The sequence below is a fragment of the Anaerosalibacter massiliensis genome, assembly GCF_024623155.1.
In the GTDB taxonomy this organism is placed as follows: Bacteria; Bacillota; Clostridia; order Tissierellales; family Sporanaerobacteraceae; genus Anaerosalibacter; species Anaerosalibacter massiliensis.
In genome coordinates, this window is the sequence record NZ_JANJZL010000003.1 from 230,685 (window position 1) to 288,355 (window position 57,671).

63 protein-coding genes and 2 riboswitches (2 of these 65 cut by a window edge) are annotated in these 57,671 nt (G+C 32.8%); of the genes, 54 read left to right on the forward strand and 9 right to left on the reverse strand.

Annotation, left to right across the window (positions count from 1 at the left end; all coding sequences use genetic code 11):
- The 28 genes from NSA23_RS06420 to NSA23_RS06560 all read left to right on the forward strand — a co-directional run.
- Positions 1–185, forward strand: partial view of a distal tail protein Dit gene (locus tag NSA23_RS06420; protein WP_024400887.1) — the final stretch only. 589 nt of this gene lie to the left of the window's left edge; the window shows 185 of its 774 coding nt (coding positions 590–774); its start codon lies off the left edge, out of view; the stop codon is at positions 183–185.
- A 4-nt stretch (positions 186–189) separates the two neighbouring features.
- Complete coding sequence (locus NSA23_RS06425) at positions 190–2,712, forward strand: phage tail spike protein (RefSeq protein WP_042679835.1); 2,523 nt, start codon at positions 190–192, stop codon at positions 2,710–2,712.
- A 15-nt stretch (positions 2,713–2,727) separates the two neighbouring features.
- Positions 2,728–2,922, forward strand: coding sequence for a hypothetical protein (locus NSA23_RS06430; RefSeq protein ID WP_024400885.1), 195 nt, complete (start codon positions 2,728–2,730; stop codon positions 2,920–2,922).
- A gap of 9 nt (positions 2,923–2,931) precedes the next feature.
- Positions 2,932–3,513: a hypothetical protein gene (locus NSA23_RS06435; protein WP_021400988.1), complete on the forward strand. Its 582-nt coding sequence runs from the start codon at positions 2,932–2,934 to the stop codon at positions 3,511–3,513.
- Positions 3,514–3,554: 41 nt separating this feature from the next.
- On the forward strand, positions 3,555–5,981 hold the full coding sequence (locus tag NSA23_RS06440) for a glycosyl hydrolase family 18 protein (RefSeq protein ID WP_222704734.1): 2,427 nt from the start codon (positions 3,555–3,557) through the stop codon (positions 5,979–5,981).
- 78 nt (positions 5,982–6,059) lie between these two features.
- Positions 6,060–6,470 carry a phage holin family protein gene (locus NSA23_RS06445; RefSeq protein WP_021401105.1) on the forward strand — a complete coding sequence of 137 codons (411 nt, stop codon included), beginning with the start codon at positions 6,060–6,062 and terminating at the stop codon, positions 6,468–6,470.
- Positions 6,467–7,168 (forward strand): N-acetylmuramoyl-L-alanine amidase, encoded by a 702-nt coding sequence (locus tag NSA23_RS06450; RefSeq protein ID WP_042679829.1) that lies wholly within the window; start codon positions 6,467–6,469, stop codon positions 7,166–7,168. The genes NSA23_RS06445 and NSA23_RS06450 overlap by 4 nt, the downstream gene beginning before the upstream one ends.
- Before the next feature lie 131 nt (positions 7,169–7,299).
- Positions 7,300–7,530 (forward strand): SHOCT domain-containing protein, encoded by a 231-nt coding sequence (locus NSA23_RS06455; RefSeq protein ID WP_021401091.1) that lies wholly within the window; start codon positions 7,300–7,302, stop codon positions 7,528–7,530.
- Positions 7,531–7,582: 52 nt separating this feature from the next.
- A complete protein-coding gene (locus tag NSA23_RS06460; RefSeq protein WP_021400986.1) occupies positions 7,583–9,148 on the forward strand; it encodes a recombinase family protein in 1,566 nt (521 codons plus the stop codon).
- A complete protein-coding gene (locus tag NSA23_RS06465; protein ID WP_021401071.1) occupies positions 9,149–9,580 on the forward strand; it encodes a recombinase family protein in 432 nt (143 codons plus the stop codon).
- The gene (locus tag NSA23_RS06470) at positions 9,567–11,144 is read left to right on the forward strand and encodes a recombinase family protein (protein WP_257490345.1); all 1,578 of its coding nucleotides are present in this window, start codon (positions 9,567–9,569) and stop codon (positions 11,142–11,144) included. The genes NSA23_RS06465 and NSA23_RS06470 overlap by 14 nt, the downstream gene beginning before the upstream one ends.
- A gap of 131 nt (positions 11,145–11,275) precedes the next feature.
- Positions 11,276–11,893, forward strand: a complete 618-nt coding sequence (locus NSA23_RS06475) for a TetR/AcrR family transcriptional regulator (protein ID WP_014256628.1) — start codon at positions 11,276–11,278, stop codon at positions 11,891–11,893.
- A gap of 17 nt (positions 11,894–11,910) precedes the next feature.
- A complete protein-coding gene (locus tag NSA23_RS06480) occupies positions 11,911–12,459 on the forward strand; it encodes a GNAT family N-acetyltransferase (protein WP_042679813.1) in 549 nt (182 codons plus the stop codon).
- 232 nt (positions 12,460–12,691) lie between these two features.
- A complete protein-coding gene (locus tag NSA23_RS06485; RefSeq protein ID WP_042679811.1) occupies positions 12,692–13,732 on the forward strand; it encodes a DUF3626 domain-containing protein in 1,041 nt (346 codons plus the stop codon).
- 173 nt (positions 13,733–13,905) lie between these two features.
- Positions 13,906–14,400 carry an HD domain-containing protein gene (locus NSA23_RS06495; protein WP_008981870.1) on the forward strand — a complete coding sequence of 165 codons (495 nt, stop codon included), beginning with the start codon at positions 13,906–13,908 and terminating at the stop codon, positions 14,398–14,400.
- A gap of 152 nt (positions 14,401–14,552) precedes the next feature.
- Entirely contained in the window at positions 14,553–14,894 is a 342-nt protein-coding gene (locus NSA23_RS06500) for a GrpB family protein (RefSeq protein WP_024832224.1), read from the forward strand.
- Positions 14,895–14,938: 44 nt separating this feature from the next.
- A complete protein-coding gene (locus tag NSA23_RS06505) occupies positions 14,939–15,433 on the forward strand; it encodes a P-loop nucleotide/nucleoside kinase family protein (RefSeq protein ID WP_002337568.1) in 495 nt (164 codons plus the stop codon).
- Positions 15,434–15,846: 413 nt separating this feature from the next.
- Positions 15,847–16,083, forward strand: coding sequence for a DUF7695 domain-containing protein (locus tag NSA23_RS06510; protein ID WP_081915177.1), 237 nt, complete (start codon positions 15,847–15,849; stop codon positions 16,081–16,083).
- Between the two features lie 92 nt (positions 16,084–16,175).
- The gene (locus NSA23_RS06515) at positions 16,176–16,433 is read left to right on the forward strand and encodes a recombinase family protein (protein WP_222704733.1); all 258 of its coding nucleotides are present in this window, start codon (positions 16,176–16,178) and stop codon (positions 16,431–16,433) included.
- A 68-nt stretch (positions 16,434–16,501) separates the two neighbouring features.
- Positions 16,502–17,245, forward strand: a complete 744-nt coding sequence (locus NSA23_RS06520; RefSeq protein WP_222704732.1) for a recombinase family protein — start codon at positions 16,502–16,504, stop codon at positions 17,243–17,245.
- Positions 17,246–17,759: 514 nt separating this feature from the next.
- Positions 17,760–20,996, forward strand: coding sequence for a hypothetical protein (locus tag NSA23_RS06525; protein WP_042679798.1), 3,237 nt, complete (start codon positions 17,760–17,762; stop codon positions 20,994–20,996).
- Positions 20,997–21,256: 260 nt separating this feature from the next.
- Complete coding sequence (locus tag NSA23_RS06530) at positions 21,257–22,555, forward strand: hypothetical protein (protein WP_042679796.1); 1,299 nt, start codon at positions 21,257–21,259, stop codon at positions 22,553–22,555.
- Between the two features lie 240 nt (positions 22,556–22,795).
- Positions 22,796–23,011: a hypothetical protein gene (locus tag NSA23_RS06535; RefSeq protein ID WP_042679794.1), complete on the forward strand. Its 216-nt coding sequence runs from the start codon at positions 22,796–22,798 to the stop codon at positions 23,009–23,011.
- Between the two features lie 244 nt (positions 23,012–23,255).
- Positions 23,256–23,483, forward strand: a complete 228-nt coding sequence (locus NSA23_RS06540; protein WP_050069731.1) for a virulence RhuM family protein — start codon at positions 23,256–23,258, stop codon at positions 23,481–23,483.
- 195 nt (positions 23,484–23,678) lie between these two features.
- On the forward strand, positions 23,679–23,981 hold the full coding sequence (locus NSA23_RS06545; RefSeq protein WP_042679793.1) for a hypothetical protein: 303 nt from the start codon (positions 23,679–23,681) through the stop codon (positions 23,979–23,981).
- Entirely contained in the window at positions 23,965–25,419 is a 1,455-nt protein-coding gene (locus NSA23_RS06550; RefSeq protein ID WP_042679791.1) for a hypothetical protein, read from the forward strand. Before NSA23_RS06545 ends, NSA23_RS06550 begins: the two co-directional genes overlap by 17 nt.
- A gap of 429 nt (positions 25,420–25,848) precedes the next feature.
- On the forward strand, positions 25,849–26,223 hold the full coding sequence (locus NSA23_RS06555; protein ID WP_246119175.1) for a hypothetical protein: 375 nt from the start codon (positions 25,849–25,851) through the stop codon (positions 26,221–26,223).
- Between the two features lie 378 nt (positions 26,224–26,601).
- Entirely contained in the window at positions 26,602–26,883 is a 282-nt protein-coding gene (locus NSA23_RS06560; RefSeq protein WP_147524970.1) for a recombinase family protein, read from the forward strand.
- A 242-nt stretch (positions 26,884–27,125) separates the two neighbouring features.
- Here the strand turns inward: NSA23_RS06560 and NSA23_RS06565 are convergent, their stop codons facing one another.
- Entirely contained in the window at positions 27,126–27,329 is a 204-nt protein-coding gene (locus tag NSA23_RS06565) for a helix-turn-helix transcriptional regulator (protein WP_042679789.1), read from the reverse strand.
- Positions 27,330–27,334: 5 nt separating this feature from the next.
- Positions 27,335–27,700 carry a DUF3796 domain-containing protein gene (locus NSA23_RS06570; protein WP_042679786.1) on the reverse strand — a complete coding sequence of 122 codons (366 nt, stop codon included), beginning with the start codon at positions 27,698–27,700 and terminating at the stop codon, positions 27,335–27,337.
- Between the two features lie 173 nt (positions 27,701–27,873).
- On the opposite strand from NSA23_RS06570, the gene NSA23_RS06575 reads away from it, so the two are divergent.
- Positions 27,874–28,182 carry a recombinase family protein gene (locus NSA23_RS06575; RefSeq protein WP_222704731.1) on the forward strand — a complete coding sequence of 103 codons (309 nt, stop codon included), beginning with the start codon at positions 27,874–27,876 and terminating at the stop codon, positions 28,180–28,182.
- On the forward strand, positions 28,176–28,823 hold the full coding sequence (locus NSA23_RS06580; RefSeq protein ID WP_222704730.1) for a recombinase zinc ribbon domain-containing protein: 648 nt from the start codon (positions 28,176–28,178) through the stop codon (positions 28,821–28,823). Before NSA23_RS06575 ends, NSA23_RS06580 begins: the two co-directional genes overlap by 7 nt.
- A 445-nt stretch (positions 28,824–29,268) precedes the next feature.
- Here NSA23_RS06580 and NSA23_RS06585 read toward each other — a convergent pair whose 3' ends face one another.
- Together NSA23_RS06585 and NSA23_RS06590 are read right to left on the reverse strand one after the other, a co-directional pair.
- The gene (locus NSA23_RS06585; RefSeq protein ID WP_075052109.1) at positions 29,269–29,829 is read right to left on the reverse strand and encodes a chromate transporter; all 561 of its coding nucleotides are present in this window, start codon (positions 29,827–29,829) and stop codon (positions 29,269–29,271) included.
- Positions 29,822–30,400 (reverse strand): chromate transporter, encoded by a 579-nt coding sequence (locus NSA23_RS06590; protein WP_042679783.1) that lies wholly within the window; start codon positions 30,398–30,400, stop codon positions 29,822–29,824. Before NSA23_RS06590 ends, NSA23_RS06585 begins: the two co-directional genes overlap by 8 nt.
- Positions 30,401–30,523: 123 nt before the next feature.
- Between NSA23_RS06590 and NSA23_RS06595 the strand changes: the two genes are divergently transcribed.
- Positions 30,524–31,408, forward strand: coding sequence for a LysR family transcriptional regulator (locus tag NSA23_RS06595; RefSeq protein ID WP_042679781.1), 885 nt, complete (start codon positions 30,524–30,526; stop codon positions 31,406–31,408).
- A gap of 1,636 nt (positions 31,409–33,044) precedes the next feature.
- On the opposite strand, the gene NSA23_RS06600 is transcribed toward NSA23_RS06595, so the two are convergent.
- Positions 33,045–34,499 (reverse strand): PQQ-dependent sugar dehydrogenase, encoded by a 1,455-nt coding sequence (locus NSA23_RS06600; RefSeq protein WP_042679780.1) that lies wholly within the window; start codon positions 34,497–34,499, stop codon positions 33,045–33,047.
- 866 nt (positions 34,500–35,365) lie between these two features.
- Here NSA23_RS06600 and NSA23_RS06605 point away from each other — a divergent pair.
- The 7 genes from NSA23_RS06605 to NSA23_RS06635 all read left to right on the forward strand — a co-directional run bounded on the left by NSA23_RS06605 (position 35,366) and on the right by NSA23_RS06635 (position 41,388).
- On the forward strand, positions 35,366–36,145 hold the full coding sequence (locus tag NSA23_RS06605; protein WP_042679778.1) for an ABC transporter ATP-binding protein: 780 nt from the start codon (positions 35,366–35,368) through the stop codon (positions 36,143–36,145).
- On the forward strand, positions 36,135–38,300 hold the full coding sequence (locus NSA23_RS06610) for an ABC transporter permease (protein WP_042679776.1): 2,166 nt from the start codon (positions 36,135–36,137) through the stop codon (positions 38,298–38,300). Before NSA23_RS06605 ends, NSA23_RS06610 begins: the two co-directional genes overlap by 11 nt.
- Before the next feature lie 36 nt (positions 38,301–38,336).
- Complete coding sequence (locus NSA23_RS16610; RefSeq protein WP_075052108.1) at positions 38,337–39,002, forward strand: response regulator transcription factor; 666 nt, start codon at positions 38,337–38,339, stop codon at positions 39,000–39,002.
- A gap of 8 nt (positions 39,003–39,010) precedes the next feature.
- Positions 39,011–40,048 carry a sensor histidine kinase gene (locus NSA23_RS06620; RefSeq protein WP_042679774.1) on the forward strand — a complete coding sequence of 346 codons (1,038 nt, stop codon included), beginning with the start codon at positions 39,011–39,013 and terminating at the stop codon, positions 40,046–40,048.
- Positions 40,049–40,133: 85 nt separating this feature from the next.
- Positions 40,134–40,613, forward strand: a complete 480-nt coding sequence (locus NSA23_RS06625; protein ID WP_050069729.1) for a hypothetical protein — start codon at positions 40,134–40,136, stop codon at positions 40,611–40,613.
- Positions 40,614–40,795: 182 nt separating this feature from the next.
- Positions 40,796–41,092: a hypothetical protein gene (locus tag NSA23_RS06630; protein WP_257490346.1), complete on the forward strand. Its 297-nt coding sequence runs from the start codon at positions 40,796–40,798 to the stop codon at positions 41,090–41,092.
- An 11-nt stretch (positions 41,093–41,103) separates the two neighbouring features.
- On the forward strand, positions 41,104–41,388 hold the full coding sequence (locus NSA23_RS06635; protein ID WP_075052106.1) for a hypothetical protein: 285 nt from the start codon (positions 41,104–41,106) through the stop codon (positions 41,386–41,388).
- Positions 41,389–41,945: 557 nt separating this feature from the next.
- Here the strand turns inward: NSA23_RS06635 and NSA23_RS06640 are convergent.
- Positions 41,946–42,641, reverse strand: a complete 696-nt coding sequence (locus NSA23_RS06640) for a hypothetical protein (protein WP_257490347.1) — start codon at positions 42,639–42,641, stop codon at positions 41,946–41,948.
- 760 nt (positions 42,642–43,401) lie between these two features.
- On the opposite strand from NSA23_RS06640, the gene NSA23_RS06645 reads away from it, so the two are divergent.
- The 5 genes from NSA23_RS06645 to NSA23_RS06665 are packed head-to-tail and all read left to right on the forward strand — an operon-like array spanning position 43,402 to position 45,796.
- Positions 43,402–43,893: a DUF2975 domain-containing protein gene (locus NSA23_RS06645; protein ID WP_042679768.1), complete on the forward strand. Its 492-nt coding sequence runs from the start codon at positions 43,402–43,404 to the stop codon at positions 43,891–43,893.
- Positions 43,894–43,909: 16 nt separating this feature from the next.
- Positions 43,910–44,116 carry a helix-turn-helix domain-containing protein gene (locus tag NSA23_RS06650; protein WP_042679766.1) on the forward strand — a complete coding sequence of 69 codons (207 nt, stop codon included), beginning with the start codon at positions 43,910–43,912 and terminating at the stop codon, positions 44,114–44,116.
- Positions 44,117–44,118: 2 nt separating this feature from the next.
- Entirely contained in the window at positions 44,119–44,730 is a 612-nt protein-coding gene (locus NSA23_RS06655) for a TlpA family protein disulfide reductase (protein ID WP_042679764.1), read from the forward strand.
- A 20-nt stretch (positions 44,731–44,750) separates the two neighbouring features.
- On the forward strand, positions 44,751–44,903 hold the full coding sequence (locus tag NSA23_RS06660; RefSeq protein WP_257490348.1) for a CD1871A family CXXC motif-containing protein: 153 nt from the start codon (positions 44,751–44,753) through the stop codon (positions 44,901–44,903).
- Complete coding sequence (locus NSA23_RS06665) at positions 44,903–45,796, forward strand: 4Fe-4S binding protein (RefSeq protein WP_187116640.1); 894 nt, start codon at positions 44,903–44,905, stop codon at positions 45,794–45,796. The genes NSA23_RS06660 and NSA23_RS06665 overlap by 1 nt, the downstream gene beginning before the upstream one ends.
- Before the next feature lie 314 nt (positions 45,797–46,110).
- Here NSA23_RS06665 and NSA23_RS06670 read toward each other — a convergent pair whose 3' ends face one another.
- Complete coding sequence (locus NSA23_RS06670) at positions 46,111–46,557, reverse strand: helix-turn-helix domain-containing protein (RefSeq protein WP_222704728.1); 447 nt, start codon at positions 46,555–46,557, stop codon at positions 46,111–46,113.
- Positions 46,558–46,804: 247 nt separating this feature from the next.
- Between NSA23_RS06670 and NSA23_RS06675 the strand changes: the two genes are divergently transcribed.
- Entirely contained in the window at positions 46,805–47,224 is a 420-nt protein-coding gene (locus tag NSA23_RS06675; RefSeq protein ID WP_042679758.1) for a PPC domain-containing DNA-binding protein, read from the forward strand.
- A 484-nt stretch (positions 47,225–47,708) separates the two neighbouring features.
- A complete protein-coding gene (locus NSA23_RS06680; RefSeq protein WP_042679756.1) occupies positions 47,709–48,245 on the forward strand; it encodes a GNAT family N-acetyltransferase in 537 nt (178 codons plus the stop codon).
- Between the two features lie 208 nt (positions 48,246–48,453).
- On the opposite strand, the gene NSA23_RS06685 is transcribed toward NSA23_RS06680, so the two are convergent.
- On the reverse strand, positions 48,454–49,251 hold the full coding sequence (locus NSA23_RS06685; protein ID WP_042679754.1) for a putative ABC transporter permease: 798 nt from the start codon (positions 49,249–49,251) through the stop codon (positions 48,454–48,456).
- Between the two features lie 211 nt (positions 49,252–49,462).
- Between NSA23_RS06685 and NSA23_RS06690 the strand changes: the two genes are divergently transcribed.
- Positions 49,463–50,266, forward strand: coding sequence for an ATP-grasp domain-containing protein (locus NSA23_RS06690; protein ID WP_042679752.1), 804 nt, complete (start codon positions 49,463–49,465; stop codon positions 50,264–50,266).
- A gap of 71 nt (positions 50,267–50,337) precedes the next feature.
- Here NSA23_RS06690 and NSA23_RS06695 read toward each other — a convergent pair whose 3' ends face one another.
- The gene (locus NSA23_RS06695) at positions 50,338–51,156 is read right to left on the reverse strand and encodes a MerR family transcriptional regulator (protein ID WP_042679750.1); all 819 of its coding nucleotides are present in this window, start codon (positions 51,154–51,156) and stop codon (positions 50,338–50,340) included.
- A gap of 237 nt (positions 51,157–51,393) precedes the next feature.
- On the opposite strand from NSA23_RS06695, the gene NSA23_RS06700 reads away from it, so the two are divergent.
- The 8 genes from NSA23_RS06700 to NSA23_RS06735 all read left to right on the forward strand — a co-directional run.
- Positions 51,394–51,930 carry a flavin reductase family protein gene (locus tag NSA23_RS06700; RefSeq protein ID WP_050069728.1) on the forward strand — a complete coding sequence of 179 codons (537 nt, stop codon included), beginning with the start codon at positions 51,394–51,396 and terminating at the stop codon, positions 51,928–51,930.
- 147 nt (positions 51,931–52,077) lie between these two features.
- Entirely contained in the window at positions 52,078–52,557 is a 480-nt protein-coding gene (locus tag NSA23_RS06705) for a GNAT family N-acetyltransferase (RefSeq protein WP_042679747.1), read from the forward strand.
- A gap of 78 nt (positions 52,558–52,635) precedes the next feature.
- Positions 52,636–52,737: riboswitch (purine riboswitch) on the forward strand.
- 134 nt (positions 52,738–52,871) lie between these two features.
- On the forward strand, positions 52,872–53,939 hold the full coding sequence (locus NSA23_RS06710) for a SulP family inorganic anion transporter (RefSeq protein WP_042679745.1): 1,068 nt from the start codon (positions 52,872–52,874) through the stop codon (positions 53,937–53,939).
- 19 nt (positions 53,940–53,958) lie between these two features.
- On the forward strand, positions 53,959–54,504 hold the full coding sequence (locus NSA23_RS06715; RefSeq protein ID WP_042679743.1) for a phosphoribosyltransferase family protein: 546 nt from the start codon (positions 53,959–53,961) through the stop codon (positions 54,502–54,504).
- A gap of 259 nt (positions 54,505–54,763) precedes the next feature.
- A complete protein-coding gene (locus NSA23_RS06720) occupies positions 54,764–55,267 on the forward strand; it encodes a gamma carbonic anhydrase family protein (RefSeq protein ID WP_042679741.1) in 504 nt (167 codons plus the stop codon).
- Between the two features lie 130 nt (positions 55,268–55,397).
- Positions 55,398–56,282: a shikimate dehydrogenase gene (locus tag NSA23_RS06725; protein ID WP_042679739.1), complete on the forward strand. Its 885-nt coding sequence runs from the start codon at positions 55,398–55,400 to the stop codon at positions 56,280–56,282.
- 11 nt (positions 56,283–56,293) lie between these two features.
- Entirely contained in the window at positions 56,294–57,052 is a 759-nt protein-coding gene (gene aroD, locus NSA23_RS06730; protein ID WP_257490349.1) for a type I 3-dehydroquinate dehydratase, read from the forward strand.
- Positions 57,053–57,311: 259 nt separating this feature from the next.
- A riboswitch (cobalamin riboswitch) is annotated at positions 57,312–57,507 on the forward strand.
- Positions 57,508–57,651: 144 nt separating this feature from the next.
- Positions 57,652–57,671, forward strand: partial view of an NAD(P)H-dependent oxidoreductase gene (locus NSA23_RS06735; protein WP_042680541.1) — the start only. Its footprint extends 652 nt past the window's final position; only the first 20 of its 672 coding nucleotides appear in the window; the start codon lies at positions 57,652–57,654; its stop codon lies off the right edge, out of view.

Below are 57,671 nucleotides of genomic sequence, written 5' to 3' on the forward strand. Positions count from 1 at the left end.
TTGATAGCGGATTAGTGACAGCAAAAATAACCGATGCCAACGGAAATACACTTCGAAATGGGCTTCCAGTCCTGGATGAGCTAAACTTCCCTATACTTCACAAAGGTGAAAATGAAATAACAGTATCAGCGGTGGGAGCAACATTTTCGGAGCTGAAGATTCTGGCCAAAAGCAGATGGAGGTGATCTGGTGGCAATTAAATCAATCTTAACATCACAGACAGATTTTACGGGTGAGTTTCCTGTAAGCGAGAAGACAGTTGCTCTATGGCGATTTAATGAAGCTTCACCAGATAGCAACAACATGCTTACAGATGATTCCGGCCATAACAGAAACTTCTTTGTATCCGGATGGTCAGGTACATCCGCCAACTTGTTATCCGGTAGATTAGGAAGATTTTTCAGGCAGAATATCATTAATCCAACAAGTGAAAAGACTCATTTAGTGACTACCAATGACGGTAGCTTTTTTAGTGATTTAGGTGAAAAGATTGTTGTTGGCGGATGGATAAATCCAACTACTTATTCTGTAGGGCAGACGTATATCCCGATTTTTAATACTAGACAAGGACCTGGTCAGCCAATTTTTTATGTTTCTTTATTTCAGGGAAGGTTGCGATTAATGCTGTATAATGCCTCAGGCTCCTTGATATATGATCAGACCGAAACGCCTACTATTACCCTAAAGAATAACGGGTGGTACTTTATCGCTTCTATTATCGAGGTAAACAACAAAAGGGTGCAGAACTTACTTTGTGACCGAAGTGATGGCGCTGTTTGGCAATCTCCAGTTCGAACATTCACTGGAGACTTAAATCAATCTTGTATTGCGGATATTGTGATGGGGATGCATGCAAATACCTATTATTACGCTGGAGGATTTGATGACTGGTTTTATGAAAAAGATTCTTTACTTACCATGGAGGATCTTATTTCCTATTTCAAATCTTCAATTTTGGCAAACGGTGGTGACAGTGCTGCTGATGTAGATGCCCTTGCGGACCCTGGCTCTGTCATGTTGAAAGCAACAAGCGGAGTCTATGCACAAAGTGGTCAGCTTTTTACGATAGCAGCTGCCTGTAGTCTTGCAGGAACGGGCAGGGTATCAGTTACAAGTGAATACACCGCAGGTATAACAGCCATAAGCCTAGTGGAAACTTCTACATCAGACGATCTGTCTAGCTGGACTGAATGGCAGGCCGTTGGAGCAAGCGGGGAACTGCAGTCGCCTAACAGAGAATATATCCGTTATCGAATTACACTATCCACTCAAGATACTAGCAAAACTCCTAAGCTTCTCGAAATACAGCTTCATGATATACCAAAACCACCTTATGAGAGACTTGGATTTGCCAGACCAGTTGTGTTGGATACTAACGGTGCTTGGGAAGCAGTGCTAGAGAATGCCTTTGATATCATAGTGACAAGTGAGGTGAATGGCGCCGATATTTTGGAGTTTAAACTGCCATTTCATGATTCCAAGCGAGAGGCTTTAGACAATGAAAAGCAGGTACAGATTGTCAATGATGTTTATCGTATTCGAACCATAACAGATGAGAAAAGTTCAGATGGTAGAGTTGTAACTCAGGTGTATGCGGAAGCTGCCTTTTATGATCTTTCCTTTAGCGCTGAGAAAGAGCCCATGGAGTTTGTCGCAGAGACACCGGAAGTTCCAATGCGCTATGCCTTACTTGGTACTGGCTGGTCATTAGGAAATGTCACTGTCAGTACAAAACGAACATGGCAATCAACAGAGAAGAATGCTTTATCTATCCTTCGAGCCATACAGAATATTCATGGCGGTGACTTGATTTTCGATAGTGCCAATCGGCTGGTACACCTTTTGACATTTAGCGGTACGGATAGTGGGGCCTTATTCTGCTATAGAAAAAACATGAAAAGCATACAGCGCGTGGTGGATACAAGAAGTCTAATTACCAGGCTTTATGCTTATGGTAAAGGTGGCATGACGTTTGCCTCCATCAATGGTAATAAGGAGTATGTCGAGGATTATAGCTATTCATCAGAAGTTAGAGTAGGAACGCTGGATGCTTCCTCGTTTAGTAATCCCTATCAGTTGCTTGAGTTTGCCAATATGCGCCTGGCTCAGTATGCGAAGCCACGAGTCTCGTATGTTCTTTCAGCTATGGATTTATCGGTGTTGACAGGCTATGAGCATGAAGCATGGAAGCTTGGTGATATAGTAACCGTAGATGATAAAGATTTGAATTTATCTGTCAAAACTCGTGTGGTTCGCAGACAATACAATCTACAAGAGCCGTGGAAAACAGTACTGGAGCTATCAACAACTTTAAGAGAACTAGGAGATTCCTCTGCTGGATGGGATAAAGCAGCCGATATTTTATCTTCCACTGATGTTCTTGACCGTCAGGAATTAAAAGACTTGGTGCCTTTTAATCATCTACGAAATTCACGAGCTGATGATGGTCTAACCTATTGGTTAAGTTCAGGTTTTACAGTTGACCCTAATAATGGTGTATCAGGAACAGCTTCTTTTAAAGCTGAGGGCGTTTTAGGAATGACGAAAAGTCTATCCCAGACCGTTTATCCTGCCAGTAGGAAGAGTTACACTTTCTCAGCGCAGATTGCATCGGAAAATCTTCAGAAAGGGCCAAACGGGCAAGTTGGGATTGAAGTTGTCATTGAATATGAGGATGGGTCGACAGAAACCAGGTTTATTGATCTCTTTTAGGAAGGAGGCAGTGCTATGGCTTATTTTTCACAGACAGCACATGCTATTACACCGAGAGGTATTGGAAAGATAAAGTCGCTTACCATCCGTCTTTTCATTACTGATTGTTCTGGTGAGGTGTTCTTTACAGATATGCTTTTGCAAGGTGGCTCCATTGCTACGGGCTGGATTGGTCATGTGTCAGAAATTAAGTGGACGTTGGATGGGTAGGTGGTGCAGATGTCAGTTACATTTACCAGGTTTGCTGAGACGATTCATTGTAAAGAGGATAAACGAGTAGTAAGCGTAACAGTGAAACTACTTCTTGAAGATTGCACAGGTACTGTTTATTTCACTGATATTCAGGCTCAGGAAGGTGATCGTCTAACTGGTTATACAATTAATACAGAAACGATGCTTCAAAAATACCGAGAGGGCGGTGTTATTGTTCCTGCTCGTTTTTATAACGGAGTGGTTCGTAGCGGAGAGACGGTTATCCTCTTCAATCTGGGTTCAACTTCCGCTGGTCTTGACTGTCATATCTATCCTATACAGAATATGGAAGCAGGCAGTATCCAATTGTCTCAAGGGGCAGGGGCGCATAGGGTAAAATTTAAAGAGGCTGCTAGCCCAGACGATACCTTTTCACTACTAGCATCAACCAGACAGTGTTTAAAGAATGGAAACCCAACTGATAAGGAAGGATTTTTTCAATATACAGCATCGGGTGATAGCAAACATGTGGTGAAGCTAGAGGACAGAAAATCAGCTCGGCTATTGTTCGAATTTCAAGAAATGCAGGAAGGAAGTGAGCGCCCTTGATTGATTACCTAAAAGGTAAGCGGTGCATGGTTTGGAGCTTCATGGGAAATGCCCGCATGTATCAGGCACTACGAGACTATGGTGATCGAATTGATACGGTGGGTATTTTCACTTTTGAAGTGGATATCACCGGGACCATAACAGAAACAGGAACAAGCATATCCAGTATGCTTACTTACATTAACCGCTGGCCTCATATCAAATGGCTGCTTACAATCATGAATCATGGTACGGCTTCTATTTTTACAGCCCTTAGAAATAATACCAATGGTGCAAAGGATAAATTTCTTACTGAGATTATTCGCATCATGAATAAGTATCCTTGGTGTGCTGGAGTGGATATAGACTTGGAACGTGGAGGTGGCTATGAAAACAAGGATGCTGCTAATGCTCTATTTCGAGACATATATAACACTGTCAAAGCCTATGATTATTCGAAACTCGTAAATATTTGTCTACCAGGCATGACTGGAGTACAAGGATCGGTTGGTGGCGAAAACTGGTGTGTTTATGAAGACTTGAATCCCTATTGTGATACAGTAGCGATTATGAGTTATGGCATGGCATGGGCAGGCTCTGCACCGGGCCCGGTATCTCCCAGGGATTGGTTGGAAGGCATTTATGATTATGCAGTCCGGGTTATGACTCCTGAAAAAATATTTTTAGGACTGCCTGCATATGGTTGGAACTGGAGAATCCACGATACACCAGAAAATCTGGGCATCACTTATCGTGGGATTTCAAACACATATTATGCCGCACAGCTTTGGATGACAGGGGGATATAACTTTACAGATGATGGACCACCACAGCCCATGATTCCTATCATAGCGTATTGGGATGATTATGATAAGGTGCCTTGGGCCTTGCCACATGTGTATGACTACATGGAAGGCTGGGATGCAGTTTCAAGAACCTATCCTTTACTGGTTGAAACTTATAACCGACGCAGGTATTTGACTGCCTATAGCAAGCAGCAAAAAACTGAATTTGGCACGATATATGTAGATCGTAGTGGCGGAACTCCTGATAGCTATACTGGTAATGTATCGGTTTCTTCTCAAATGATAACACTTGGTGAAGAAGGTGAAGCCGAATACGAATTTGAAATTGCATCTGCTGGTATTTATGATGTAGCCATTCGCATCTCATTTCCCTTCTGGGATAAGAATAGTATTCATGTTTCACTTGACGGGACAAGTAAGGTATTTAGCGAGAATAGGCTGTGGTGGCCATACTGGCGAACAACTTGTTGGCTTTCTTTGGTTTCTGGTGTATTTCTTTCAGCTGGTACCCATACTGTCAGCGTTAGTGCCTCAGTACCAGGTGTGCAGTTCTATGGATTTCGAGTATGTTCGAGTTTTTCTGAAGAACTTTCTGCTGGAGAGGCAGAGTTTATGCTATCTCCTCGCAAATTTAAAGATGTGAACGGTTTAATGGCTGAACCCGATAAAGGTTTTAAATTGACCACTGAGGTGCTACGCAGAAAGCCTGATTCAGCACTAATTTGGTATGAAGACTTCAGAGATGACAATCCACTTCCCTCCAGCTACTGGATAGCACTAAGCGGCGAGTGGCAGATATGGCAAAATCAAAATGATCTCGCCAATCGTCCCTATTCGCAGCTTGACGGGTATGGCCAATTGGCGTGGAAGTATAGCGGGTTTTCAGATGTTCATTTGCGGGCAAGGTTGGCTTTTACTCCAGAGGGAAGTGGTCGTGCAGGCATTTTTTGTGGTAATGTCTTTTGCTGTTTAAACTTTAATACACAGCGTATTGAACTATATAATGGTTCTTCTCTAATCGGCAGTTATGCCACTGAAATCGTTAAAACGGCATCAGCAGATCTTCGCTCAAATCCAAGAATGTACACCATTGAAATGAGGATACGAGGAAACTCTGTGAGGGTTTATTCCGGAGCAAGCAATGTTTTGCGCTTTACAGCGACGCTTAGTGGTTTTTCAGGAGGGTATGCCGGGGTTCGGTCTGATGGACGTATTCTATGCGAATTACTTAGACTGGGAGATGCCTGGACTTATGAACCTTATGAAAGGTTTGATGTAACCTTCCCGGATGGAACCACAACTGAGTATGGGCGGCTTGCAAGAACCGGTGTAACATGGGATAGTGAGTTTCAGGTTTTCACAGTTAACAATGATGTGGAGGAAGCTTCTACACGAAACCAGGACATCTCTATGGATTATGATTTCTTCCATTCAGGCCTTTTGCCATTGGTCTGTGGAAATGATTATTCAGTAAAAATCGTGTCCAAGGACATCAATATCTGGATTTCACGTTTGTTTCTTGGAGATGCTGACGGTTTTTCTATTCTTTATTATCAGGATGTAGACAGCCTTGTCTATTGGGCAAACGAAGCGGCATATCGGTGGAAACTTAGAGGAATTGCCATATGGTCTTTAGGACAGGAGGATATGAGGCTATGGGAGGCACTGCCTAAACAAATATAATTAACGATTCAGGAGTGTTTGCGAAAAATTGCAGGCACTCTTTTTGTATCTTCACCAATCACGAAGGAGGTAAAAATCATGAAGGAAATATGGAATTGGGTACAAGCTGCCCTTACAGCACTTGGTGGATTCTTGGGCTGGTTTTTAGGTGGTTTTGATGGTTTTTTATATGCATTAGTAGCATTGATGATAGCTGATTATATCACTGGTGTTATGTGTGCCATTGTTGATAAGAAGCTATCTAGTGAGATCGGATTTAGGGGCATCTTTAAGAAGGTGCTTATTTTTGTTTTGGTCGGAATTGGACATATGATTGACATAAACCTTATTGGAGATGGAAGCGTGCTCCGGACAGCCATTATCTTTTTCTACTGCTCCAATGAGGGAGTATCCATGCTAGAAAATGTTGGTCGACTAGGACTGCCAATACCAGAAAAGCTAAAAGATATTCTTGCACAGTTGCATAACAAAGGAGGTAAGGAACAATGAATTTGAGAAAACTTATTCTAACTGAAAATGCGTGTTATAAGGCAGGCAGAAAGATTACACCGAAGGGCATAATGGTTCATAGTACTGGTGCAAATAATCCGTATCTTCGTAGATACGTTGGACCGGACGATGGCCAGTTGGGTGTAAACGAGTACAACAATCACTGGAATCAGGATAGACCAGATGGAAGGCAAGTTTGTGTCCATGCATTCATTGGAAAGCTTAAGGATGGTTCAATTGCCACTTATCAAACCCTGCCATGGAACCATCGTGGATGGCATGCAGGTGGAAAGGCAAATGATACTCATATTGGTTTTGAAATCTGCGAGGACGGTTTGACCGATGCCTCGTATTTTAATGCAGTTTATAAGGAAGCGGTAGAACTGTGTGTGTATCTTTGCAAGCTCTATAACTTGACCGAAAAAGATGTTATTGGCCACTATGAAGGATATCAAAAAGGAATCGCAAGTAATCATGGAGATCCGAGAAACTGGTTTCCAAAGCATGGAAAAAGCATGGATACCTTCAGAGCGGATGTGAAAAAGCTATTAAGTGAAGGAGAGAAGCCTGCAGAACAGGAGAGAAAGAAATATTATCGTGTTCAAATCGGTGCCTATTCTGTAAAAGCCAATGCGGAAGCGCAACTTGCCAAAGCTAAGAAAGCTGGCTTTACCGATGCCTTTATTAAGTATGATTAACGAACAGCTAATTTTAATGACCCGAGGAGTGTAACAGCTCTTCGGGTCTTTTGCTTTTTTAGGGGTTCGAATCACCGAATTTTTTTGCATATAGTTGCAGGGTTCTCCCTGTAGAAATGGAGGTTGCCTATATGCAGATAACTAAAATTACAGATAAACAAGATCCACTAGCTATTCCTAAAAAGACACCTTTAAGTACTAAGAAGCTTCAAAGAGAGTTTGATTATTATAGAGCGGAAAAACTGCTGCGTCAAATGCTTGAAAAGGGTCTTGTTACAGAGGTAGAGTTTAACAAAATTATGCGTTTGAATCGCGAAACTTTCTCACCGTTATTAGCACAGATAATGCCCGATATTCCTTGATATACTGGGCACTCAGAGGTAATATGTCACATACCTTGAGGAGGTGAATGTGGTGAAAAAGGTAACAAAAATAAAAGAAACGAACAATCGGCTTCAAAAAAAGCTAAAACTGCGGGTGGCTGCTTATGCTAGGGTATCAACAGATAATACGGAACAGCTAATCAGCCTGGAAGCACAGAAGGTCCATTATGAAGCTTATATTAAAGCGAACCCAGACTGGGAATTTGTTGGCATTTATTTTGATGAGGGTATTTCAGGCACGAAGAAAGAGAATAGAACAGAACTACTTAGGCTTATTTCTGACTGTGAGAACAAGAAGATAGATTTTGTAATTACAAAATCTATCAGTCGATTTGCCAGAAATACAATAGACTGTTTAGAGATTGTAAGGAAGCTAACTGATCTTGGAGTGTTCATTTATTTTGAAAAAGAGAACATCAACACACAGTCTATGGAAAGTGAGCTTATGCTGACCATTCTAAGTAGCCTAGCAGAGAATGAATCTATCTCAATTTCTGAGAATAATAAATGGTCCATTCAAAAACGGTTTAGAAATGGAACCTACAAGCTTTCTTATCCTCCCTACGGTTATGATTATATAGATGGGCAGATTGTAGTGAATAAAAAACAGGCCGAGGTTGTTAAACGGATTTTTACAGATGCCTTAGCAGGTAAAGGAACGCAGAAAATTGCACAAGAATTAAACGATGAGGGTGTACGTACTAAAAAAGGCGGTCAATGGAGAGGAAGTACTATCCGAGGTATTTTACGGAATGAAAAATATACTGGAGATGTAATCCTTCAAAAAACATACACTGACGATAATTTCACTAGACGAACCAATAAGGGAGAGAAGGATCAGTTTCTTATCGAAAATAATCATGAGGCAATTATTAGTCATGAAGAGTTTAAGGCAGTGAATCTTGCAATCGAACAGCGAGGAAAAGAAAAAGGCATCAAGAGTGGCAATAGCAAGTATTTAAATCGCTATCCCCTTTCTGGAAAGATTCAATGTTCTGAATGCGGGAGTACTTTCAAGCGAAGAATCCATGGAACTAAGAACAATAAATATATTGCCTGGTGTTGCTCCAAACATATCACTAATATAGAGGAATGCTCCATGATTTACATTCGGGAGGATAGCATCCATCAAGGCTTTGTGACGATGATAAATAAGCTCATCTTTAGTCACAAAGTTGTTTTGAGGCCTTTGCTTCAGAAACTGAAACTCATGAATTATTCAGATAATCTGATTCGGGTTCAGGAAATTGAATCGAAGATGGAGAAAAATGCAGAGCAACTTCAGGTATTGATTAACCTCATGACAAAGGGATACTTGGAGCCTGCTCTTTTTAATAAGCAAAACAATGAGCTTCGCTCTGAAGCAGAGAAGCTGAAAGATCAAAAAGAAGCACTCTACCGTTTCATCAATGGTGGAATGGCTAAAATAACAGAATTAGAAAGACTTATCAAATATGTTTCAAAGTCAAAGAATATTGAAAGTTTTAACAAGGAAGTATTCGAGCAGTTTGTTGAAAAGATAGTTGCTTTTTCGCCAACAGAAATAGGCTTTAGCCTAAAGTGCGGCTTATTACTTAAGGAAAGGATGGAGAGATAGATGCCTCATGTACCATATGGATATACGATTCAAGATGGAAAAGCGGTGATTGACCAGCTACAAGCAGAGCAGCTAAAGAAGCTATTCAAAGCATATCTTTCAGGTCTTTCCTTGAAGGATGCGGCTAAGAAAGCTGGGATTGTTAGATATCATGCCACTATTGCGAATATGCTCACAAATAAGCGATACCTTGGGGATGACTATTATCCCAAGATTATTGATGAGGATACTTTTGAAAAGGTAGAGGCTGAAAAGTTAAGACGGGCACAAATGCTCGGCAGAATTTGGGAGCATAAACCAAAGGAAAATAGTATTAAGAAATACCAGTTCGCCATGCCAACACCGGATGAGCTTTATGATGACCCATTTAAACAAGCAGAATATGTTTATAGCCTTATAGAAAGCGAGGCGATTGATAATGACGATGAGTAGGAATGTAACAGTTATACCAGCACGAGCTCGTGTGGGTAATAACCAAGAAACTGAAAGTAAAACCAAACTTCGAGTGGCGGCTTACTGTAGAGTTTCAACTGATAGTGAAGAACAAGCCTCCAGTTATGAGGTTCAGATTGAACATTACACTTCCTACATTAAAGGGAACCCTGAATGGGAGCTGGCAGGAATTTATGCGGACGACGGGATTTCAGGAACCAATACTAAAAAGCGCGAAGAGTTTAACCGGATGATTGAAGCATGCATGGAAGGTAAAATTGACATGATCATTACCAAGTCCATTAGCCGTTTTGCCAGAAACACGCTGGATTGTTTGAAATACATCCGGCAGCTAAAGGATAAAAATATCCCTGTTTTCTTTGAGAAAGAGAACATCAATACTATGGATTCCAAGGGTGAAATCATGCTGACAATCATGGCTTCACTGGCCCAACAAGAAAGCCAGTCCTTAAGCCAAAACGTAAAGCTAGGCATTCAGTACCGCTTCCAACAAGGTGAAATTCAAGTCAACCACAACCGGTTTTTAGGATACACCAAAGACGAAAATAAAAGGCTTGTTATTGTTCCTGAAGAAGCCGAAGTGGTAAAGCGAATCTATCGAGAATACCTTGAAGGAGCAAGTCTCCTACAAATAGCAAGAGGCCTAGAAGCGGATGGTATTCTCACTGCAGCTAAAAAGCCTAAGTGGAGACCCGAGACGCTTAAGAAAATACTGCAGAATGAAAAGTATATAGGAGATGCCTTGCTTCAAAAGACTTACACCGTTGATTTTCTTTCCAAAAAGCGAGTAGTCAATAATAGAATCGTACCTCAGTACTATGTTGAGAACAGTCATGAACCTATCATCCCGCGTGGAATTTTCATGCAGGTGCAGGAAGAACTGGTAAGGCGGGCTAACCTTTATACTGGAAAGAATGGTAAGAAGCGAGTTTATAGCAGCAAGTACGCTCTGTCCAGTATTGTCTACTGCTCAGAATGTGGTGAAATATATAGAAGAGTCCACTGGAACAATCGAGGCTGCAGGTCTATTGTCTGGCGATGCGTCAGCCGCCTAGAGGAAAAAGGGTCTGATTGCACATCCCCTACAGTTAATGAGGAAGTGCTACAGGCAGCAGTTGTAAAAGCCATCAATGAGTTGCTGGCCAGTAAGGATACCTTTCTCTCCACTTTACAGGCCAATATCGAGACAGTTTTAAATGAAGAACACGACAAAATTACCAATGATATTGACGTCAAGCTGGAAGAACTGCAAAACGAACTTTTGCGGCTTGCCAATTCCAAAACAGATTATGAGGAAGTGGCGGAAGAGATATACCGTTTGCGGGAGCAGAAGCAAAATGCACTAGTTGAAAATGCAGAGCGAGAAGGAAAAAGGCAACGAATCGCTGAAATGACTGATTTCTTGAATGAGCAATCCTGCGAGCTGGAGGAATATGATGAGCAGTTAGTAAGACGGCTTATTGAGAAAGTAACGATATATGAAGATAAGCTCACCGTTGAATTCAAATCAGGTGTTGAAACTTATATAAAAGTTAAAGAATAATTTGCAAGTGAATTGTTTTACTAGTCTCTGAACAACAAAAATATTATATTGACATAGGCGTAAATGTTGTTTATAATCAAAACGACATTAATGTCGTTTTTGGTTATAAAGAAATTTTGGAGGAAACTATCATGTCTCCTAGGGTAAACGATAATTATAAGATAAATAAAAAACAAAAAATACTTGAAGCTGCCAAGAGGGTATTTATAAAAAAAGGTTATATTCAAGCGACCATGCAGGACATTATTGTTGAGGCGGGTATTTCAAGAGGCGCTTTGTATTCGTACTTCAATAATATTGAGCATGTATTTGAGGAACTTCTTAAGTTAGACGATGAAAAAGATATTACTTTTATTAATATTGATGATGACTACACTTCTTCTTGGAAGCAACTCATAGATTGGATCAGATTTCAACAACATATTATATCGTCTAACAATGAATTTTTACTCTGTAAAAGTGAGTTCTTTTTAATAAAACACCGAGAATCTAACAAGTCAAGTAGCTCTTATATTACAGAGAGATATAAGAAGTTGATAACCGCAATCAGGGATTTTATAGATAAAGGAATTAAGAAAAAGCAATTCCATCCTTGCAAGTCATCAGAATTGATAGCTCTATATATGGTTTCATTTTTTGATGGATTAATGATAGATACATTTAATTTAAGTTTGGAGTTGACAAGGGTAAATGATCAAATTGATATTTTAATTTTTACATTAGAAAATATGCTTAGGCCAATTAAATAATATGAAGGAGTGTTTTTATGTTATTTCAAACTAAGAGAATCATTTTACGAAAAATGACTGCCCAAGATACAGAGATTTATCATAAATGGAGAAATGATATAGATGTTATGCAAACTACTTCTCCGTTGTTAGATGTTTACCGTATTGAAGAAACAGAAGAATTTGTTAATCAAATAATCTTAGGATCCTGCTCTTCAAAATGCTACATTATACTTGAGAAACAATCTAAAAAGCCAATTGGAATTACTTCGTTAATAAATATTGATCATAAAAATCGTAATGCAGAATGCATTATTGATATTGGAGAAAAAGAAGTCTGGGGGAAAGGGTATGGATTAGAGGCAATGAAATTACTTCTTGATTTCGGATTTCTGGAGATGAATTTACACAGAATATCGCTGAGAGTTTTTTCTTTTAATGGAGGGGCAATAAAATTATATGAGAAACTAAGCTTTCAGCAAGAAGGAAGAGCACGCGAAGCTATTTTCCGCGATGGAGTATGGCATGATATCATTCATATGGCAATTTTACAAAGTGCATATATAGAACAAATGAGAGAAAAGTAAAAAAATCATACAGAGGAACAGATTTCTTGAGTGAACAGTCATGTGAGTTGTAGGAATATGATGGGTAGTTGGTAAGGCAAATTATTGTGAAAGTAATAGTCTTAATTGCAGGAATAACAGGAAACGGAAAATTCCACTAGAATGAGTTACAGGAATATCGCAGAGGGGTTTATAGCAAGGGCATATACTCAAAATAGGCACGTCCCCACTGTCATGCGGAGGAGGGTCGTTAATGCTGAAAGATTATCAAAAACTTGCTATTGAAAAGGTAAGGGAAAATGCTAAAGGTAAAATTAAAGAAGATAGGGTTTATTTGGAGCAAATTTGTAATCAGTTTAGTGTTGATGTTGAAAAACTGATTAATCAAGTAATGCAAAGTCCTATTACCATAAACTTTCATCCGGATAGATTATCAAACAATAATAAAACAGTCATAGAGAATTTGTTGGAGCAAGGGCGGTATCATGGACAATTTCGTACCGGTACTACTAATGGTGGTAAAACAGCTTTTGTTGGCGGCGACCGCTTTATGTGGGAACAGTGCCTATTTCACAGCGCATATCCGAATAATTCGTTTGATCGCCCTAAATATGGCGCCTTGAATATTTTTAAATATATTGATGGAGCTTCTGTTCGTTTTGGTTCATGTTACCTTGTTTTGAAAAAAGAAATAATTGATAGATGTACTTTTTCATATGGAGACAGTTCGACTAATCCAACAACTTTATGCACAAATGACACTTTTGTTTGTGTTTTGGCAGATTTACTTAGAAATGTACAAAACAATGGAAAACTCCTAAATCAAGTAGTTTCATCAGAACAAGAAGCATTAGCGATTTTATTAAATAAAAGAGATGTTAAAGTCATAGGAAGAAATCTTGATTATTGCATTGAAACGCACATTCATGGAGATGTTCATCTTTTAGATGATGTAGATAGCTTTTATATGGATGAATCTTATCAGGAAACAACATTTGAAGAAAAAGCTAATGAGTTGTGTCATAGGTATGGGATAAAACTTAAATGGATTCCAAAGAGACAGATTAAGCTTGAAGAAATAGGCGATCTATTTCGCGGTCCAATGATTCCGCTATTAGCCAAGAAGATTGATACTATTTGGGGTAATAATCAAGGCGTTATGAACGCTGCCCTTCTGGGGAAAGCATCTCAAGATAGTGAACTTAACCCGGAAAAATGGAATGATATTGGAAGTCAATCAGAGGTTTTCCAATACATAAAGCAACTTTGGCATACAATTGGATATTTTGGTTGATATAAATGGTTTTATAATAAATCAGATTGTGGTTCTACAACCGCAGGAAAACATGATGAATATTCCAGCGATGCAGGATGAAATGCGCCGTCCCATGATGCTGATTGTATCGGCGAACAAAAAAGTGGATAGATAGAACTAAAACACCTATAAGGTATAAATGGAGGTAATTTATGTTTAAAGAAAAAATTATTATAGAGATGAAAGAAGTATTCAAAGAAATTCCTTTTGGCATAGAGCATACTCTCAAAGTTTTGAAAAATGCAGAAGATATAATGAAAGGAGAAAATATCGGAGAGGAAGAAAAAGAATTCATCAGTATTATTGCTATACTACATGATATTGGTGCGGTTGAAGCACAAAAAAAATACGGTTCTATTGATGGTGTCTATCAAGAAAAGGAAGGACCAGAAGTAGCGAAAGAAATATTAAAAAAGGTAGGCTATAACAAAAATATTGATAGAATATGCTTTATAATAGGCAACCATCATACTCCATCTAAAATTGATGGACTTGATTTTCAAATACAATGGGAAGCTGATTTGCTTGAAAATTTAACGGTTATGGATAAAGAAAAAGAACAGGAAAAGATAAAAAAGTGTATAGATGAAAACTTTAAAACAAACACAGGAAAAAGGATAGCTTATAATCGCTTTATTTTAGATTAGTAGTAGATTATTACAGTTATGTATTTTATATCGCAAAGAAAAAATAGTAGTTAAGTTTAACCCTAGATAATAAGCAGCAAAGGAGTGCGATAAGATGATATCTAATAATACCTCCATGCCTACAACGGATGATGAGTTGCAAAAGAATACGGTTGGTTGTTAAGGATTCTGCTGATGAGTCATCCTACGTTCCAGTGTTGGAAGCGGCCGGATATGTGCTACAGATTCGAGAACCTGACTGGTTTGAGCATCGTTTGTTTAAAGGACCGGATACCGATATTAATCTGCATGTGTTCAGTTTGGGCACATCAGAGATTGATAGAATGTTACGCTTCCGTGATTGGTTGCGGACTAATGATACTGATCGGGACAAATATGCACAAGTCAAACGAAGCTTGGCAAAGAATAAATGGAGGCATGTCCAGCACTATGCGAATGCTAAAACATCAATAGTACAGGAAATCATGAAAAGAGCGAATAGTAATAATGCTTAAGGAGAGTGTCATGTTTTCTTGGTTTGTTATAGGAGGTTATATCAATGAAAAATACAGTAGATAATTTGTCGAAAAGTAAAGTTATTTTAATGTGCGGCCCTGCGGGAGCAGGTAAATCAACACTAGCAAAAAAATTTGAAAGTACCGGGATGACAATACTATCTTATGATGAAGAATCATTCAAACGAGGTTTGAATGAACATCCTTTACCTCAGGAGGTTTTAGAAGATATTAAAACCTATCTTGATGAAAAACTAATTTCACTTATCATGCAAAACATTGATATTGTTCTCGATTATTCATTTTGGTCTAGAGAAATGAGAAATGAATATATTTCATTATTAAAGAAATACGACATAGAACCCAAAATCTATTATATAAAGACACCTAAGGAAGTTGTTATGGAACGTATTCGAAAAAGAAACGGAAATCATCAAAATGATATCATATTGACGGAGCAAACAGCTTCCACTTATTATGATCATTTTCAACCCCCAACTGATGAAGAAGGTGAAGTTATAGTAGTCGAGGGATATTAATATTGTGGTTTTAGGCATGGAAATTGTACTAGATGATAAGTTTTGTCAAATTTTTTGAAAGATATACTTCCAACAAGGGGATACCAGCTTCAGGTGATATCATTATTGTCATCTCAGAGCAGGGGGTAGTATTGATTCAGCCGGAAGAATAAGTGGCGATGCAATGAAGACGATGAATGCATTATTGAAATTACAGGAAAAAAACTTACTGAAATACGTTATGTTTATTCTTTTGACAACTCTACTCAATCATGATTATGCAATTAGACACGTTATTTTTTATCATGAATGGATATGTTCCCGTCTACCGATAGTGCTAAAAACGCAGTGGATATGTTTCCGAGAACGAACATACTCAAATGACATTCATTCTGTCCTCTCAAGCCATACAGAGGTTGTAGTCCTGTTGCAACATGAAGGATAACACAAAGGAGATGGATATGAGCGACTTCAAGAAGTTAAAATGGGAAAAAATATTGAAAAATAGTATCCAATGCAAATACTGTGGTGATATTATTGAATCTAAAACTGTACATGATTTTGTAACGTGTTCTTGTGGCAGATGTAGTGTAGATGGAGGCAAGCAATATTTGCGTCGGTTAGCAGAAGAAGATAGTTATATAGAACTATCAATAACTGAAAATGAGTAAAGGGTAAAATTTAGAGGCGTAAGAGCTATATAGCTTTTACGTCTTTTTTTATTTGAGCAATTTAAAGATTAGAATATAAGGAGGAGTTATTTATGAAAAAGATTACGATTATCCCTGTAAAAAAATCTTTGGAGAGTAATGGTAAATTAAAAGTAGCGGCATATTGTAGAGTGAGCACAGAGCGTGAAAGCCAGCGAAGCAGTATCGACCTTCAAATCAGGCATTATGCCGAATTAATTCAAAATAATCCAGAATGGGATTTTGCTGGTGTATTTTATGATTATGAAAGCGGACTTAGAAGAGAACAACGTAGTGGTTTGGAGGCAATGCTGAAGAAAGCCGGAATTTAAGTGAAAATATTCAGTGGGGATATCAACGTAAATTTGAAAGAGGAGATAACCTTGCTGGTAAAAGTCCTATGGGATACAGATGTGAAAATGATAAATGGATAATCGTACAGGAAGAAGCTGATATCGTAAAGAAAATTTATCAGCTATATTTGGATGGAAGCACTTTGCAGCAAATTAAAGAGTATTTGGAAGGAAAGCAGATTAAAACAGCTACTGGGAAAGAAATATGGGCTACAGCAGTTATTCAAAAGATATTCAAAAATGAGAAGTATAAGGGTGATTCTATGCTGGAAAAGACCTATACGGAAGATTTCATAATAGGCAGAAAAAGCAAGAACGTTGGGCAAAGGGGTCGCTACTATGTAACGAATAGTCATCCAGCCATTATTTCTACTGAAGTATTTGATAGAGTTCAGGAAGAAATGAATAGACGGGTAAGGTTAGTTTATAAAGAAGATGGTACGGTGGTACCAAGTACCAGAAAATATAATGGTAAATATCTCTTAGGCAACTTACTTGTGTGTGGTAATTGTGGAGCATCTTATCGGAGACGAACGGAAAGAGGTAAGGTAGTATGGAGATGTGCAACAAGGATAGAGAAAGGGAAAGATAGGTGTGCTGATTCTTCTACATTGAATGAAGAATGGATTAAGACGGTTTTAGGAGAAACTGTTTGTGAGAATGGGAATTATGATGAAGAAATTGTTAGGAATAGAGTTGAAAAGATTTTGATTTTTAATGAGTATTTAGAGATATGTTGTAAAAACGATGATAAAATCAGTATTAAATTGACAAAAAATAAATTAGGTTGAGATAAAAGGATTTCAGGGTAAGTAAAGAGGTTAAACCCGAAATATAGTTCAAATCAGAAATAGTTGTGGAACAGATGGTGGATTATTATGAGTAAAGATAGTGGAGCAGTAACTAGAATAAAAGTAAGTTACTGCTCTTTATGCAATGAGATATGTTGAAGGTTTTATTGTTGGCAGATATACTAAACATAAATAAACGAAATATTTGAAAACATTTGTCAAATGATATAAATCCATGTTGAGAAATACTGGAATATGCTATAAAATGATAATAACAATGTTGTTTATATAATTGTTCTCAATTATCTGAATAGAATGAAGATGTAAATAAATAGCGAAAGAAGAAATGAAGAATTAATTTTATAGTCCATAATTTATTCAAAGGTTACGAATGAATAGAATCTCTATAAGTAACAGATTGTTGTTTTGTGTCTGATTGATTTCCAAATTATATTAAATCTGCTGATATAGGAGTTGTTCTTTAGTACATTACAAAGGGGGTACACATTGTAACATGAGTGAAAAAGCATTTTATAAAAAAATTCATCCCAATTTATTCTCAGATTCAAAAGTTATTAAAACAGGGAAACTTTCAAAAGAATTCTTTTCTTTCTTTTTAGAGTCATTAACAAGTCAAGGTAAGGAAAAAGAATTTGAAGATTTTTGTCGCAGGATTGTTGAATCAACTATTTGTCCTAATTTACTTCCTCAAACAGGACCAACTGGAGGTGGTGATAGTAAAGTGGATTCAGAAACTTATCCGGTTTCTGAGACCATTGCAGAAAGTTGGCTATATGGATATAACGATGCTGCTCATAATGAAAGATGGGCTTTTGCTATTAGTGCAAAGAAAGATTGGAAACCAAAGTTAAAGTCTGATGTTAAAAAGATTATTGTAACTAATGAAGAACATAACAGAGGATACACAAGAATATTTTTTATTACAAATCAATTTGTATCCGATAAAAAAAGGGCAGAAGCAGAAGATAAATTAAGAAAAGAATATAAATTAGATATACGTATTTTAGATAGGACTTGGTTACTGGATAATACATTTAAAAATGATAATCAGAAACTTGCAATTAGCGCTTTTAACATGTCAGATGAATTAAATGATGTAATTGATGAAGGTTCAAAAGATATAGAGCGTAAAAAACTGTTAGATGAAATTGAGAGGGAATTACAGAATTTAGAACAATTAAAACCTGCAAGAATTGTGAAACTATCAAAAGAGTCTATAGAATTATTAAGAGAATTAGAAGTTGACAAATCAACAATTATTAATGCTTTGGAAAGAAACATTAGATTTGCTAAAAAATATGGTAGTTTAAAAAAATATGCAGATGCCTTATATGACTACTGCTGGACAATGATATGGTGGTATGAAGATCATGACATATACTATGAGATGTATGTGGAACTTGAAAATCTTTATAAAGAAAATACCGATAATTATCCAATTTTAAAAGATTTAAGTACTCTGTGGATTACTCTATATTCAAATCACAATCAAGGAAAAAAGGTGATTGCAAATATGGAGAGTCATACACAATTGTTAATAGATTCATTCGACAAATTTATTCAAGATTATGAAAACCCAAAGAGAGCAAAATTAGCTAAATATGATTATCAAATGATGAGATTACAAAATCCTGAGATGTGGGATGATGTAGTTGAAATATATCTTGAAATACTTCAGGATCTGCATTTTAATAATGATATTGATTTATTTCAATTAAAAAAGATAATGGAACTTCCCATTTTAAAAAAATGTTCCAAATATGATGAGCTGTTTGAACTTCTAATTAATTTATTAGGTGAACAATCCAGAAATATTGAATCATCACAATTACTATTAAATAGAGGTGATGACTATCTAGAGAGTGATGTATATAAATCTATTAAATTTTATAGTAGAGCATTAACTAAATTGTATAATGAAAATTCAAAAATTGATTTAATAAAAACTTTAATGAAGCTAGGTGGAACTTTTGAACAAATTGGATTGTTTTGGGGCGCTAGAAGTTACTATATAAGAGCATTTATGGATTCAATCAATTTGTACTTTGATGAAGGGAATGCCATTCCAGGTTTATTTTTATCAATGAGATCACTTAAGTATTTAGAATTACGTTTGGGACGAATTGACCATTCACTGCGGTTTAATGAATTAGAATTATTAGGATTAAATTTATATCCATATGGTACTGATGATGAAAAGGAATGGGAAAAATATTTACATTATGATGCTTTACTAGCAATTGCATTATTAAATTTAACAAGGAATAATATTGAACAATTTGAAAGATTCCCGGATTATTTAAAGGAAAAAGGATTAGAGACATCATCTGCTACATTAAAGTATAGTTTGGGTTATTATGATGAAGATTATATTCAGGCAATGGGCTCAAAAGAAGCATTAGATGTATTTATGAAAGACCTATTTAAACAACCCGCTTCAAATGATTTTCAGGAAATATTAAATATAGATTTTTTGACTGAAAAGATAAAACTAAAAACAAAAATTGTTGGTTGTAATGTAATTGTCAATACAAGAAGAAATAGTTTTCAGAGAGAACTAGGGGCAACTATATTAGCAATGCTTGAGAACATATTTGCTACATCAATTTCAAATCAAATAGTTCCCATGTTTTCAGATCTTACTGTTAATATAGAAGAAATTGAAGAAAGTCAATTTGATATTGAAGTTATACAAAAAGATAATACAATTGATATCCATGTATCAAAAATTGAAGAATTAACTGAGTATATAAATAGAGGTTTAGTTTCAGAAAAACTAAATATTGTTATGGCAATGTTTATTTCTCAAATGGTGCCCTTATCAAGCGAATTAGTAAAAATAAAGAAATCAATTGAAGAAGAAGAGGCCATGTTTAGAACACTTAATTGCTCTAGCACGTTAGATACTTTTGTTGTCTTTGAGCAAGGCATTTCTTTTAAGGACACAATAACAAAGGAAACGAAGGTGTATAAGAATATTAGGGATAAAAGTATTTTTCAGCATAATGAATCAAAAACTCAAAAAAGCCATACAAGCATGGAGGGTATTAGAAAAATACATTACGGAGAATTACCAAAAGAAATTGATTTTTCAAAAGTGCATCATAATAAAATTCAAATAAGTGATATTATTTATCTGCCATTATGGGATAAAGCGGGATGGAAAGGACTTTCTATTTTGACAGACCAAGATTTTGAATATCCACCTTTTGTAGGGTTAATATTTGATAACAAAGAAGGATTGGATATTTTTAAGAAATGGAAAATTGAATCTAAAGCTGATAAAATTACTATTGGCATTATCACAGGAATTGATAAGTATAATCCTTATTGGTATAGAATTGTTATAGGTGAGAATATGTTTAATACCAACTTTAATAATAGTGATAATGATTTAGCAATTATAAATCAGATGACAAGGTTACATACTATGCAAGCGAAAAATGATTTTAATATAAATTTATTAAAGCAAGCTCTTACAAAACATAAAACATTTAACTTTTTACCTATTTTAACGAAGGATTTAGTGTCTAAAAAGTTAAGGACTGAATTGGCATTCATTAAAAAGAGTGAGAGTATTATTGTTAAAGATGTCAGTGAAATTTTAGAAAAAGATACATTTCTCATTAATGGGTTAATGCCTTTTGATAAACCAGTAAACAATACTGACAAAGAACTGTTTGCGGAAAAATTGATTAAAGAGAAACAAAAGATTAGTAGAAAGAAATAGAAATAAGTTCGATATGACTTCGAGTAAAAGTAATTTGTTAAGGATTTTCCAGGTATCTATTCTCTATAGATGATATTTTAGATGACTAGGGGTATTATTTTAAATAAGGAAAAAGTGAGGGTAATATAATGTATTATTCAATTTACAGTGATTATAGTAACATCAATATGAATAGTGCAATAGCCATTGTTCCGGTGAAAGGCTTTAATATATCTAATAAGTATAGCATTAATAAGATTAACATTTATCCCTAGGGCACATTGAACGAAGATGAGATTAGAGGTTGCCATTATAATTTCTCTTTTGAAGAAATAAAGGATGAATTTTATGATTCTACTTTAATAGCATTTCCGATAGAACATGAGCGAAGAAATATTATGGGAGCGTTATTTCCCAGCGAAAAAGACAAACTTTTAAAAATGGTTTTAGAAACGGCAGAAGATGTTATGAATGTTCTTAGATATATTAATTCAAATTTTGATAAAACATCAAATTTGCCCCAAAGAGCTGGATATATTAGCGGGTTAAATAGCGGTTTTCTACTTTGCTATCCACATTTAAAAACATTTAATTATGTCGTAGAAAAGTACCATGTTTTGAATACTTCAATTGGAAATGGATTAAATATTGATATTGATGAAATGATAAGCCAATTGGATATGTATTTTTTATCTTTGAGAAATGATGGATATGAGGTAGGAAGCATAATAAAACATGCATTTAGACTATACTCTGATATATTGTATATGCCAACGGCTACAAACAAATTTATGCAAGCAATGAGTTTAATAGAATATTTAGCAAATCCATTTGAGTATGAGCAGATGAAGAAAGCAAAGACAAAAATTGTTCCTTTTTCATCAGATTGTAAAAAGGAATATTTTGATATATGTGAAAGATTTAAATACTTAACTAGTTTGGAAGATGAAAGCGGAAAACAAATTGGATTAAGAACTTTAATTATTCATAATGGAAAAAACTTGGAAGAATTAATGGATAAGGGGTATAAAATAGATTTATTATTAAGAGAATTACAGATGTATATCTGCAATTTTATAAATAACATTATTATATACAGTGATAAAGATTGGAATTTAGTAAAAGAAAAAATTGATGAAAAATATGAAAAAATACAAAATACTAAGTTAGGTTATGAAGGTAAACTTGAGGCAGATACTAGTATATTTATTGATTTTGAATTTTTAAATAAGGCATTAAAAGAAGTATACCAATTATATCCTCAATATACGGAACGGAAATTTAATATAGCGCGCTTTCTATATTTATTATTAAAACAAGTAGATGTAGAAAGGAACGGCTATCAGATTCCAGTGCAGATATTTTATAAAACTGATGAAAAGGTATTTAATAGCGATGATGAAAGAACAGTAAGTCAGTTAGAAGGCTTGGGATTTGATTCGTTATTGGGAGAAATAAGCCTGTATACTTTTAGTGCAAGTCAGGATTATAATTTATTGATGGAACGATTCCTAAAAGGATATTTGTCAGAAAAGAACTATTATATTGATTGCTCAACAAAATTTAATAATATTGTATGAATTTCTGATAGAAATAATATATCTCATGAAGTTTTTCAGCAGGCTGAGAAATCATGTAAAAAAATTATATTAGGTCGTTTAGATAATAAACGAACAACTTGTTATGATGCATGCACATGGTTTGACATTCAACTAGTTATTATGGCATGTTTAGGAATTGAAGTATATGAAGAGTGTGAAGACAATTTTCTTTTTACAGTTGAAGATGGTAAGTATAAAGGTGCATAAAATGTAAAGCTGATGGTTTATAATCTGAACAAATTTCTGGTGAGCTTTTCCGCCAAGGAATCACTGGGTCTTCACGACATCATTATTGTACTCTCAAGGCATGTGGAGACGGTAGTATCGCTCTCCCATAAAAATGCAGATACACATATCAACATAAATGTGGAGTTTGGTGATGAAGAAGGACAGATTCCCGTCCATAAGATAGCTCAGAAAGCTGAATTAGTATAACTATTTAGATTAATTCATATAAATTAGGAGTTTTTAATAAAATATCCCAATGTTAGTGGCTAAGTTTAGTGCAATAAAACAATACTTAAACTTAGCCTCTTTTTAGTATAATAGATGGAAGTATCTTGGTGAAATATATATAATAAAAGAAAAACGCATAAAGCGTGTGAATATGTATTCTGAAATTATAATGTATCAAACAGAAGATGGTCTGACTGAAATATAAACAACTTTTTAGAATGATATGATTTGGCTTTCAATTGATCAAATGGCAGAATTATTTCAGCGTGATAAATACATCATCTCTATGCACATAAAAAATATACTTAATGAAGGTAAATTGACAAGAACTGCAATTGTTGCAAATTATACAACAACTGCAGTTGATAGTAAAACATATCAAGCAGATTACTATAATTTAGATGTCATTATTTCTGTGGGCTATTGTGTAAAATCTTTGAGAGGTACATAATTTAGAACAAGATAAGTAATGCTTTAAAAGAATATATTAGAAAAGATGCTTCGTTTATTTTGGATAAAGCTAAATGGTGGTTTTGTTAGTCATTATTAATTTAATAATAGGGAAAAGGTTGAATAAAGAGACTCTGTGATGCTTGTTTTATAAATAGTTAACAAATTGATACTATTTATTAACGGGAGGTATAATATGAAAAATACAGAATTAGATTACTCAGAACTAATTGATTATCTGCAAGTTGAGAAAATAATACGCTATGGCACTTTATCAACTCAGACAAGTGATTTAGATTTGGTAATAATTTCAGATGATTTTGAGAGCATGTTTGTTCACAAAAGGTTAAGCGTTACTAAAAAGTATCTAAAAGGCAATAGGAAACTGGATTTAATTTGTTTAACTAATGATGAGTATAGAAAACTTAAAAGAAATCCAAATTCATTTAGTGTAAATATACTTATAAAGGGGGAGTTATTATATGAGAGAAGAATATAAGAGTTTATTTCAATACCTTGGGAACTCTGTTCATGAATATGTTACTAAGTATGATGATAATGAAAATCATAGTATGTACATTAGAAGTCGATTAGCGGAAGCGTATTTAGCTATTGAGTCATTACTTGAAAACCAATTTATTGAAGCTCATGAGCGTGTAATTTTAGAAAGAGATTTAGCAAAGATATATAATCAAGTTTACAGTGAGGAATCACTTTTTTACTATTCAAGTTTTCATTATGCTTATCAAAATGTGAAAAGTAATAATGTTGAAAAAATACAAAATCAATTTCAAAAAATAAATTTAGATGTTATGACAATGTTACTAAATGTTAGGTCGATAATGAAAGGTGAGAGTGATCTAGGTTCTTCTACTGATGATTACTTCTTTTCTAGAATGGAAAATTGTACATGGGCCTTTTCATATATAATTAAAAATGATTTAGAGGATTATTTCGTGCCTTCTTTGTATTGTATTTGTAATATGATGCAAACACTTTCACTATACTATAAAGCAGGAAAAAGCAAATATAGAGATCGAATTAAACCATTAATGAACTTATTAGATAAGGAGTTAAATAAATACTTATCTAAAGAGAAAGTGCAAAAAATCATAGACTCAAATTATCAGTTGAAATATTTTCTTATAAATCAGTTATTAAATCATTCTGATATTGATGACGGTGATTATAAGCCGTGCGTTAATATTGACGAAATTCTAAATGAGAGGGTAAGGGGAACATTTAGGATACTTACAAGTATATATAATATTAACATTGATAAGTTTAAGCAATATTTTGATTTAAAAATTGATAATTTAATTGAAAAAGCTGAGGAAATGGATATTCTTGATAAAATACTATTTTTAAGGGTGTTATCAAATTATTTTAAAAGTAAGGGTGACGAGTATTCAAAGTTTGAGCTAGGCTTATATGAAGAAGTTATCAAAATTAATACTGAAGATTTTATTAACCAAGTTTTTGATTTGAATCAAATTGATATTACAAGTGTCGAAAAGTATCACTTAGAAAAACTAATGAAAATGAAAGATGATGAGTTGCGTGTTAAGTTTTCAAAAACAATTAGGGGTGTTAGTAAAAGGGTGCTGGAGAGAGAATCAAGAAAACCACATGGAGCATTTGAGATATCAGATATGGAAGTTCCAATTATGTATAAAGGTAAAAAATACTATTTGTGTATGCCTTTTAAATCAGGTGTTGAAATCACAGGCAAAACAGTTCCCGTTGATGTATCGTATCAGATTGTAAGGCCGTTTATTGAATTCAGAAATTGCATGGTAGTATTTGTAACTGCAAAAAAATGTTCAGAAAACCTTATGAATTATATAAAAAAAATTAAAGATTCTTTAGGTTGGCCAATTGAAGTAATTGAGGAAAATGTATTGGCAGGCTTACTTATGATGAATGGTGAACTATAATAAATAGAATTTAATATATTTTAGTTAAATTAAATAAAGCCACAGTTAAAGTGAACTGGTGAACTGGATGATGAGTGCGGTGATTTTTAAGGAGTGAGTAGTGTATTTGATCTATTACATGTGTGTTGTGGATTGAAATTATCGATCTACCTTAATAAGATTTCATGATAATATTTTGTGTGGATATATCTCAAAATTGTACAACGGTTGAGACTATTGTGTTGATACAAAAACGAGATATGTAGAAATCCTTAATTTTAGGCACTTTCACAGGCATATCGTATTCACTGGTGATGGTGAGAAATGCAGAAATAAAGAGATAAAAGATTACATCAAAGTTTCTGTGGTAGTTGATATAGAGTGTGGGAACACAATAGAATAAAGTTTACAGTTGAGGAGTACTGGGTAAATGATTTGGAGGAATACTTTATGAGACCAGAAGTGAAAGAATATTTAGTAGATAGATATAATCAGCTAGAATATAAGAAAAAGGAAACGTGTTTAAAGTACCATTATCTTTATAATGAAGTTAATGTGAATGTGTTTTTTGATGCTTATGAAATAGATAGTTTGTCATTATGTTTGATTCTGTCTTATGACAAAAAGTATTACTACACATCACTAAATATTAAAGATACTTCTATACGTATAAAGTATTTGGATAAAATTCCATCTGAAATTTTAGAGAGAATTCTGGTCGAATCTCATTTAAATGCTTTTTATGAAAATATGGAAAAGCATATTCTGAAGATGAGCCTTATGTTAATTTTTACTCAAAAGACAAGATATTTACAAATACTATGAAGTATTCAAGAAGTGAAATAGATTTGCCATTTTGGTATCATATTCGAAAAGTAAGAATGTCTCTAGATGCATTGAATAAACTTAGTGCTAGTTCTGATATTTCACGCGAAACGCTATTGAAGATTCAGAATAAAAATTTAACACTTGTCAGAACAGATAAACTAGAAAAGAGAAAGAAACTAACTGTTATTTTAGATTCGGTTGGTATTACGCTTTAATATGAATTATTTGTGATTAGAAAAGCAGTAAGCGTAAAGTCGTTTGCTGCTTTTTCTTTACCAAAAATTAGAAAGGAAGTGATTTATGATACATGGAAGAAATGAGGATTTTCATTGCCAATCTCGGTAAATACAACGAGGGTGATATGTCAACACTTTTTTGGACATATTTTTACCGAACAATTTATTTGTTTCAGTATCTAGTGGAGAATTTATGTTAACCATTTTTGGAGCTATGGCACAACTTGAAAGATCTTATATTCTAGATAGACAAAAAGAAGGTATAGATGCTATGCCTTTAAATAAGTTCGAAAAAAAAGTATCTTTAAAAACTGGAAGACAATCAGGTCGTCCTAAAATAGAATATCCTATAGATTGGGAAATCGAATATAAAAGATGGATTAATAAAGAACAAACTGCAAAATTACTATGGAAAGACTAGGATTAAAAAGAACTACTTTTTATAAATTGGCAAAAGAGTTTGAAAAAGAAAATCTGAATCAATAATATTAAAAGAAAAAAATCTAATTAATGATACTCTTGTATTTATTACATAATTTACCGAATAGATAAAGGGCAGACTTAATTAAATTAAGTTGTCCTTTTTCTATTTTTGAAAGGATTGGAAATACTTTATTTCTTTCAACTATTCCATCCCTAAATCCTAAACTAAATTTAGTGTAGTTAAAGTTTAAAGATAAACAATTCTTCAATCGGAGTATCTAATGCTTTTGATATTCTAACAGCTAATTCAAGTGAAGGATTATATTTAGCATTCTCTAAACGAGCGATAGTTTCTCTTCTAACATTAACTTTATCAGCTAATTCTTCTTGAGTTAGTTCATTAAATTGACGATATTTTTTTAAATTACTAATAAACTTTGTCATAATATTTAATTCCCTAAATCAAATTTATAGGTTAAAAATGCCCATAAGTTTGTTGAAATTGCAAAAGTAAGAGATACAATTATTAATTGTATCTTATAAATTAATTGTAAATCTAATGAAGATAGATTAGCTAAATAGATTAATACAAATGCTATTACAAAACATATTCTAAAAGATATTGAAGCAGCTTTATATTTATTGGCTTTTAAACGTTCATCATCAAATTGACCCAATTTAGACCACCAAAAATGAGAAAAATATCCTCCAAAAGCAAAATAGAAAAAGTATAGTGGTTCATTATTTAACCCTCTAAATCCTAAAAATGCTAAAAACCCTAAGAAAAATAAATATTTGCTTACACCTTTTTTCATAAAAAACCCCTCTCGTTAATGTGACATATTTATATCTTTATATTACAAATATATCCCATTAAGTTTAATATTATTACTAAAATCTAGAAAAAATATCTTTGATATTCTAATACAAGATAATTGATATACTCTAAAACATTGATTTTAATTAACTTGATAAGTATTTAAGTAGAGTGAGTAAAGACAGCGAAGACCAGTTAAATAGCTATAAATCACAGAAAGCATATTATACCGATTTGATTAAGAAAAATAAGGAATGGGTTTTCGTGGATATTTATGCAGATGAAGCCATCACGGGAAAGCAGGTCACAAAACGGGAAGATTTCCAGCGTATGATAAATGACTGTATGAATGGCAAAATTGATATGATTATCACAAAGTCTATTTCCCGATTTGCTAGGAATACATTAAATACCTTGAAATATGTCCGTATGCTGAAAGAAAAAAATATAGCAGAAAGTATGCTTTTATCTGTATGCTAGAATGTGGCTTTTGCGGCAGCACATTATCTAGGCGTAACTGGCACAGTGGTTCAGATTATAGTAAGGTTATCTGGCAATGTGTAGCTGCCACGAAAAAGGGAAAGAAATATTGTCCTGACAGCAAGGGTATTCCAGAAAAAGCCATTGAAGATGCTTTTATTGAAAGTTACCGTTTGCTATGTGACGATAACAAAGACATACTAGATGAATTTTTACAGAGAATGGATGATACATTAAGCAGTAGTATAGTAAATAAACAGCTTACGAAGATTGACAAGGATATTCAAGCATTAGAAAGAAAGAAAAGTAAGTTGGTTGATATGCGGCTGGAAGATACCATTGATAAAGATACATATGAAACAAAGTATTCTGCTTTGATGGAGAAGCAGGAACAGCTACTAAAGGAACGAGAAAAATTGCAGGAAACGTCTGCTAATGAAAAAGACATAAAACGCCGCTCACGGGAGTTTAAAAAGACGTTAGAACAAAATGAGGTTTTATCTGAATTTGACCGTTACGTTTTTGAAAGTATTGTAGAGAAAGTGATTGTGGGAGGATATGATGAAGATGGGAAAAAAGACCCTGCACAGCTTACCTTTGTATATAAAACAGGGCTTAAAAACAGTGTGGACGGCAAATAGCTTCAAGCCACAGAGAAAAAATGCAAGGGGCAGACACAGGACTGACGAATTGTGTTCCCATGATAATAACGAGGTTCAGTCTTTGTGTTCCGATAGTAGTTCCGACACACATGGAGATTGTTGTGTTGATAGGGAATGAATAGGTTGAAATGTAATTATAGGGGACGGTTTCCATGCGGCCCCACTTGTGTGTTTTATGTTCCCTCAGACGATAGTTTGGGGGAAGTTTTGGTAGGTGAGTCTATTTGATACACGAAAGTATACCTTTATGCAGTAGTAAGATACTTTTCTTCAAAAGACTTATACAGTAGTTTTCCTAATGAGGAGAATGGCAGTAAACAATTGAAAAGTTCTAATGTATTATTCAGAAAAAGACCATTCAGCAATTATTGACAAACAAATGTGGGAAGTAGTACAGTTAAAAAATAGCATCTCACACTAATTATTAATAAAAAAACAAGCCTGTAACACCTGTTAGAACCATAATCAGCATTGGGTTTATTTTATACTTTCTCAGTAAAAATAGAGAAATAGCAAATACAATTATAGCAGTAATATTTATGTCAACAGCTTTAACATTAAATGATGAAGATCCAAAGAAAGCAATCAAAATAATAGTAAATGCAGAAGATGCAATAAGTCCAACAGAACTAGAGCGTAGCCCCTTTAATATGTTAGAAATACTATCTATATTTTTATATTTTTTAAAAAATTTGTATAAAAATATAGAAATAATAAATCCAGATATAATACATCCTAAAGTAGCTACTATAGCCCCAGATATACCAGCTATACGTATTCCTACAAAAGAGGCAGTGTTAACGGCTAAGGGACCAGGTGTCATTTGAGAAATTGTAATAATATCTGTAAATTCCTGCAATGTAAGCCAGTTGTAAGAATTCACCACCTGTTCCTGTATTAACGGTATTATAGCATATCCACCACCAATACTGAATAAACCGATCTGTAAAAAACTAATAAATAAAGTAAAAATAGTTTTACTCACCTTCGATTCCTCCTTGTCTGCTTTTCATATAAGTTTGGGCAAAACATAGAATAGAGCAGGAAATAATAATAACTAACACATTGATGTTAAAAATGAAACTAGCTAAAAACGCAACAGGAGTCATTAATGTTAATAACCAGTTTTTTTCTTTTAAAATTCCTTGACCCATATCGATTACTAGATCTACAATTGTAGCAGCAACCCCTGCTTCCATACCCTTTAATATTGCAGAAATAATTCTATTGTCCCTAAAAGCTTTATAGAAAAAAGATATGATTGATAATATTAGCAAGGGAGGCAAGATTGTCCCAATACAACTAATAATTGCACCTGTAATTCCAGAAATGTGATAACCTACTAACACAGCAATATTAACTGCAATAGCACCTGGAGTTGATTGTGCGATTGCAGCCATGTCTAATAGTTCCTGCTCACTAATTAACTTTAGGTCATTAACGAAATATTTACGCATCATAGGAATAACTATATATCCTCCTCCAAAAGTAAAAGCACTGATATAAAATGTGATTCTAAAGAGTGAAAAGTATAGTTTTAATTTTTTAATCTTCATAATAGTAGCACCTCCAATAGATTAATCTTCAACATTGTTTATTATACACCTTGATTTAACATAAGTATAATAGTATAATTTTATGTAATATATAATTAAATGGTGATGAATAAGGAGTTAGATATGAAAATAAGACATCTGCGTATTTTTAAAATGGTATGTGAAGAAGAAAGCATTACAAAGGCAGCAGAAAAATTATTCATAACCCAACCAGCAGTTTCTAATGCAATTAGTGAATTAGAAAATCATTTAGGTGTTTATTTATTTGATAGAATTTCAAGAAAGATTTATTTAAATGAAACTGGCAAGTTATTTCTGACAAAGGTAATAAAGTTGTTAGATTTGTATGATGATTTAGAACAAAATGTTAAAGAATTAGAAGACAATGCAACTATCAAAATTGGATCAAGTATAACTATAGCGAACTTTATTTTACCTAAAGCAATAGTAGATTTTGAAACAATTTATAAGAATACTCCGACAAAAGTTATAATTGGAAATGCTGGAAAAATTGAAGAGATGCTATATAATAATGAAATTGATTTGGGCTTAATTGAAGGGGTTATCTATAATGAAGAATTAATAAAAATTCCATTCTCGTCCTATAAATTAGCAATAATATGTTCTCCTAAACATAAATTAGCTTTAGAAGAACCTATAGATATCAATAAGTTAATACAAGAAAGATTATTACTTAGAGAAAAAGGCAGTGCAATTCGTGATGTCTTTGATAGTGCATTATTGCTACATAATTTAAGAGCAAATCCAGAGTGGACAAGTATAAATTCACAAGCTCTTATTTATGCAGTAAAACAAAATTTAGGAATAAGTGTGTTACCTAAAATACTAGTAGAAGAAGAAATTGAGAGTGGTGAAATCTTTGAAATAAAGGTAAATGATTTTGAATTAGTTAATGTAAATCATATTGTATTTCATAAAGATAAATTTCAAACAAAGAGTTTTAAAACATTAATTGAAATAATTAAGAGTAAAGTAAGTAATAAGTGAATATGCATTTAATTCAGCATTTGTATTCAGGTTAGATATTACTACGGCAGATAAAATTACACCAAGAGAAATAGTATATGAATTCAAATTGCTTTTAGAAGACAGAACCATAAAGGTTTTGGAAGAAATTATGAGTCTTATTGATACTTAAAGATTATATATTAAGTCTATTGAATACAAGTAAAAATATAGAAATATAATTGTAAAGAATATAGCTTTTAAAATATAAAAGAACACTTGAGGGTTTTATTGCTTACAATTTGATGCAGAACGCATTAGAATGTAGCAGAAAAATACTACGTGCTGAATTTTCAAAACAATGATGATGAAGTATAGAGTTTCAATTTGGTTGGTGGAAGATATAAAAACATCAAGAAATTTGAGCTTGAATAATACAACTTTATTGAAAAGTACCTTGCCACCAAGGAACCAATGTCTTCATACGCCATCATTATTGTATACTCAAGGCATGTGGAGTGTATAGTTCTGATGATGAATTGTAGCTATAAGGATAAATAAGACGGTTTGACCACAAGATGTTGTGGTTTTAAAGTAAAAAACGAGCAAAAACCGGGCTGGAAATGCATTTTTTAACCCGGTTTTTGAGGGCATTTTATAGATGACATCAGGTATTCTTGATGATGACAACCTTAAAACGCAATTCCAAATATGAAAATCTAAAGGCATTGAGATAAAAATCTAAAAGCTATTATTTTCAAATTAACTCAATATACATCTTTATGAATCAGTTTTGAATTAAGTATAACTCAGGATCTGATTCATCGTCTGTGCTACTCCTCACCTACCAAAAAAATTTTGGTCAAATTTATCGCCAGCTTTAAACTGGCAGTTTTTTGTTATCTAAAGCCTTACAATATTAGTGGATTTACTACAACGTTCTCATGATGTTAAGAAAGCTTTGACAGCTGTCCACGTTGTGATATTTAACCTTACTCGTAGAAATCTCGTTGAATAGCTTTTTTGCACATGAAATCTTCGTCTGTTCAATCGGTTTGATGCTCAGGCTAAGTCCTTTATGTTACTTACGACAAGAAAAGAACGGATTATAGATCCTATCTAAGGATTTTATGATATAACAATGTGGTATTGAAAGATTTCTGTCTATTAGAATAAATTATGAAATAATAAATTCTGGTTATACTGCCTGCATCTTGAAAACCTCAAATAGCCAAAATGATAAGAAATCCATATTTAAGTTAGCTAATCAATTTTATTTTTATAAGATAATTCATGAATTTTCTAAAGGAAATATTCCAGATGCTCACGTAAACAAGTGAAAACGAGAAAAAAATACAGTAAAACCAAGAGAAATATTAGAAACAGCAGCTATCGCAATAGGTAGAGTACTTAATGGACTTAAGGCCAATCCAATCGCGGGTAAAAATACAGGTGCTATTAGTATTTTAGAATACTGATTGATACGCGCATATTTCTGTATAAGCACTGAAGGTATATCTTCTTAATATACCTTCAGTAAAGGCTTTCATCATCTACATCAAATCAGTTTCAAAATTAATGAGGGAATATGATTGCTCTCTTGTTTGTTTTATATTTCGATTCAATAAATCCTAGAAAGGAATTTATCTGGTATTAAGTCGAATTTTATAGTTATGAATCATGGAACAATTTCAAAAACAGTACCTTGGTTAAAATCAGTCACATTCATAGAGCCATAAACCCCTAAATATAGTCTGGTTTGATCCAGATTCGTTCCCAAACTAACATAAAAAGCTGATTGTGACTCAAAATTATAATCGGTTTCAATAACACTAAAATCATTTAGTTTACAATCTGTTCTTACCCTGGTATAAGCTAAAACACCTTTAACCGGAAGTTGAGATTCTTCATCCCGGGCAAAATCGGTAAACACAACGCTTCCCATTAAATCGGGGATTCCATTCCCCATATATGACTGGACTCCTGTAAGTGCAGTTCCGCCAAACTTATCGGGTCGGGGATCTTTATGAAAATAACTAGTTAGAGGCTGAAGACGATGCACTGAAGTTTTTACTGCTTCATTGTAATAAGCAATTGTTTTCTCATCCAGAGTTGGACTTGCAGAGCAGTCCCTTATAATTGAAGTAGGAAAAGCACCTTCCCATCCTCGCCAGCCAAAGTTAATAAATCCTTCTTGGTCAGGTTCAGATTTCATTAAAGAAGCTTGAATAAGCTGAGTAACCGGTATTGGTTTATAATGAACGAATGAAAAAATCGACTCTGCTAGATCCTGTCCCACATTTCCCACATATTTGATATACTGATCATAAAACCTTTGAAATGAAATGCCAGGTATATTGCGAACCCCTTTGGCAATTACCGTAAGTGTTTCCTGAATAGGTACGGGGAGTTCATTAAAACGTGTGACTACGGGTGGATTATAGATAAATGTATTCTTAGCTACATCAATTTCAATTATTTTACCGGCGATTTCCATATCATCCTGGCTTAAATTAAATGGATCATAGCCTGATCCACCATCTCCGGTTGTTAAAATAAGTTTTCCTGTTTCAGGTGAAAAGTTTAAGCTATTGACACCATTATGATTAAAAAATGGTCTTCTTAAATTAAGTAATGTTCGCCGTTTTTGAAGTTGACCATTCGATTGTAAAATCCATTCTTCAACTGTGTCAATATGATCATATTGAATTTCCCTATTTATCCACTTTAGGTTTAAGGTTCTGGGGTCACACGGATTAGGATTAAAAAATTCAGGAAGAGCACCTGGACTTTGTGCTCCAGCTACTGAATTAGGAAGAGCACCCGGACCTTGTGTCCCAGCAACTGAATAATGAAGATAAAACAGACCGTTACAATAAAATTCGGGATGAAACGCTAGCCCTATCAATCCCCGTTCATCATATCCACCACCAGAAACACCTAGTTTTATGATTCGTGGGCGAATATCTAAAAAAGTCCTTATAACTCCGTTTTCTATGTAAAAGATCTCTCCTACCTGGGTTGCAATAAATAATCTTTCGATTGAGTCACCTGGAAGTATAGTTGTTTTCAAAACAGTGGGTAAATTTATCTTACTAACAATAGGCCGTAAACTAACTTTAACTTTTATCAATTTATTTTACACTCCTTCTTATTGTTTTCTTTTATAAGAATATGATTAGAACTGTTATATTAGTACCAAATTGTGGCTGGGGAATCTGATGACGCATTGCACCATTTTCCGCACCAGCATCAGAGAAATCCAGGGCGGTCATTGGGGACGTGCCTGTTTTTGCACATTCAAAGGGGTATCAGCTTCAATCGTCATCATTTTTATCTCCTCAAGGCATGTGGAGACGGTAGTGTTGTTAACTAGGTAAATGCTGTATTTATAGTCAATTTAATATTAAAAAAATAGTGGTTTGCCACCATATTGCCACCCAATTTTTTTGCTCGGTGGCAAATCATTTTATTATGCTATAAAATATATTAACAGTATGATGTTTCATTTTATTTGTTACGTATGAATATGTGTCTATAGATGGTTTACCATGAGAAATATTAAGCATGCACATACAAATTTAAACCTTTTAAAGGGGCTACTTACTTAACACGAACCTGTTAAGTAAAGATAAAAATCGAGTAAAAACAAAGCACTTAAAGTTTAATAACTGTTTCTTCAACAATAATTATAGAATAATGGGTATTATAATAATTATCCCAGATAATGGACTTACTATAATAGCAACTAATTATGATAGTCTTATTAAATATGCAATTTAAGAAGGTAACGGGGTCTGATAATTAACTTAATAAAGGAGATATTCCTCTCATTACAAACCTTACAACAACTGTAAGTGTTAATTGGTGAATTTTTATTATATAGTATTTATAAGAAAAGTGATAGTGTAAAGTAGGCTATAAAAAACCAAACTCCAAAAAAGAGATTCAAAAGAATTTTGAACTTTACACTAACGAAAAGTATAGGAGGGATATGATATGAAAATTTCAGATAAGTTGCTTCGAGTTCAAGAAGTATATAAGACATATGGTGAAGGACAAAGTGAAACCGTTGCATTAAAGGGAATTACTTTTGATGTTTTTCCAGGAGAGTTTCTTGGAATCATGGGTCCAAGTGGCTCTGGTAAAACTACATTATTAAACTGCATTGCAACGATTATAAAGCCAACATCGGGGCGTGTGTTTTTAAATGGAAAAAACATCAGTGCTTTTGATAGTAAGGATTTAGCGGAATATCGGGGTAGTCGAATTGGATATTTGTTTCAAGACTTTGCACTGCTAGATAATTTAACTGGACAAGAAAATATACTATTACCACTGTCTATTCATGGGATGGATTTTGCAAAAGCACGTGCTAAATTAGATGAACTAGCAGATTTTTTAGAAATTGCTGATATTCTTAATAAATTTCCATCTCAGATGTCTGGGGGACAAAAACAGCGGGTAGCAGCTGCACGCAGTTTGATTTCTGAACCAGATATTGTTCTGGCAGATGAACCGACAGGAGCATTAGACACACGTTCTGCAAGAATCTTAATGAATAAGTTGGAAGGTCTTAATAGAAGTAGTGGAAGGACTATTTTAATGGTTAGCCATGATCCCAATGCTACAAGTTTTTGCTCTAGAATCCTTTTTATACAAGATGGTGTAATATTTCATGAACTGCGCCGCAAACATGATGAGTCTCGCGAGAAATTTTATGAAAGAATCTTGCAGTTAATGGCTCAGCTTGGAGGTGGAAGTGCAAATGTTCTCTAAGCTGATTTATCGTAATGCTAAACGTAGTCGTAAGGAGAATTTAATTTACTTTGCAACACTTGTAACAGCAATAGCGTCGTTTTATATCATTCTTTCACTTGGTAGACAAGATGTTATTATATTTTTAAAGGAATTTGAAAGTGATTCGATCGATAAACTTTTAGCTCTAATGCCAATTGTGTATCTATTTGCATTATTTTTATTGTTTTTCTTGATTTTATTTGCTAATCAGTACCAATTAAATCGAAGGAGTAAAGAGTTTGGGCTCTATCTCATGTTAGGAATGCGCAAGGAACGCCTTGTTCTTCAACTTTTAGCAGAGGGGTTAATTACTTCTATTTTGGCACTCATTGGAGGCATTTTAATAGGCGGATTTTTAGCAGAAATAATCAGCTTGACGGTTTCTAAATTAGTTGGACAGGGAATTATCGGTCATCAAATAAGCTTGTCGGTAGGTGCGATTTTCTTTACCGTAATCGGTTTTTTACTTATCCAGTTTATAGCATTAGTTATTCTTGGGGGAAGATTATTTAATCAAGAGGTACATCAATTACTGAATGAGCAAATGGATAAGAAGCAAGATATGGGGCATGTTAAGAGCAACATACTTCATATATTAGCAGGTTCTATCTTACTAGGCGTGGCATATTGGATCGTTTTATATCGTTTTATGGACTTTGGAGGACTGCTTCTGTTTGTGGCATTGGCTCTCGGAAGTTTAGGAACGATCCTTTTTATGAGGGGATTTGGAAAACTACTAGGCTTATTAGCAAGCTTGTCCGAGCGTAAATCTACTAAAGGGCTGCACATATTTACATTAAGGCAGTTTCAAGAGAACGTAGCCAATAGATCTACTTCTGTTGCTGTAACATCTATTCTAATTACGTTGTCTATCATTTTGATAACAAATGGTGCTTCAACTATTATAAGCTTTGAAAGTGTTTCTACTAGAAGTTCCTCGATATATGATTTTACCGTTAATGGTAATAATCAAAAGGTTGAGCAATTTCTTACTTCAGAAAAAATGGCACCATATGTAGAGGACTTAAATCTACTAGAAATTGGAAGAATGAAATATCAGGATGAAGGCGCAGAAGACGACTTGCCTGTATCGTTGGTAGACTGGTCTAAATTAAGAGAGCAACTAATTATGGCTCTGCCAAGCAACTATAAAGAACAAGTTTTATCTGGAGAAATGCAGGGTTACAGTATCAGTTCGGAAAATCCTGAAGCACTTAATCTTTTTGGGGCTCTAGAGATTGATGCAACAAAACCTTACCTCATTCCTGAATCCTCTTATAATGGACTTTTAGAAACTATAGGAGAAAAACCGCTGAACCTACATTCAGATGAAATTGCTTTATACTTTAATCCAGATTTTATGCCTAAGGATAATCTAGAAAGCATGCCTGTACTAGATAATATTCTTGAAAAGGCTGCGAAAGAAGGACAAAGTTTGATGAGTATTAATGATCAGGCAATATCTATACACCCATCAATTCCAATGAGAGGGCTAGTAGCAGACCGTTCTGTAGAAATTACTTCAGCATTTATAGTCCCTGATCATATGTTTGAACAATTATTAAATACGGAAACCTATGTGTCATATTGGAATTTTCGCATTCCACAAAAGCTGCAGGACCAACAAGGTTTAATGAAACCAATGATGGAAGCTAGAGACTTATTAAAATCTTCAGGCTTCAAGTTTGAAAGTTATTTGCAAAACTTTGGACGTAGACTTTTCTACGTTGTTGCTGGAAGTTATACGATACTATATATGGGATTCTTATTCTTGATTATTGCATGTACGGTATTAGCTTTACAATTTTTGACACAGATGAAGCAGACTGGACAACGCTATGTAACGCTTTCCATGTTGGGAGCAAAACGTAATCAAATGAAAAAATCTATGCATAGACAGGTGTTGTTGACTTTTCTGTTACCTATGTCTCTTGCATGCGTCAGTGGAGCTGTTGGGATAAGGGCTATGATTTCATTTGTTATTATTCGCATCGAAGACAACGCGTTACTTTATCCTATTGCCTTTACCTTTGCATGTGTAGTAATCGTAATTTTGGTAATTTATGGAGTAGCAGTTGCTCGTTCAGCTGATCATGAAATAGATAAATTGCGTTGGAAGCCAAATATAGATTAAGGAACCGTTAAATTTCACATTGAAGGAGGTGCTGAAGTGGCTAAAATTACAATTGTTGAAGATGATCTATTGATGAGAGAAGAGTTAATGGATATATTGCAAAAAGCTGGTTATGAAGTGATGGCAATTGCAGACTTCCATGATGTAGTTGCTCAAATAGCCACTTGGGCACCAGACTTAGTCTTATTAGACATTAACTTACCGGAACAGTCAGGATTTGAAATATGCAAAAGTCTAAAATTAAAAGGGATTGGTCCAATATTGATTCTTACATCTAGAGATAAGTTACAAGATGAATTACACGGTCTTCATTTAGGTGCAGATGATTATCTCACAAAACCATGTAATCGAGATAGATTATTAGCGCGCATTCAGAATCTGCTAAGAAGGTTTGAAGGACAGCCAAGCTTGATAGATGGTGGTAGTTTTTCGCTAGATCCAAATACCTTTACTTTGTATAAGGGGGCCCAATCTTTATTATTATCAGCTAATGAAGGAAGAATTTTATTGGCTCTAGTACAGCATAGACCTGAGGTTGTATCCAAGTCAACACTGAGTAAAATTTTATGGGGAACAGATCAATATATAGACGAAAATGCACTTCAAGTAAACCTCACTCGCTTGCGAAAAACACTACGACAATTAAACTTGGAGGATCAAATTGAGACAATAAGGGGTAAAGGTTATCGACTTAGGGGGTAGATAAAGTTATGAAATGGATAAAGCAAATCTATGATTGTTTTCATGCTTATAAACAATGGTTTTTTATGTTGATGGCTACAAGTCTCCTTTTTAGTTTTTTAGCTTGGTTGGCTTATCCTGAAACGTTTAAGGTTTTAGTAGGACTAATGATTGTTTTTACTCTAGCAATGATATCGTTATCTGTATTCATTATAATTAGAAAGCAAAAAATAATAAAAGCTGCCTTTCAGGATTTTTTGTTAGAACCGAATGAAACGAACGAAGAAAGATTATGTCATGTATCTCCTAAAACACATTGGTCATTTATCCGTAGAATGGGAAGTGTCATAAGATCATATCAATCAGAACTTAATGATCAAGCCATTGAGTTAACCGATTATGAAAATTATATAGAAGGGTGGGTTCATGAAATTAAAAAGCCTCTGTCATTAATGACATTGGTATTAGATAACCGCAGTGACGAAATGTCTCCCCTTGTTAGACAACGTATGTTTCATGTCAGAGATAAAATCCTTGGAGACGTAGAGCGAATTTTGTATTTTGCAAGACTTAGGGCTACTCATAAAGATTATATTTTTGAGTCTATAAACTTACTAGCATTTTGTAAACAGACAATAGAGAACCATCAATCACTATTAGATGAATCTGCTTTTCAAATACAGTTCATAGGTGAAGAAATGCAAATTTTATCTGACCGCAAGGGATTAGCTTTTATATTAGAACAAATAATCTCTAATAGCACAAAATATGTTTCACAGAATCAGGATCCTCCAATTCTGAAATTTGAAACGGTTTATGATGAAATGAGTGATCAAACTATTTTAAATATTACTGATAATGGACCTGGTGTATCTGAAGAAGATTTACCATTTATTTTTGACAAGGGCTTTACTGGAGGGCGAGGTACGTATACAAGGCAAGCAACAGGAATGGGACTCTTCTTAGTGAGCAAAATGGCTTATGATCTAGCAATTCAGTTGGATGTAAAATCAGGGATTGGTTCAGGGCTGACCATATCACTAATATTTCCGCATGTGAAACAATAAGCTATCAATTACACATTAATGAGTTATGCTTAGATAATGAGACTGTAGAAAAGCACCACCAATACAAAAAATGGGAGGTGTAAAAGTGAAAAAGCAATATAAAGATTTTTACAAATTGTGTTTAGGTTGGTTTATTATACTATCCACTTACTTACTAATAGTTTTCACAGTTATCTTTGGCGGCTTCAAGAGCGTAAAGAATGTTCTAGGAATTTTACTACTAGTTTTTCCCTATACAGTTGGTGCATTGTATTATTTATTCTACTGTAAAGGGAAACGTAAAACTTTTTATGCATTAGGTTTTTTTGTCCCTAGTATTACAGAGAAAATCATAATATATTTACTAAGTGCATATATTTATGATATTAATCCTCTGTATATTACAAGTGTTATGCAAAGGATTGTTGATGAAGGATCGCATATAAGGCAAGGTATCGACGGTGTTCGAATCTATTATCCTTATTTTTTTTCATTTTTTAGTTGGGGTTATGTATTTGGTGGGTTGCTAATTTCTATAATTATGACAATATTTCTAGTTAGAGCACAAAATAGTGTGGATCTATAAACTTCATTCCATGTGTGAATCCAGAGATTTCAATTGCTAAATTATAACTCCTTATAATTTTAAATATAAGGAATTTGCTGATAAGCCATTACGGGAACGCAGGTAACAAAGCGAGAAGGTTTCCAAGAAATCCATTGGATACGCTGAAAATTGAAAAAGCATTTCTGGAAAGCTATTGCATTATGTGTAATAACAACAAAGATGTTTTACAAGAGTTTTTGCAGAGAATGGAAGACGTTTTAAGCTCAAGTACTATTCACAAGGAGACTTCTAAAATTGAAAAAGAAGTTCAATTATTAGAATCAAAAAAGAACAAGTTAGTAAATATGAGGCTAGAGGATATTATAGATAAGGAAACATATGAAGAGAAATATACCGATATACTACAGAAGATAGATGTAAAAATTCAGGATATTCAGGATAGAGAAAAGTTGACATCAAATTTGGAAGAAGAAAAGGATATTAAAAACGTTTATTAGGTTTTAAAAAAGTGTTGGAACAGAATAAGGTTATTGATACGTTTGACCGCTATGTGTTTGAAAGTGTGGTTGAAAAAGTTATTGTTAGTGGGATAGATGAAGAGGGAAACAAAGACCCTGCAATGATAACATTCGTATATAAAACAGGATTGGATAACAGTCTTGATGGAAATAGATTTAAGCCTGCAAGAAAAAATGCGAAAAATAAAAAGTCTGAATCATCTGATGAATTGTGTTCACATGTAGGTAACGAGGATAACAAAATGTATCCACATAGTGGTGATGACACAGGATAAAGAGAAATGTGGTACTATGTTTTAGGCATCCAGAAGGTAGTCGATTATGATTCGAGTGGAGAATGCAAAGTTTTTATAGTAAAAGCTATTAACAATGATATAACTCTTTGGCAAATAACATAAGTTTTAATAAAAATATTGAAAGAGATATAAGATTATGTGTAATGATTGAAACATAAAATAGAAGTTACTTAATTAAGTAACTTCTATTTTATGTTTGTCCTCTTCATTTTTTTGTTTTGATATTTTAAAAGCATCTTTTCACTTATTTTTTATCAAGGATTAATTACAATAGTAATATAGTCATCTATGCTTTTACACTAATGTTACTAATTACTTAACAGCTAATATAGTAATATTGTTTAATTATCTGTTATTATTTTCTATAATTAGAGATTTTGCAATAAATGATAATATAAACAATACAGTTAATACTGATATTATTCTAATATCATAGGTATTTGGATATTCTAGCGTATTTTTGATGAAAACAAAAAATATCATAAAAAATGCAATTAAAATCAATGAAATATTGCATATTATATTGGTTAATTTTGTTAGTTTTGGCTTGACCATGCTTTATCCTTTCCTACGCGTAATTTTAACCATTCTGTTCCAGCCCCAGTAACTCCTCCAACCCATGATACGTCTGCTGAAAGTTTTGCCTCTGCTGGTCCTGAGATATCCTCTCTTTTTTTCACTATTTTTAATTTACGATTACTATAGCTTCCACCTACTACTTTAACCCAGGAATCATATACTCTACTTATATAGTCATATGCACCATTTACATTAGTATAATCAGCATAAAATCCCATGCCAACCAGACCTTTTTTTGTGCTAACTTTAGCTCCCCTTACTGAAGTGTATCCTGATCCAGATGAAACACTTCCACCTGTAACTGCAGAAGGTGAAATCATAGGCAATTCTAATTTTGTTTCAATTACTGATCCATCAGGAAATGTATATCTTTTAACAGGCTCATCAATTGATACATTAAAATAATTTTCTGGTATTTTTGAAACTTGTTCTTCATCCATACAATCCCAAATTTGATTATTTTCTAACTTATTGATTAAATTGTCTTGAGTCGTTTTATCAATATTAAGTTCATCTAGCATCTCTCTGATTTCAAGCTTGTCCTCTTCTGAAAGATTAACAACATTAGATTCTACAGAATCTGCATAACAGGTTATCCCCCCCCCTAAAATAATTGTTAGTAATAGAATGCTTGAAATAAAAAATTTTTTCATAAATAAAACTCCCCCTTTTAATGAATTAATTTAGTGTCCAAACAACTAATAAAAAAACAAGATGAATATCTATTGAATTTCATTATACTATTTATAGGGTTAGTTTGCAAATATCGGAGAAACTGTTATTGGTGTTTGTCAAGTAAGTTGTCGCATTTAATTATAAAAACATTTAATTCCTTCGTTTCCGATTTGCCATTGACATAGAGTCTCTGCCTACATGGTTTGGATACCTGAAGACATGGCTATAGAAAGGTACTGCCTTCTTCAAAGGCTACTATTAGTCTACTGAACATGTTTATTATTAAATAAAGTTTGTAGTGCTGTCCTTTGATAAGCGCATTTAACCAGGTAATGTCCCAAGTCCATACTTGGTTTGGAGTTGTAGCTGCATGCGGAGTGTGTAGTTCAGATAATGTATTGTAAACAAGAAGAAAAGTAGAGTGTTTTAACCACAAGGTATTGTAGTTTGAAGGTAAAAAATGGGCTAAAACTGGATAAGAATTATCCAGTTTTGAGGTTGATTTTTTGAAAAGAAAGTTACATCTTTAAATTGAAATTTTTATAATTTATATTTTATAAAAGAACGCTAATTTTAGCGTTCTTTTCCATTATGATTTGAAAATAATAATAAAAGCTTAAAGAATAACGATAAAAATATAAAGAATAACGATAAAAAATTATTGAAATTGTTTAATTTGTGATATATAATGTTGAAAGTAGTTAACAAACAAAAATATTTTAAGGTGAGGTAATATTTATGAAAGAAAAAATAAGTTCAAAATTATTAAATGGACTTGTAATTGTAGGAATTGTTTTAACGATTCTTGCACTTATAGCTACACCACTTGTTATTACAGCACTTTTGAAAACCTCAAATAGAGAACTATTAAGTTCTAATATGGTGCTAATATTGACAGGATGTATCTATGTCTGTGCAACTCCATATCTTGTGGCACTATTTAAATTAAAATCCATTTGTAGGTTACTTTGTTCACAAAATTCTTTTTCTCCTAAAATTGCAAAGGAATTTCAAATAATTGCAATTTGTGCATTTAGTGAGGCAGTACTCTTTATATTGGCAGAGCTATTCCTCTATTTTGACCGCAGCTTATTTTTGTATGCACTAACGATAATTCCTTCAATTATTGTTCCTTTTGTCTCTATAACAGCAGGATTTCTCTCATTAATTATGTCAAACATTTTTAAAAAAGCGGCAGAGATAAAAGAAGAAGTAGACCTTACTTTTTAATTGGAGGTGCAATTGTATGATAGTTATCAACTTAGACGTTATGATGGCAAAACGGAAAATGTCACTTACTGAGTTATCTGAAAAACTTGATATGACGATGGCAAATGTTTCAAACTTTAAAAACCAAAAAGCTAAGGCCGTTAGGTTTACTACCCTTGATGCATTGTGTAGAATACTTGATTGTCAACCGGGTGATATTCTGGAATACAGAGAGGATGTATGATTATGGAAAAAATATCTAAAACGATCTTTAAAATAATAGGTGTAATATTAATTATTGTGGTTATAGGCATAGTTATCTTACTTATTAAAGGGCCGAGTGACCCCATAGTTTTAACAGACGAGGAAGCAATAAAGCAAAATGAACAGCAGAGTAAGTTATATGAGAATGTGGATTTGGCTGGATTTGATACAGTTTCAATTACAGGAGAGAAAGTAACATCCGACTATTTTAAAGACTATAAAATAACAATGATAAATATTTGGACAACAAACTGTAATCCATGTATTGCTGAAATGCCAGATATTGCAAAACTCTACGATAGCAGACCTAAAGATAGTAATATTATCTCAATTTGTGCTGATACTGTTGATAACAAGGATGCTGTAGAATTTGCTACAAAAGTTATGGATGATGCAGGTGCTAAGTTCTTAACTTTAATTCCAGATGATGTGTTGCAAAAAGCATTGACTGACAGAGCAACTCTTTTTCCAACCACTATCTTTGTAGATTCAAAAGGTAAAATAATTGGACAACCACACTTCGGTGGTCGAACCGAAGACGATTATAGACAAGCAATTCTTGACAGATTAGAAGAAGTTGAAAAATCAAAATAAACAGGAGTGAGCAAACTACGATGAGAAAAATAGAATTGACGAAATTAAATATACGGTATGCTCTTCTTATTTCCTCTTTTTTATTTGTTGGGGTAGGCATTCTTCGTGGAGAGCATTTGGTGGTATTGAAAAAAGCAGTTAATATCTGCCTTGAATGTATAGGTGTCGGATAATGGATAAACTAAAAATAAGCGAACAGCGTATTATTCAAACTATTACAACGATTATTACAAATGGATATATTGTTGGATTTATGAAAGGTAAAATATTTACAGGTAACTCAAAATTTATTTGTGTGCCGGGACTGAATTGTTATTCTTGTCCTGGTGCTGTTGGATCTTGTCCTATTGGCTCTTTGCAAGCAGTTTTAGGAGGTAGGAAACATAATTTTTCCTTTTATGTATTAGGATTTATTATGCTGTTTGGAGTGCTTCTTGGAAGATTTGTTTGTGGTTTTCTATGTCCGTTTGGATTTTTACAGGATTTGCTTCATAAAATTAAGTTACCAAAAATCAAGGTCCCAAAAAGAATAGATAAGCCACTTCGGTATTTAAAATATGCTATACTCTTAATTCCTGTTATTCTATTGCCAATTTTTCTAACCAATCAATATGGTATGGCACAGCCTTACTTCTGCCAATGGATTTGTCCGGCAGGAACGCTGGAGGGTGGTATCCCGCTACTCATTAAAAATGAACCTTTAAGAGAAACAATTGGATTTTTGTTTAATTGGAAAATGGGGATATTAGTATTAATAATCGCTGTTTCAATATTTATATATAGACCTTTTTGTAAGTACATCTGTCCTCTCGGCGCATTTTATTCACTTTTCAATAAGTTTAGCTTTTATCAAATGAATGTGGATAAACTAAAATGTAACGGCTGCAAAACTTGTGAAAAGCAGTGTAAGATGAATGTTAAAATAACAAAAGATATTAATTCGGTGGAATGTATTCGTTGTGGAGAGTGCAAAAAGGCCTGTCCGAAGGGTGCAATAACATCAGGAGTTTACTTAGAAGGTACAGTAGGAGTTACCAAGACAAATGAGCATACCTTTCATCAATAAAAATAATAAAGAAAATTCAAGGGCATTGAGATGAAAAAAATCTGATGCCTTTGCTTTTATAGGCAAAAAGCAATTCAAAAATCTATTATTCAATAAAAATTTCTTAGGCTATATTCTTCGTTATATTTCTGTGTATTAGTATCATAATTTTGTCAAAACCTATGTTGAAATGGGTTATTAATAAGACAAATAGAAAGATTGACAGGAATTATTTATTGAGATAACTATTTATTTGGGGGACTTTTTATGCAGAAATAAGCAAAATAAAGGAGTCCCCAATGAAAATTGATAGGTTTCTTTGAAAAGAATATTCTTTAAAGATTGTTATAAGAAATTGCAAAATGTAAAATTGTTAAAGATGATGAAGGATTGATATACTTATGAGAATCATCACCTTTAAAACGGATTGAATCGTACTCATCTAATTGATAAGTATCACTGTTTATATTCATTGTTAATTGACCTGACATAACAGTAACAAATTCCACAACACCTTGTGGATGTGTTTCAGGAAGATATTCTCCCTTAGGCTGTAGGTAACCACGATAGAATTCTAGTAAACCATGAGAATAAAACAAAGGCTCGACAATTAATGTGTTATTAGAACTACTCAGTTTCAGTCCGTCTTTCTTCCGGGCAATGGAGACATTCGATTGGATAGATAATATTGCACTTATAGGAATGTTTAGACCATTTGCAATTTTCCACATTACAGATAATGTAGAATTGGCCTCTCCGTTTTCTATTTTTATTAATGTCAATCATTGCGATTAAGAGAATAAAAATGTTTCTTCCTTCTGTTGTATTTGGAGGAATTATGGGATTTTTAACCCGCTATTTTTTTACTTAAATTTAATGGGAATATTAGGTATTATATTCAGTATATAAATAGTTTTGCTATAATACAATGAAGAATCATTATTAAAATAAAAAAACTGAAACTTCTGTCTTTTTATTGTCTAGTTGAAATTTTTATATTATAATTAATTTACAAAGGAAGTGATAAATATGGAGTTTAAAAAATTTGGCCATAAGTATGTTGTTAGATTGGAAAAAGGGGAAGAGGTAGTAGAATCCATTAAAAAACTATGCCGAGAAGAAGGTATAAAACTAGGTACTATTTCTGGTCTTGGAGCTACAAATAGAGCAGTGATAGGCCTATTTGAAACAAGTAGCAAAGAATATCACTCAAAGGAACTAACAGGAGATATGGAGATTACAAGTCTTATAGGAAATATATCTCAGATGGATGGAGAAGTTTATCTACATATTCATATAAACTTAGCAAATGAAGAAAACAATGTATTTGGCGGACATTTAAATTTAGCGGTAATTAGTGCTACAGGAGAGATAGTTGTAGATGCAATAGAGGGAACAGTGGATAGAGAATTCAATGAAAAGGTTGGACTAAATCTTTTTAAATTTTAGTTAGAGCACAATCATAACAATACAGGAGAACCGTCCCTCTGTGTTGTCACATATTTTTTATACTTCGTGGTAACTTATGTTGGGTTTAAGAGAAGTCTTTACTCTACTTTGCGTTAAAATGAATTAGAAAGGTAAGTTATGATTTAGAATCAAGAAAGTATTATTTCATTTAGAACCACCTTTCAATTATTTTTTCTGGTAATTTATCTATTCATAAGTCAGGACAATGACGATTTTCTTAACAAAAAGCTGGCATTAGCCTGATCTTGTTTTTTAAATGTAGTTGGGGAGATTGTTATGATAGGAAAGGGGCGTGAAACCAAGTGGTAGATGTAATATATGGTATATATTTTGTAATTCTTGGTATGAAAAATTAGACTATATATTAAAGGTAATAATACTATGTTATAATCTTTGTAGAAATGGTTCTATGCTTGGTATTAGTATGTAATGAAAAGAAAAATTCACTTAGGGGTAGATGAAAATGAAAAAATTAAAATTAAAGAATGGAAATACAATGATAATTAGAAAAGCAAATAAATTTGATGCTAAGGCAATATTAGAATATATCGACACAGTTAGCGGAGAATCAGTATTTTTGACATTTGGACAAGGTGAATTTGATAAAACTATTGAACAGGAAGAAAATTTTATTGATAATATTTCAAAAAAAGACAATGCATTGTTCATTATTGCAGAAGTAGATGGAAAAATAGTTGGGAACTTAAATTTTTCAGGAGGTGCAAGGCCACGAATAGCACATACTGGAGAATTTGGGATTAGTGTTTTAAAGGAATATTGGGGTCAAAGTATAGGAACGGAACTTATAAAGTATTTAATTGAGTGGTGTAAACAATCAGGAGTAATAAGAAAAATTAATTTGAGAGTTAGAAGTGATAATTATTCAGCAATTCATGTGTATGAAAAACTTGGTTTTAGTAAAGAAGGAATAATAACAAGGGATTTTCTAATTAACGGTAGGTTCTACGATTCTATATGTATGGGATTGAATATTGACTGATATATTTTTAATTTCTACAATATTGAATTTAATTACCTTGCCTTGTAGATTAAATCTTTTTAAATTCACCAGTGGAGAAATTAATGATAAATGTCTTGAATATGAAGAATTAGTTAGATTATCGATATGTAAGCAACGAGCAGGAATTAATTTTAGAATAATGAGAAAAATATAGCACAGAAGAATCGTCCCCTTGTGCTATATTAGTTTAGTTGTGTTTTTTCAATGTTTTAATATTTGGAAATGCTTTTTCTAAACGTTTATGAACAAATCCTTTTTCTTTCAATATCTTTTCATATTTTACTTTTAGTTCTTTGATTCTTATACTTTTCTTACTTAGTATATCATCAAATTCTGATCTTTGTTCCTCAATCTTGTACTTCATATTGTCTTTAGTCTTAATTGCTAATGTGGTACCTTTATAAATATTTTCACCAATATCATTAGAATAATATCTTAACTTTTCCGCTATTTCATCAAGTATATATATGTGTTTTTTTATTTTCATGATACCCAAAATTGTTATAATAAGATCTATTATTAAACATATTAATATCAGAAATAATATAATATTACCAATTGTATTATCTAGGATAGATATAGATTTTGAGATAGGTGGATGAATTATATCAACCATAAATACTCCACTAATACCCCATATAATTGAAAAAGCTAAACATATATATCCTCTAATATTAAAAGGCATATCAGAATAATTCCACCATTTATCATGAAATATTTTTTCGAGTATAAATCCTGTTATATATTCTAAAATAGATGTAAGTAAGAATGAACCTAAAAATAATAAGATAAAATTATATTTTAGGGGAGTTAATAAATAAAGTAATATTACCATACCAAAGCCATAAATTGGACATACAGCTCCATTTAAGAAACCTCTATTAACGAACTGCCCAGATTTTACTACGTGATATACAACTTCAACACACCAGCCTAAGAAAGCATAAATGATAAAAAACCACAGATATTCTGAAAAAGAGTACATATTATATTACCTCCATATAATGCTAGGATATTTAATAATATGGATTATAACTAAAAAGATATAAAAACACAATATATAATTAGTATTATTTAATCTATTAGATAAATATGAATAATTAATTATGGAAAAATAAAAATATCATAAAAAATATTGCAAAACAATTTTTCTGGTAGTAAAATAATTTTGTTATTCTTTATAGGGTGGTGTTGAAATGAATTTAATTACATTTAATCCATTTAGGACTATAAGCATACCTAATATAACATATATTAAACCAGAAAATATTTTTAAAGAAATAGATAAAATAAAATCTGCAGATTGCATATTATTTCCAGAATATTGGCAGGTAAATTCTTTAGTTTATGGACTCAAAAAGAAAATATTTCCTAATATTAGCACTTATCAGCTAGGGCATAATAAAGTTGAAACTACTAGAGCATTATGGACTACTTTCCCTAAAAATGTACCTTATACTCAAATATTAAGTAAATATAACATTAACATTGAAACTATTGAAGAAGAATTTGGATACCCCTTAGTAGCTAAAGAAATAAAAAACTCTATGGGAAGAGGAGTTTTCCTTATAAAAAACAGACAAGAATTGAAAACTTATATAGAAAATAATGATATCTTATATATTCAAGAAAAACTTCCTATAGATAGAGATTTAAGAATAATATATGTAGGTAATAAGATAATAGGAGCTTACTGGAGAATAGCTAGAGAGGGAGAGTTTCATAATAATATTGCAAAAGGAGCTATTTATGACTATAATAATATTCCCTCAAAGGCAATTGAATTGGTAGAAAAAGTTGCTTCTAGTTTAAATATAAATCATGCAGGATTTGATATAGCAGTAGTTGGGGATGCTTATTATATACTAGAATATAATGTAATGTTTGGAAATGAAGGTTTAAAAAATATGGGAGTTAACATAGAAAAACATATTTATGATTATATTCTATCATATCCAGACTTTAATCCTAATACTCCTATGTACCCTGAAGCTTCATAATTAAATATATACTTGAGGTAGTGATGAAGAATAAATACCACCTGAGGTTTAGCTTCGGTGGTATTTAAAAATTAAATTTTTTTAATAGGGAAGCATGCTTCTGTAACCCAATTATCAGGATTATTTTCAGTAGCAGGACTTACATGGTAAATATTAAACATAGCACCATTAAATTCGTAATTATTATCTGATACCCAGTGAGCAACTGTTTCATTAACTAGATGAATTTGATTATAATGGCCTTTAAATGTTACGGAAGCTACTTTCGTAGTATCAGTATCTTTGAAGATAACATTATTAGCATTAGAGTAATTGCCAATTACAGATATTTGTATTTCAACATCCACATCATTTTCCTTGTGTTCCTTATCGTGAAATATAGCCATGGAGTAGCATGGATTTGAAAATTTTACATTTTGAGAATCTAGTTCCTTCATCATTTTTTCCCAAAGGATATGTTCCATTTCATAAGATGGAATAATATCTCTAAAGCTAGCAACTTTCATTCTAGGAATTTCTTTTACTATAACAGAATAACTCATAGCATTATCATCCTTTCTAAGTCGATCAATAGTATTTTCAAGGAGAAGTAATCTATTTTGGGATTCTTCATATTCTTTTTTTACAATAGATTTTTGCAGTAAAAGATATTCTTCTAATTTTTTAGGATCAGAATAACAATTTAAGATGTCGGAAATATTAGATAGACTAAATCCCATATATTTTAGTACGTGGATTTTACTAGTTATAGTAAGCTGAGATTCGCTATAATATCTATAGCCATTAGAAGAATCAATCATATCAGGTTTTAATAGTCCGATATCATCATAATGTCTAAGCATACGAATACTAATCCTCGATAGTTTTGAAAAATCGCCTATTTTTAACATTTATACACCTCACACATGTATGATTTTTGAGCTCAATATTAGTATAAAGCATAACATAATGTTAGAGTCAATAAGAAAATAGAAATTAAGTAAACAGGATAAGAAATACGGTTTTATATTAATGTATATACATTAGTAGGCTAATATTTGATACAATAGAAAATAATAAAATAAATTATTAAAATTATGTTTTTTAAGTATCAAGAAAGAGTTTTGTTCTGTAAAGGAGGCCGTTCAATGAAAGTAATACATGATAATTTACATGATGGAATAGTTGCGCTACCTTCTTTTCCAGTAGTTTTTGTTACAGTAGGAAATAATATTATGGTTGTTGGAGCATTTCATTTCTATTCTTTCAATCCTCCATCTGTAATGGTAGGGATTAAACCTGAGAAGTATACCTATGAATTAATTAATTCAAAGAAAGAATTTGCTATCAATATACCAACTAAGAAGCAATTAGATAAAATACATATTTGCGGTACTATATCTGGAAGAGATGGAAATAAATATATAAAGGCAAATCTGACACCACAAAGAGGAAACAAAATTGATAGTTATATTATAGAGGAATGTCCAGTAAATCTTGAGTGTAAAGTTGTACATCGAATTGATTATACAGGTAGTCATAAGTGGTTTATTGGAGAAATAAAAGAAGTGCATATAGATGAAAATTATGCTCGTGATGATGCATTAATGTTTTGGCTTGGACAGTTTAGAAATGTAGGTGAAAAAATTGAGGGAATTAGTAATGATGAACTTTTCAATTCTTAGCAGACTATTGATGATTTAAAGATTGAAAAAATTGTAAAAGTGGCAAGTTTATATCCAACAGATATTATACATAAATTAATATATAGGAATTCAGTTGAAAATTCCAGTTTATGATTAGAAGAGGGGATTATTTTTTGGGGTGATAAAGTGAATTTAAAAATAATTGAGAATGAAAAACCTTTATGGACATTGAAATATTTAGAGGAAGTATGTAAACATACTAAAAGTTTTGGAAATGATATATTATTAGGAGCAAATGAAATCAAAAATAATATAAATAAAGGGTCTCCAGATATTAGAATTGATATTTTAGATAGCAGATGTTTTGAAATATATGAGGATGACAATTTTATTGGAGATATTGTTTTAGTAAAAGATCGAAATAATAGTGGAGAATTTTTTTATGATATATCTATACTTATATTTAGTGAATACCAATTTAACGGTTATGGATACAAAGCTTTAAGTTTATTTGTAGAGGATGAATATTTAGATGAATTGCCAATAGAGGCATTTATAAGAAAAGAAAACCCATTTTTTAATGTCATTAAAAATATTTTATTGAAAGTAGGATTTTTAGAAACGGAGGATAAACAGGTTTTAGTTTATAATAAGTTAACTATATAGTTTAATTATTTTATAATATTTACTATATTGCAAATAAAAAATCTTGCAAAATGTCGAATGTTCTGGTATATTCATTATATAAAAACAGAATATTGCTCTCATATAATCCTGATAATATGGTTCAGGAGTTTCTACAGGATAACCTAAAATTATCCTACTATGGGTGAGGATAAACAGATAATAAATAAAAAGGTATTGTATTAATTTTAACCTTTGTTTATATACTAAAGAAACTGGAATTCTTTCCTATAGAGAATTCCAGTTTCTTTAGTATATACTTTTTTATGTGAGAGCAATGTAAAGGAGAGACATAAATGGACTATTTAAAAGACTTCCTCGCAGCACTGAGTGTTATCCTTAATGGATTACCTCAAGGACTTTTAGCATTATCATTTGGATTTGCATCAGTACCAACAGCTTTAGCATTTATTGTTGGTGCAATAGGATGTTTAATATTTGGTGTAGTAGCACCAGTTTCATTTCAGGCAGAAACTATTACATTAGCAGGAACAATGGGTAAAAACATGAAAGAACGAATATCTATGGTTATTTTAGGTGCTATAGGGATGACTATCATAGGTGCATTTGGCTTACTCGAAAAAATTGTAAATTTTATTGGACCTGCAATTACTAGTGGAATGATGGCAGGAGTAGGAATTATGCTGGCACGTGTTTCTATTGATATGGCAAGAAAAAATAAGATAGTTGGATTCAGTTCTATTGCTATTAGCTTTGTTACTTATATGTTTACAGAAGATTTAGTATATACAATTGCTATTTCTGTAATTGCATCAAGTGTTATTGCATTGATATTAAAACAGGAATCTGATATTAATATTTCTGAAAGAGAGAAATTTGTTTTTCAAAAGCCTGTTATAAATATTGATGTTATTCGTGGTGCCTTAGCTATGATATGTTTAAATATAGGTGCTAATATTGCATTTGGAAAGATCACTGGTAATATTGCAAATACTAATGTTAATATAGACCATCTATCAATTGTTAGTAGTCTGGCAGATTTAGCATCAGCAATATTTGGAGGTGGACCTGTTGAATCTATTATTTCCGCAACAGGAGGCGCACCACACCCTTTAATGTCTGGTGTTTTAATGATGGCTTTGATGGCGATTATTTTATTTGCAGGCTTATTGCCTAAAATGGGGAAATATATACCTAGCGAATCAATTGCTGGATTCTTGTTCGTACTAGGAGCTATTGTAACTGTACCAGTCAATGCTGTATCTGCATTAACTACTGCAGGAATGCCAGGGGGACCAATTGTTGGAGGAATAACTATGACTGTAACAGCAATCACTGATCCATTTTTAGGCATGATAGCAGGTATTATTATTAAAGCTTTTGCTAGTATATTGGGAATGTAATATATAAGGAGGATAAAAAATGGAAGAGACATATTCTATTGAAATAGCTGGAGTGACACGGGAATTACCTATTGTACAGATTAGTGATAATCTTTGTATTGCTAGCTTTGTAATATTAGGAGATACTGAACTGGTTTCTGTAGCAGCTCCTGAAATAGTGAAAAAATTGCCTAATGTAGATGTACTATTAACAGCAGAGGCAAAAGGAATTCCCTTAGTATTTGAGATGTCAAAGTTGTTAGATATGGAAAAATATATCGTGGCTAGAAAAAGTATTAAGCCTTATATGAATTCACCTATTATTGATGAAGTTATATCTATAACTACGCAAGATAAGCAATTATTGTGTTTAGATGAACAGGATGCTGAATATATAAAAGGGAAACGGGTAGCTATTATTGACGATGTTATAAGTACTGGAGGTTCTATACAGGCTATGGAAAGACTTGTAGAATCGGCAGGAGGTATTGTTGAAGCTAAAGCAGCTATATTAGCAGAAGGAGAAGCGGCTAATAGGAAAGATATTATATTTTTAGAATACCTTCCAATCTTTGAGAAAAAATAAATTGTAGTAAACAGCTATAAAAATAAGAGGTCTTCTTAGTTAATTATTTAAGTTAATTACCTAGGGAGATTTTTGTTTATGGGTATAGATATAAATAGTTTTATTAATATAAAATTTATAATTCTAGGGGGAGTTTGATAATTTTGCTATTGTGGTATTATAATGTAATGTACCGAAAGCTGATATTAATAAAATCCATAAATATTGAGTATAAATAATATTTTAAAAAACATATATAAATGATAAGGAGAGACAGTATATGATAAAGAATTTAAAAAATAAAAAAGCCAAAATACATTCAGAATCATTTATTGCTGAAACAGCAAATATTGTAGGAGATGTAACCATAGGAGAAGGTAGTAGTTTTTGGTATGGTGCAGTAGCTCGAGGGGATATGAGTTATATTAATGTTGGGAAACACACTAATATTCAAGATAATGTTACTTTACACGTAGATACTAATCTTCCTTTAGAAATTGGTGACTATACTACTGTAGGACATAATGCAGTAGTCCATGGTTGTAAAGTAGGTAATAATTGTTTGATAGGTATGGGAGCAATAATTTTAAATAATGCTGTTATTGGAGATAATTGTATAATAGGAGCAGGAGCTCTAATTCCAGAAGGGGTTAATATACCAGAAAACTCTTTAGTCCTTGGTATTCCTGGGAAGATTATAAGAAAAGTAAGAGAAGAGGAAATAGAGAAAACAAGATATAATGCAATTAGATATGAAAAATTATGGAAAAATGAGCATATATGATATCTAAAGTAGGGACAGATTTAACTGTCCCTATAATATTCTGATCAATGGTATAATTAGTACTGAAGTTTTATTTATAAAAATTTAGAGTATAAAATAATTTACAATTTAAAAAGAAGGAATGAATTAAATGAAAAAAGATTTTACTGAAAGAATTACTGGTAGAACAAAACTAATGGCTTTATTAGGTTCACCTATTTCCCATAGTCTATCACCTAAAATGCATAATTTATCATTTGAAAAGCTAGGATTAGATTATATTTATTTAGCATTTGATGTAAATAGTGATGAACAATTAGCTGATGTAATCAAGGGATTTCGGGCCTTAAATATTCGTGGTGCAAATATTACAATGCCAAATAAAACATTAGTATGCAAGTATTTAGATAAATTGTCTCCAGCTGCTGAAATGACTGGTTCAGTAAATACAATAGTGAATGATGGTGGAGTACTAAAAGGTTATATGACAGATGGTGTAGGCTATATGCGATCATTAAAGGAGGAAGGCATTGATATCATTGGTAAAAAGATAGTAGTTGCTGGTGCTGGAGGGGCAGCAACAGCAATTTGCGTACAAGCAGCTTTAGATGGTGTAAAAGAAATATCTATATTTAATAGAAAAACTTCTTCATATACAAGGGCAGAAAAAGTGGCTCAAAAAATAAACAAGGAAACAAATTGTAAAGCTAAAGTATTTGATCTTTATAATATAAATATATTGAGAACAGAAATACAGGAAAGTTCAATTTTTATAGATGCAACATCTGTAGGAATGAAGCCACTGGAAGATAAATGTAATATTCCGGATCCATCTATATTATATCCTGATTTAGTTGTTTCAGATATAGTTTATGAACCTAGTAAGACAAAACTATTAAATATGGCTGAAAAACAAGGTTGCAAGGTAATTAATGGTTATGGAATGGTATTATGGCAAGGGGCAGAAGCTTTTAAATTATGGACAGGAAAGGAAATGCCAGTTGATTATGTGAAAGAATTATTGTTTAAAAAATAGAAGGTGAAGAAATGAGTGATGTAGTAACTGTAAGAAATATAAATATTGGCGAGGGAAATACAAAAATATTTGTACCTATTGTAGGTAAAACTCAAGATGAAATAATTAGTGAAACTGAAAGCATTAAAAAATTATTACCTGATGTAGTAGAGTGGCGTGTAGATTTTTATGAAGAAGTGGAAAGAATGGATAAAGTTTTAGAAACATTAATATATATAAGGAAAAATTTAAAAGATGTACCCATATTATTTACTTTTCGTAGTATCAGAGAAGGCGGAAATAAAAAGATAAGTGATGAATATTATATAAAGTTAAATTGTATGGCTATAGAATCAAAAATTATAGATTTAATAGACATTGAACTTTTTAATAAAGAAGAAAATATAAAGAAGATTTTAAATACAGCACATTCTAATAGTGTTTATGTAATAATGTCAAATCATGATTTTAAACAAACTCCTCCAAAAGACGAAATAATATCTAGGCTATTGAAGATGCAAAACCTAAGAGCTGATATATTAAAAGTAGCATTTATGCCAAATAGTGTTAGTGATGTTTTAGTCCTTTTAGAGGCTACAAATTATATGAAAGAGAATCATGCTAATAAGCCATTGATTACAATTTCTATGGGAAAAAAGGGAGTTATAAGTAGGATAGTAGGAAAAACATTTGGTTCTGCTGCTACTTTTGCGTCTGGAGAAAAAGTTTCAGCACCAGGGCAAATATTTGCTTTAGAACTTAGACAGATTCTTAGTGTATTAAATAAATAATAGTTTATTTATTTAATATAAACAAGAATACCTCAACTTCTAATCAAAACATAGAACGTACTTCTAGACTTGTAAAACAAGAGAGGTACAATAGGTATATGACTAATTCAACAATAATAAGGATTATCTAGCAAGGTTAAAACTTAATTACCAAATTTCTTGTGAATTTAGCTTAGTGGTTAGAATCTCTCATAGGGGTAAATAAGTGGGGGGAGTTCACTTGACATATAAATGAAATTAGAATAAAATGATATTATAATTAAATACGGTTGTTTATGGTATTTTTGATTATATCAAAAATTTAAAAGGGAAGATTGGTGAAATGCCAACACGGTCCCGCCACTGTAATGGAAATTTGAGTTCACTTATACCACTGTTCTTTCAATAAAAGAATGGGAAGGTGCGAATTTATTATAAACCTAAGTCAGGAGACCTGCCATAAATAAGACACTTATGATTGCTCACGAGGATGAGAAGGTGTAAAAGATATAGTATGGCTATGTCTATGCTTTCTTGTGCCTATAGAAAACAAACACTCTTCATCTCTGAGGGGTGTTTTTTATATTGTTTATTTTTATGAAAGATTAAGGAGGTATATTATGGAAAATAAGAAAAGAGA

Excerpts from the sequence above, each read along its gene's own strand:
- NSA23_RS06430 (WP_024400885.1), top strand. The coding sequence starts at position 2,728 with ATGGCTTATTTTTCACAGACAGCACATGCTATTACACCGAGAGGTATT.
- NSA23_RS06435 (WP_021400988.1), top strand. The coding sequence starts at position 2,932 with ATGTCAGTTACATTTACCAGGTTTGCTGAGACGATTCATTGTAAAGAG.
- NSA23_RS06440 (WP_222704734.1), top strand. The coding sequence starts at position 3,555 with ATGGGAAATGCCCGCATGTATCAGGCACTACGAGACTATGGTGATCGA.
- NSA23_RS06445 (WP_021401105.1), top strand. The coding sequence starts at position 6,060 with ATGAAGGAAATATGGAATTGGGTACAAGCTGCCCTTACAGCACTTGGT.
- NSA23_RS06450 (WP_042679829.1), top strand. The coding sequence starts at position 6,467 with ATGAATTTGAGAAAACTTATTCTAACTGAAAATGCGTGTTATAAGGCA.
- NSA23_RS06455 (WP_021401091.1), top strand. The coding sequence starts at position 7,300 with ATGCAGATAACTAAAATTACAGATAAACAAGATCCACTAGCTATTCCT.
- NSA23_RS06465 (WP_021401071.1), top strand. The coding sequence starts at position 9,149 with ATGCCTCATGTACCATATGGATATACGATTCAAGATGGAAAAGCGGTG.
- NSA23_RS06470 (WP_257490345.1), top strand. The coding sequence starts at position 9,567 with ATGACGATGAGTAGGAATGTAACAGTTATACCAGCACGAGCTCGTGTG.
- NSA23_RS06475 (WP_014256628.1), top strand. The coding sequence starts at position 11,276 with ATGTCTCCTAGGGTAAACGATAATTATAAGATAAATAAAAAACAAAAA.
- NSA23_RS06480 (WP_042679813.1), top strand. The coding sequence starts at position 11,911 with ATGTTATTTCAAACTAAGAGAATCATTTTACGAAAAATGACTGCCCAA.
- NSA23_RS06485 (WP_042679811.1), top strand. The coding sequence starts at position 12,692 with ATGCTGAAAGATTATCAAAAACTTGCTATTGAAAAGGTAAGGGAAAAT.
- NSA23_RS06495 (WP_008981870.1), top strand. The coding sequence starts at position 13,906 with ATGTTTAAAGAAAAAATTATTATAGAGATGAAAGAAGTATTCAAAGAA.
- NSA23_RS06505 (WP_002337568.1), top strand. The coding sequence starts at position 14,939 with ATGAAAAATACAGTAGATAATTTGTCGAAAAGTAAAGTTATTTTAATG.
- NSA23_RS06510 (WP_081915177.1), top strand. The coding sequence starts at position 15,847 with ATGAAGGATAACACAAAGGAGATGGATATGAGCGACTTCAAGAAGTTA.
- NSA23_RS06515 (WP_222704733.1), top strand. The coding sequence starts at position 16,176 with ATGAAAAAGATTACGATTATCCCTGTAAAAAAATCTTTGGAGAGTAAT.
- NSA23_RS06520 (WP_222704732.1), top strand. The coding sequence starts at position 16,502 with ATGGGATACAGATGTGAAAATGATAAATGGATAATCGTACAGGAAGAA.
- NSA23_RS06525 (WP_042679798.1), top strand. The coding sequence starts at position 17,760 with ATGAGTGAAAAAGCATTTTATAAAAAAATTCATCCCAATTTATTCTCA.
- NSA23_RS06535 (WP_042679794.1), top strand. The coding sequence starts at position 22,796 with ATGGTTTATAATCTGAACAAATTTCTGGTGAGCTTTTCCGCCAAGGAA.
- NSA23_RS06540 (WP_050069731.1), top strand. The coding sequence starts at position 23,256 with ATGATTTGGCTTTCAATTGATCAAATGGCAGAATTATTTCAGCGTGAT.
- NSA23_RS06545 (WP_042679793.1), top strand. The coding sequence starts at position 23,679 with ATGAAAAATACAGAATTAGATTACTCAGAACTAATTGATTATCTGCAA.
- NSA23_RS06550 (WP_042679791.1), top strand. The coding sequence starts at position 23,965 with ATGAGAGAAGAATATAAGAGTTTATTTCAATACCTTGGGAACTCTGTT.
- NSA23_RS06555 (WP_246119175.1), top strand. The coding sequence starts at position 25,849 with ATGAGACCAGAAGTGAAAGAATATTTAGTAGATAGATATAATCAGCTA.
- NSA23_RS06565 (WP_042679789.1), bottom strand. The coding sequence starts at position 27,329 with ATGACAAAGTTTATTAGTAATTTAAAAAAATATCGTCAATTTAATGAA.
- NSA23_RS06570 (WP_042679786.1), bottom strand. The coding sequence starts at position 27,700 with ATGAAAAAAGGTGTAAGCAAATATTTATTTTTCTTAGGGTTTTTAGCA.
- NSA23_RS06580 (WP_222704730.1), top strand. The coding sequence starts at position 28,176 with ATGCTAGAATGTGGCTTTTGCGGCAGCACATTATCTAGGCGTAACTGG.
- NSA23_RS06590 (WP_042679783.1), bottom strand. The coding sequence starts at position 30,400 with ATGAAGATTAAAAAATTAAAACTATACTTTTCACTCTTTAGAATCACA.
- NSA23_RS06595 (WP_042679781.1), top strand. The coding sequence starts at position 30,524 with ATGAAAATAAGACATCTGCGTATTTTTAAAATGGTATGTGAAGAAGAA.
- NSA23_RS06605 (WP_042679778.1), top strand. The coding sequence starts at position 35,366 with ATGAAAATTTCAGATAAGTTGCTTCGAGTTCAAGAAGTATATAAGACA.
- NSA23_RS06610 (WP_042679776.1), top strand. The coding sequence starts at position 36,135 with ATGTTCTCTAAGCTGATTTATCGTAATGCTAAACGTAGTCGTAAGGAG.
- NSA23_RS06620 (WP_042679774.1), top strand. The coding sequence starts at position 39,011 with ATGAAATGGATAAAGCAAATCTATGATTGTTTTCATGCTTATAAACAA.
- NSA23_RS06630 (WP_257490346.1), top strand. The coding sequence starts at position 40,796 with ATGTGTAATAACAACAAAGATGTTTTACAAGAGTTTTTGCAGAGAATG.
- NSA23_RS06640 (WP_257490347.1), bottom strand. The coding sequence starts at position 42,641 with ATGAAAAAATTTTTTATTTCAAGCATTCTATTACTAACAATTATTTTA.
- NSA23_RS06645 (WP_042679768.1), top strand. The coding sequence starts at position 43,402 with ATGAAAGAAAAAATAAGTTCAAAATTATTAAATGGACTTGTAATTGTA.
- NSA23_RS06650 (WP_042679766.1), top strand. The coding sequence starts at position 43,910 with ATGATAGTTATCAACTTAGACGTTATGATGGCAAAACGGAAAATGTCA.
- NSA23_RS06655 (WP_042679764.1), top strand. The coding sequence starts at position 44,119 with ATGGAAAAAATATCTAAAACGATCTTTAAAATAATAGGTGTAATATTA.
- NSA23_RS06660 (WP_257490348.1), top strand. The coding sequence starts at position 44,751 with ATGAGAAAAATAGAATTGACGAAATTAAATATACGGTATGCTCTTCTT.
- NSA23_RS06665 (WP_187116640.1), top strand. The coding sequence starts at position 44,903 with ATGGATAAACTAAAAATAAGCGAACAGCGTATTATTCAAACTATTACA.
- NSA23_RS06675 (WP_042679758.1), top strand. The coding sequence starts at position 46,805 with ATGGAGTTTAAAAAATTTGGCCATAAGTATGTTGTTAGATTGGAAAAA.
- NSA23_RS06680 (WP_042679756.1), top strand. The coding sequence starts at position 47,709 with ATGAAAAAATTAAAATTAAAGAATGGAAATACAATGATAATTAGAAAA.
- NSA23_RS06685 (WP_042679754.1), bottom strand. The coding sequence starts at position 49,251 with ATGTACTCTTTTTCAGAATATCTGTGGTTTTTTATCATTTATGCTTTC.
- NSA23_RS06690 (WP_042679752.1), top strand. The coding sequence starts at position 49,463 with ATGAATTTAATTACATTTAATCCATTTAGGACTATAAGCATACCTAAT.
- NSA23_RS06695 (WP_042679750.1), bottom strand. The coding sequence starts at position 51,156 with ATGTTAAAAATAGGCGATTTTTCAAAACTATCGAGGATTAGTATTCGT.
- NSA23_RS06700 (WP_050069728.1), top strand. The coding sequence starts at position 51,394 with ATGAAAGTAATACATGATAATTTACATGATGGAATAGTTGCGCTACCT.
- NSA23_RS06710 (WP_042679745.1), top strand. The coding sequence starts at position 52,872 with ATGGACTATTTAAAAGACTTCCTCGCAGCACTGAGTGTTATCCTTAAT.
- NSA23_RS06715 (WP_042679743.1), top strand. The coding sequence starts at position 53,959 with ATGGAAGAGACATATTCTATTGAAATAGCTGGAGTGACACGGGAATTA.
- NSA23_RS06720 (WP_042679741.1), top strand. The coding sequence starts at position 54,764 with ATGATAAAGAATTTAAAAAATAAAAAAGCCAAAATACATTCAGAATCA.
- NSA23_RS06725 (WP_042679739.1), top strand. The coding sequence starts at position 55,398 with ATGAAAAAAGATTTTACTGAAAGAATTACTGGTAGAACAAAACTAATG.
- aroD (WP_257490349.1), top strand. The coding sequence starts at position 56,294 with ATGAGTGATGTAGTAACTGTAAGAAATATAAATATTGGCGAGGGAAAT.